Genomic DNA, 57,671 nt, shown 5'->3' on the forward strand with positions numbered 1-57,671 from the left:
CAGCGCCTCGAAGTTGACCTCGCCGGCGTACAGCACGGCGTTGCGGCCCTTGCCGATGTCGACGAAGGCGGCCTCCATGGACGGCAGGACGTTCTGCACCTTGCCCAGGTAGACATTGCCGACGTAGCTGGTCGCCTGCTCCTTGTTGACGAAGTGCTCGACGAGCACGTTGTCCTCGAGGACACCGATCTGGGTGCGCTCGCCGCTCTGGCGGACGACCATCACCCGCTCGACGGCCTCGCGGCGGGCGAGGAACTCCGCCTCGGTGATGATCGGCACCCGGCGGCGGCCCTGCTCGCGGCCCTCACGGCGGCGCTGCTTCTTGGCCTCCAGGCGCGTCGATCCCTTGATCGACTGCACCTCGTCGGAGGGCGCCGCTTCTTCCTTCTTGCGCGGCTCGCGAATTTTGACGACCGTACGCTCCGGCTCGTCGGCACCCGGCTCGCCCGCCTCGGCGGTCTCGCCCGCACGGCGACGGCGACGACGGCGGCGACGGCTGCTGCTGGAGCCGCCGACGGGCTGCTCCTCCGCCTCCTCGGGCTCCTCGGCGCCCGGCTCCTCGGTCTCGGCGGCGGCCTCAGCCTCCGCCTCCTCGCCGAGCTGCTCCTCGGCACCCTCGGCGGCCTCACCGCGACGGCGGCGGCGGCCACCACGGCGACGGCGGCGCGAGGGGCGCTCGCCGGCTTCCTCCTCGCCGTGCGCGGCCTGCTCCTCGGCCTCCTCGGGCTCGGCCGCCTCCTCGGGCTCCTCGACGGCCTGCTCCTCGACGGGCGCGGCGGCCTGCGGCTCCACCGGGGCACCGCGACGGCGACGGCGGCGCGGGCCGGCGGGCTGCTCCTCGGGCTCGGCGGCGGCCTCCTCCTGGCGGGCCGCGGCGTGCGCGGCGGCCGCGGTCTCGGGAGTCTGGAACATCGGCTCGGTGAAGACCGGCGCCTGGAAGACGGCGGTCGGCGGACGCTGCGCCCGGCGGCGGCCGCGCACCGGGGCCTCCGGCGCGGCCTCCTCCTCGGCGCGGGGCGCGGCGGCCTCTTCGGCGCGCGGCGCCTCGGCGGCCGGCTCCGCGATGCGATCGCCACGGCGGCGCGCCCGGCGCTTGGGCTCGGCGGGCTCGGCCACGGGGGCGGCTTCCTCGGCGGCCTGCGGCGCACCCTCGGCCGCGGTCACCTTGCGGGTGGCGCGGCGGCGCGTGCGGACGGGCTTGGCCTCCTCGGCCGGTTCCTCGACGGGCTCCTCCGCGGCGGCCACGGCGGCGGGAGCGGCTGCCTCCTCGGCCTCGCCGGCCTGCGGGGCCCCGGCCGGGGCGGTGGCCTTGCGGGTCGCACGGCGACGCGCACGGACCGGCTTGGCCTCGTCCTCCTGGACGGCGGCGGGCGCCACCTCGGCAGCAACCGGCTCAGCCGCCTCAACGGCCACCGGCGCCACCTCGGCCGCGTCCCCGGTGGTCACCGCAGAGGCGACGTCCTCGTCGGCGACGGGCTGAGCCGCCGGGACGTCGGTGCTCACCACCGCTTCGGCGGCCTTCGCGGCCGCCGGCGGACCGGCGGGCCGGGACGCCGCACGGCGCCTGCGGCGCGGCGGCAGGGTGTCTCCGGGCGAATTGTTGTCGTCGAATCCACGGTCCGGGGACTGGGTGGATCCGGTGGGCTCAATTGGTTCGAGCATGCGGGCGGTTCTCCCGTCACGCTCCCGGGCGCCGCGCCTGATTCCGGCCGCGGACCGCGTGATGAGCGCGGTGCCGCTGTCCGGGGCGCGGGCGCCGCACGGGAGCTGTCGTCTCGCTCGCCGGGCCCGTAGGGCGGGACCGGCGAAAGTCTCCTGGTCAGTGCGTCTGCCGGACCGGGGTGGCTCCCTGGCTGATCGGCGACGCGTCGACGGCGGTCCTACGCAGTACCGTCCCCGGCTGTCGGGGAGATCCCGCTCGCCGCCTTCGCAGCGCGTGGCCCGGCGGCCGTGGATGGGGCGGCCGTGGCAGCGTCGCGGTCGGGCGCCAGCGGGTCGGTCACCGCGCCGGACTCCGCATCGAGCGGCCCCTGCGCCAGCCTGGTCACCGCAGCGGGGACCGGCGGCGCCAGGTCGGCCGCAGCTCGGAGGCCGGACAGGACGTCGTCGGGTCGCACGGCAGGTGTCAGATGCCGAACAACCAGCCGCAGTATCGCACAGGCTTTGCCGTCGGGCCTATCGCCCTCACACTCGGCAGCCTCGAGGCTCAGCACCGCCGCGCGGGCGTCGAAGCTGCGCATCCCGTTCTTGGTACGGCGCTCGACCTGCACCTCGTCCGCGGCGAGGAACGTCTCGACGGCCGCCTGCGCCTCCTCGGCCGCGACCTCGTCGAGCCGGATCTCCCACAGGGAGGCCTCGAGCCGGTCGGCGAGACCACTGGTGTGCGCCTCGACGGCGTCGATCACATCCAGCCCCGCCGGCAGCGACTCGTCGAGGAGCTCGCGGAGCCGGTCCGGCTCGCGGCGCTCGGTGAGCGCGATCTCCAGATACTCGGCCTCACTGCCCGTACCCGTCGGGGCGGCGTTGGCGTACGACACCTTGGGGTGCGGGGTGAAGCCCGCCGAATAGGCCATGGGGACCTCGGCGCGGCGCAGCGCCCGCTCGAAAGCGCGCTGGAAGTCGCGGTGGCTGGTGAACCGGAGGCGGCCGCGCTTGGTGTAGCGCAGTCGGATGCGCTGCACCGCCGGTGCGGGCGGCGGGCCTTCGGGCTGTCGCTTGCCCAGTGTCGCTCAGTCCTTCGTGAGTGCGGTCGTACTGCTACCTAGAGTACGTGCCTCGGGAGCGCCCGGTTCCCGCCGGGGCGGCTCGGCCGCTTCCCGCACCGCTCCCCGGGGCGTGCCGAACAGGGCGCGGCGGATCTCCTGACGGGTCCCCCGCACGCTCGCCCGGGCCGCGCTCAGCGCCTCCCGAGTGGCCCGGCCCATGCCGCCGAGCGCCTTGCGGACCGGACGCCAGATGCCGTCCCGGACGGCGTGCCCGAGCGGGGTGAGCAGGGTCCGGTAGACCCAGCGGGCCGGTTCGAGGAAGAGCCCGCGCAGTACCGCCCCCAGGAACCGGCCGACCGCCCGCGAGAGGAATCCGGCGACCCGCCAGCAGTGCCCGAACGCCTCCCCGACCTCACGGACGACGACGGTCACCACGGTGGCCAGCACCCGTCCGGCCGGCTGCAGCACATGCCGCCACAGCGCGACGGCCGGGACGATGACGATCCATCGGGCCAGCGCCCCGACGACCGCCCCGACGACCGTCGCGATTCCGCGGGCCAGCCAGGCGAGGCCCCGGCCGACGGGCGCCAGCACATACCCGTACAGCCACTGGGCGGGGACGACGACCAGATGGCGCACCAGCCAGGCCAGCACCGCCCCGGCGCCCCGCAGCAGCCAGGCAACGCCCCGGCCGACCGGCGCCAGCACATACCGCCACAGCGCCACCCACGGCCACACGAACAGCGCCTTGCCCAGCCACAGCAGAACGACTCCGACACCCCACAGCAACCGGGCAATCCCCCGGCCGACGGGCGCCAGCACATACGCATACAGCCACTGAGCAGGCACAACGACCAGATAGCGGACAAGCCACACCACCGGTGCGACGACAAGGGTCCGCCAGACCCAGCCGACGGGGAGCACGACGAGGTGCCGCCACAGCCAGGCACCTCCGCGGCCCACGGGGCGCAGCACCGTACGGTCCACGGCCCTGGCCGCGGCCACCAGCACATCCCACACCATCCGCACCGGCACCACGAGCACCAGCACCACGATCCGTATCGGCAGCCGGACCGCCGTGGTCAGACAGCCCTCGCCGGGCTCGTACGCGACCGGTTCCCGGCCGTTGCCGTCGGGCGCCATCCGCCCTCCCCCTTCCCCGCTCCCGCGGGTACGCCTCGGCCCGGCCACCGCGCGGTGCGGTGCCGGGCCGAAGTCGCCTGTGCGGACTGCTTACTTGACGACCGTCAGCGGCAGCAGCTTCTTGCCCGTCGGGCCGATCTGGATCTCGGTGTCCATCTGCGGGCAGACGCCGCAGTCGAAGCACGGGGTCCAGCGGCAGTCCTCGACCTCGGTCTCGTCGAGGGCGTCCTGCCAGTCCTCCCAGAGCCAGTCCTTGTCGAGACCGGAGTCGAGGTGGTCCCAGGGCAGGACCTCCTCGTAGGTGCGCTCGCGGGTGGTGTACCAGGCGACGTCCACGCCGAAGGCGGGCAGCGTCTCCTCGGCGGCCTTCATCCAGCGGTCGTACGAGAAGTGCTCGCGCCAGCCGTCGAAGCGGCCGCCGCCCTCGTAGACGGCCCGGATGACCGCGCCGATACGGCGGTCACCGCGCGAGAGCAGGCCCTCGACGATGCCGGGCTTGCCGTCGTGGTAGCGGAAGCCGATGGAGCGCCCGTACTTCTTGTCGCCGCGGATCTTGTCGCGGAGCTTCTCCAGGCGGGCGTCGGTCTCCTCGGCGGAGAGCTGCGGGGCCCACTGGAAGGGCGTGTGCGGCTTGGGGACGAAGCCGCCGATGGAGACCGTGCAGCGGATGTCGTTCTGCCCGGAGACCTTGCGGCCCTCGGCAATGACCTTGACCGCCATGTCGCCGATCTGGAGGACGTCCTCGTCGGTCTCGGTCGGCAGACCGCACATGAAGTACAGCTTCACCTGGCGCCAGCCGTTGCCGTAGGCCGTGGAGACCGTACGGATCAGGTCCTCTTCCGAGACCATCTTGTTGATGACCTTGCGGATGCGCTCCGAGCCGCCCTCGGGCGCGAAGGTCAGACCCGAGCGACGGCCGTTACGGGTCAGCTCGTTGGCCAGGTCGATGTTGAAGGCATCGACGCGGGTGGAGGGGAGGGACAAGCCGATCTTGTCCTCCTCGTACCGGTCGGCGAGGCCCTTGGCGATGTCGCCGATCTCGGTGTGGTCCGCGGAGGACAGAGACAGCAGGCCGACCTCCTCGAATCCGGTGGCCTTCAGCCCCTTGTCCACCATCTCGCCGATGCCGGTGATGCTTCGCTCCCGTACGGGACGCGTGATCATGCCGGCCTGGCAGAAGCGGCAGCCGCGGGTGCAGCCACGGAAGATCTCGACCGACATCCGCTCGTGGACCGTCTCGGCGAGGGGGACGAGGGGCTGCTTGGGGTAGGGCCACTCGTCGAGGTCCATGACGGTGTGCTTGGAGACGCGCCACGGGACGCCGGAGCGGTTGGGCACGACGCGGGAGATACGGCGGTCGGCCAGGTACTCGACGTCGTAGAACTTGGGGACGTAGACGCTGCCGGTCTTCGCGAGGCGGAAGAGGAGCTCGTCACGGCCGCCCGGACGACCCTCGTTCTTCCAGGTGCGGATGATCTCGGTGATCTCCAGCACCGCCTGCTCGCCGTCGCCGACGACCGCGCAGTCCAGGAAGTCCGCGATCGGCTCGGGGTTGAAGGCGGCGTGGCCGCCCGCGAGGATCAGCGGGTGCTCGTCGGTGCGGTCCTTGGACTCCAGCGGGATGCCGGAGAGGTCCAGGGCGGTGAGCAGGTTGGTGTAGCCCAGCTCGGTGGAGAAGGAGACGCCGAGCACGTCGAAGGCGCCCACCGGGCGGTGGGCGTCGACGGTGAACTGCGGGACGTGGTGCTCGCGCATCAGCGCCTCGAGGTCCGGCCACACGCTGTACGTGCGCTCGGCGAGGACGCCCTCCTGCTCGTTGAGGACCTCGTAGAGGATCATGACGCCCTGGTTGGGCAGGCCGACCTCGTAGGCGTCCGGGTACATGAGCGCCCAGCGCACGTCGCACTCGTGCCACGGCTTGACGGTGGAATTCAGCTCACCGCCGACGTACTGGATGGGCTTCTGCACATGCGGGAGCAGGGCCTCGAGCTGTGGGAAGACCGATTCGGCTGACATCTCGACGAACTTTCGTGAGCTGGGCAAGGCGATTCTCAAGCGTAACCCGGACGGAGCCACCCCCCGTACGGCAAGCGTTCTACCAGTCGGCAGGCGGGTTCGCCTTCGCCCACACCCCCGGCAGCTCCCGCTCCCGCCGGTCCGCCAGGGCCTCCTCGCGGCCGTAGAGGAGGCCGAAGGTGAAAGCGCCCTCGCCGGCCCGCTGTGCCTGGGTGGCGAGCTCGCGCAGGGCGGCGCGGGCGACCACGCTGTCCTGGTGGTCGCCGAGCACCTGCTGCACCCGCTTCGTTCGCTTGGTGAACTTTTTCGCGGGCTTGCCGAGCACCGGGCGGGCCGCCTCCGCCGCGTAGCGCACCCGCTTGGCCGCCTTGCGGGCGCTGTGCAGCGCCTCGTCCCTGGCGGCCCCCGCCGGCGCCGCCAGGGCCGCCTCGATGCGGTCGGCCAGCCGGGCGTGGTCCTTGAGGACGGCCTTCACCAGCACGTCCGACGCGGGCAGCGCGGCGGCCCTGCGCAGCGGCGGATCGGCCAGCAGCACTTCCAGGGCGCGCAGCAGCTCCAGATAGCGCTCGCCGTCCAGCGTGGCGAGCACCTCCGCACGCGAGCCCGCGCGGCGCCGCTCCGACCAGATGCGCAGCCGGGCGGACACCGGGCCGAGCCGCAGCGTCCGGGGCAGCTCCGCCAGCGCGGCCCGCAGCCGCGCGGTGAGCACCTCGCGGTCGCGGTCGATCCCCAACTCCGCTGCCAGCCACTGGAGTTCGAGGCCGATGGGCCGGGTCACCGCCCGGTCGAGGACCTTGGTGTACGAGCGGAACGCGCTGCGCAGGCGGCGGGTGGCGACCCGCATCTGGTGCACGGAGTCGGGCAGGTCGCGGCGTACGGCCGGGTCCAGCTCGGTGATCGTGTGGACCTGCTCGCGGAGGTAGCGCAGGACGATGTCCCCGGCGGTGGGCCGGGCCTTGCTCTTGCCCTTGCCCTTGCTCTTGCTGTTGCTCTTGCTCTTGCTCTTGGCCTTGCTCTTGCTCTTGCTCTTGGCCTTGCTCTTGGCCTTGCTCTGCTTGCCGGACGGCTTGGCGGGCTCGCCCTCCCCGGCCGTCTCGGCCAGCGCCCGCTCCAGTTTCGACGCCGCCCGCGCGGGCCGTACCCCCGCCGCGGCCAGCACCTCGCCGACCTCGTCCAGGAGCCCCGGGTCGCCCCCCTCCCCCGCCAGCTCGACCTCGATCTCGCGCCAGCGCACCTCCGCGCCCCCGTCGGCGCGAGCCGCCCGCACCGCATCGAGGGCGACCTCGGCGAGCGTCGCGCCGTCGGCGTCCCGGAGCAGCCGGACCGTACGCCGCGTCCGCAGCCGGACGACGGGCACCAGCTCCCGGCCGAGCGTGCGCGAGCGGACGAGCGCCGTCAGCTCCGGGGGCAGCGCATCGGAGAGCGGCAGCCGCACCTCGTCCCGGATCCCGAGCGCGACCGGCAGTTTCAGATGCCAGCCCGCGTCCTGTCCGCCGGTGCGCCGGCGCAGCGTGACACCGGCCGCGGCCAGCCGCTGCCCGGCGGTGTCGTAGTAGGTGGCGTCCAGCTCCGCCACGCCCTGCTCCACGACTGCCGCGACCCGGTCGACCGCGGTCAGGTCGGGCAGCTCCGTCCCGTCGGTGGCCTCGTACTTCCGCTCGATCTCCCGCACGGTGTCCGCCATGAATCGAATCTAGTCACCCGGCTCACGGGCGACCACCCGTCCGGCGCGCCCTTGGGTGCACGAGGGGGCCGGGACAGGCGCGCCGGCCCCCTCGGCGCTGCGCGGTCAGGCGTCCAGTGCCTTCAGGATCGTCATGAGGTCCTCCGGAGGCTCGATCGCCATCGTCCGGTTTTCCTCGTCGATCACGGTCAGCGAGGTCAGGGCGCCGTCGCGCCACCAGTACAGCCGCGGGGAGACCGAATAGTCGGGCTCGTCCTCGTAGGCGCCGAGGCCGAATTCCGCGAGGGCGTTGGCGGCCGTGACCGCATGGTGGTCGGTGATCGGGTGGAAGGCGAAGTGCTGCCGGCCGGGGACGGTGACCAGCACACCTTCCGGCGGCGGCGGCTGTCCGTGGGTGGTCCACATCACCTCGTCGAGCACCAGCACCAGGCTCGCCACGAACAGGGACTCGCCGCCGACGGTGTGGATGACCGTGCCGTCGTCGAGCTCGGCCGTGTCGTACTCGAACGGTTCCTGCGCCATGTTGGCCCGTCCGGCCGCTCGCAGGGCGTCCAGGCCGAACCGGGCCACGTCCCGGTCGGTGACCAGGGTGATGGCGTCGGGCAGATCGTAGGCGAGGGCCTCGACCAGGCCGTCTGCCACGGGCCGCACGTACTGATAGACGTCGAGTGCCTCCGGCGGCAGATAGTCATCGGCTATCAGCCGGAGACGGACGTGTTCTAACGGGTTGTCAGGAGTGAGAGAAGACATGGCTGGAGAGTAGACCGGCCCGCTGACAATGCCGTCCCTTGGCCGATGGCGGGCGACGGCCCTCGCACTCCCGCCCCCTCAGCGCGAGGCCGACACCGGCCGCTGGACCCGGATCGACTGCAGCAGCCCTATGGCGATCCACACGGCGAACATCGACGTACCGCCGTAGGAGACAAAGGGCAGCGGCAGACCGGTGACGGGCATGATGCCCAGCGTCATGCCGATGTTCTCGAAGGCCTGGAAGGAGAACCAGGCGATGATGCCGGCGGCGACGATGGTGCCGTAGAGCTCGGAGGTCTCCCGGGCGATCCGGCAGGCGCGCCACAGGACGACGCCCAGCAGGAAGATGATCATGCCTGCGCCCAGGAAGCCGAGTTCCTCGCCGGCGACGGTGAAGATGAAGTCCGTCTGCTGTTCGGGGACGAACTGGCCGGTGGTCTGGCTGCCGTGGAAGAGGCCGGAGCCGGTCAGTCCGCCGCCGCCGATGGCGATACGGGCCTGGTTGGTGTTGTAGCCGACGCCGGCCGGGTCGAGGCTCGGGTTGGCGAAGGCCGCGAAGCGGGCGATCTGGTAGTCGTCGAGCAGGCCGAGCTGCCAGATGGCGAGGCAGCCGACGACGCCGGTGCCCAGCAGGCCGAGGATCCAGCGGTTGGAGGCGCCGGAGGAGAGCAGGACGCCGAGGATGATGGCGCCCAGGACCATCACCGAGCCGAGGTCCGGCATCAGCAGGATGATCGCGACGGGGATCGCCGCGAGGCCCAGGCCCTGGACGACGGTGCGGTGGTCGGGGTGCGGGCGGTCGCCGGCGTCGACCCGGGCGGCGAGGATCATCGCCATGCCGAGCGTGATGGTGATCTTCGCGAACTCGGCGGGCTGGAGCGAGAAGCCGCCGGGGATCGCCAGCCAGGAGCGCGAGCCGTTGATGGTGGCGCCCAGCGGGGTCAGCACCAGCAGCGCGAGGATCACCGACAGGCCGTACAGCACCGGGATCGCACCGCGCAGGGTGCGGTGGCCGAGCCAGATGGTGGCGGTGGCCAGGCCCAGGCCGATGCCGAGGTTGAGCAGGTGGTGCAGGAAGAAGTAGTACTCGTCGCCGTGGTTGAGCTCGGTGCGGTTACGGGTGGCCGAGAAGACCAGCATCGCGCCCATCAGGGACATCACCAGCGCGGCCAGCAGCAGTATCCAGTCGAGCCGGCGGACGACCGAGTCGCGCGCGGTGAGCTTGCCCCAGAGGCCGGTTTCGGGGGTGTAGCGGGGCATGTTCACTAGGGGCTCTCCGATGCGGAAGGCTTCGGCTTCGGCGGGACGTACGGCTTGATGACCCCGGCCTGGATCGTGCCGTCGTCCTCGATCTTGGGCAGCTTGGACTCCGGCTTCGGCAGCAGCGCGGCCTTGTTGTCGATGTCGCCCTTCTCGTTGACGCCGTAGATCGCGTTGTAGATCTTGCGTACGGCGGGGCCCGAGGCGCCGGAGCCCGTACCACCCTGGGAGATCGTCATCACGATCGTGTAGTCCTTGGTGTACGTGGCGAACCAGGACGTCGTCTGCTTGCCGTAGACCTCGGCCGTACCGGTCTTGGCGTGCATCGGGATCTTGTCCTGCGGCCAGCCGCCGAACCGCCAGGCGGCGGTACCGCGGGTGGCCACACCGGCGAGCGCCTTGTCGATCTGCTGGAGCGTCCTGGGGCTGTCGGGCAGCTTGCCGTGCGCCGCGGGCGCGATCCTGCGGATGTGCTTGCCGTCGGGGCTGACGACGGCCTTGCCGACGGTGGGGTTGTACATGGTGCCGCCGTTGGAGAGGGCGCCGTAGATGACGGCCATCTGGATCGGGGTGACGAGGGTGTCGCCCTGGCCGATGGAGTAGTTGACGGAGTCACCGGCGCGCATCTTCATGCCGGACTCGCAGTTCTCCTTGGCGATCTTGGAGACATAGTCGTCGGCGTGCTTGCCCTGCGCGCACCAGGCGTCCTTGTTGGCCTTCCAGTAGTCCTTCTTCCACTGGCGGTCCGGGATCCGGCCCCTGACCTCGTTGGGGAGGTCGATGCCGGTCTCCTTGCCGAGGCCGAACTGGTGGGCCGTCTTGTAGAACCAGTCCGCGGTGTCCGCCTTGGGCTTGTTGCCGCCGTCCTTCTGCCACTGCTGGTAGGCCAGGCCGTAGAAGACGGTGTCGCAGGAGACCTCCAGCGCGCGGCCCAGGCTGATCGGGCCGAAATTCTCCGACTCGAAGTTCTTGAAGGTCTGGCCGCCGATGTTCATGGAGCTGGTGCAGGGGTAGTGCCCGTCGAACGGGTAGCCGGCGTTGACCGCGGCCGTGGTCGAGATGACCTTGAAGATGGAGCCGGGGGCGGCCTGGCCCTGGATGGCGCGGTTCAGCAGCGGGTAGTTGGACTTCTTGCCCGTCAGGTGGGCGTAGTCCTTGCCGGAGATGCCGCCGACCCAGGCGTTGGGGTCGTAGGCGGGGCTGGAGGCCATCGCGACCACCCGGCCGGTCTTGGCCTCCATGACGACCGCGGCGCCGGAGTCCGCCTTGTAGTGGGTTCCGGTGTTCTTGTCGACCTCGTTGCGGGCGTCCTTCATCGCCTGGTCGAGCTCTTTTTCGGTGACGGCCTGGACGCGGGCGTCGATGCTGGTGACGACGTTGGCGCCGGGCACCTGCGGATCGCTCTTGGCCTTGCCGATGACCCGGCCGAGGTTGTCGACCTCGTAGCGGGTGACGCCGGCCTTGCCGCGCAGATCGCTGTCGTACGTCCGCTCCAGCCCCGACCGGCCGATCTGGTCGGAGCGCAGCAGCGGCGAACGGCTGTCCTTGGCCTTCTGGATCTCCTCGTCGGTGACGGGCGAGAGATAGCCGAGGACCTGGGCGGTGTTGGCGTTGCCGGGGGCGGCGTAGCGGCGTACGGCGGTGGGCTCGGCGCTGATGCCGGGGAAGTCCTCGCTGCGCTCGCGGATCTGGAGGGCCTGCTGGGTGGTGGCCTCGTCGGTGATCGGGATCGGCTGGTAGGGGGAGCCGTTCCAGCAGGGCTGCGGGGTCTTGGCGTCGCAGAGCCGGACCTTCTTGCGGATCTCCTGCTCGGACATCCCCAGCACCTCGGCGAGCCGGCCGAGGACGGCCTTGCCGTCGTCCTTCATCTTCAGCAGCTCGGTGCGGCTGGCGGAGACCACCAGCCGGGTCTGGTTGTCGGCCAGCGGCACGCCGCGGGCGTCCAGGATGGAGCCGCGGGTGGCGGGCTCGACGACCTGCTGGACGTGGTTGGACTTGGCCTCGTTGGCGTATTCCTGGCCGTTGCGGATCTGCAGGTACCACAGCCGTCCGCCGAGGGTGAGCAGCAGCGAGAAGACCAGGATCTGGATGGCGATGAGACGGACCGTGACCCGGTTGGTCCGGCCCGTCTCCGGGATGTTGCTCATGGCGCGCAGCGCCTCCAGCGGTGGTGATCGGGCGACGGGCCGGCGGGGCGAGCGCGAAGCGCTCTCCGGCAGGGGTGGTGGTCGGGCGACGGGCGGGCGCTCACAGCCGCTTGACCCCCTTGAGGCGGTCCCCCTTGCCACGGGACGGCTTGCCGAGCAGTCCGCCGCGCTGGCCGCCGATCCGCCCGACCTTGAGGCCCGAGCCGGAGCCCAGCCAGCCGTAGGCGGGGTCGCGGCCGCCCGCCGAACTCTGGCCGGAGCCGTCGGCGGCGAGCGGATCGTTGTCCGTCCGGCGCGCGACGGCCATCACCAGCGGGACGATGAACGGCGCGAGCAGCAGGTCGTAGAGGGTGGCGCTGAGCAGCAGCCCGACGAGGCCGACGTGCCGGGCGGCGGTGTCGCCGACCAGCGCGCCGACGCCCGCGTACATCAGGGTCGAGCCGATGGCGGCCCCGATGACGACGATCAGGGGGACGGTCGCCGAGCGGTGGTGGCCGGAGTCGGGTTTGGTCAGGCCCGCGACATAGCCGATGACGCAGAGCACCAGCGCGTACCGGCCGATGGCGTGGTCGGAGGGCGGGGCGAGGTCGGCGAGCAGTCCGGCGCCGAAACCGACCAGACAGCCGCCGACGTGGCCGTAGACCAGCGCGAGGGCGAGGACGACGAGCAGCAGCAGGTCCGGTACGGCACCGGGCAGTTGGAGCCGGGCCAGGACGCTGACCTGGATGACGAGGGCGACGACGACCAGCGGGGCCGCGAGCAGGATCCGGTTGATGCGCATCGGTCAGTCCCTGGGGGAGGCGCTGTCGGAGGGGGTGGCCGTGACGGTGACCGTCGGCGCCGGCTTCGGCTTGGCCGGTTTGGGCGGCAGGACCGTGTCGCGCGGGTCCTCGCGGGGCGGCTGGACGACGACGCCGACGATGTCGAGCTGGGAGAAGGCGACGTACGGGCGGACCTGGAGGGTGCGGGTCAGATCACCGTTGGACGGTTCGACCTTGACGATCTTGCCGACCGGGACGCCGGGCACAAACGGTTTGTCGGCGCTGGAGCCGAAGGTGACCAGGCGGTCGCCCCTCTTGACCGCGGCCTTGCCGTTGAGCAGCTGGACGCGCAGCGAGCGGCCGCCCTGACCGTTGGCGAAGCCGATCTCGTTGGTCTTCTCCATGCGGGTGCCGACGGTGAAGTCGGGGTCGTTGGCCAGCAGCACGGTGGAGGTGTCGGCGCCGACGGTGGTGACCCGGCCGACCAGGCCGTCACCGTTGAGGACGGTCATGTCGCGGGCGATGCCGTCGCGGGAGCCGGCGTCGATGGTGACGGTCCAGGAGAAGCCCTGGGCCGCGCCGATGGCGATGACCTCGGCGCCCTTGATGCCGTACTGGCCGGCGCCCGCGGTCTTGAGCATCTTGTCGAGCTGGGCGGCCCGGCTGCGGTTGCGGTCGGCGGAGCCGAGCTTGGCCTTGAGGGCGGCGTTCTCCTGCTCCAGGCGGGCGATACGGCTGTGGCGTTCCCCGGAGTCGCGTACGGCGCCGATGGCGTTGCCGACCGGGCTGACGACGCCGGCGACGCCGTTCTCGACCGGCCCGAAGGCGGAGGCGGCGGCTTGCCGGGCACCGTCGAGCGGGGACTGTTCACCGCCGCGGATATCGACCGTGATCAGCGCGAACGCGATCGCGACCAGCAGCACCAGCAGCAGCCGGCTCTCTCGTGTGTCCCTCACGTGCGGCGGCCGTGTCCTTCCTCGTAGGACCGGCCGGCTGCGGGCCCGCGCCGGTCTCGTCGGGGGGTTGAGCGTTGTGCCTGTATGAGCGGTGCGAGCCGATGAAGCGTCAGCGCACCGTGTTTGTGGGGATGTCGTGCCCGTACGGAACGATTGTGCCGCTGCGGGGCTGTGGTGCCGGTACGAAGCCGGGCTTTCTGTACGGAGTCGTGATGCCTATATATCAACGATTCAACGGATGAATCGGGTACTGCTGGGGTGGTGCCGCCCCCCGTGGCGGGCCGTACGGCAACGCCACGGGCGGACCGGCTCCGGTGCGCCTACCTGCGCGGCTGGGAGTCGAGGACCTGCTGCAGCGCCTCGAACTCCTCGACACACTTGCCGGAACCGAGCGCGACGGAGTCGAGCGGGTCCTCGGCGATGTGGATGGGCATTCCGGTCTCGCGGCGCAGCCGCTCGTCGAGGCCGCGCAGCAGGGCGCCGCCTCCGGTGAGCACGATGCCGCGGTCCATGACGTCACCGGACAGCTCCGGCGGGCACTTGTCGAGGGTCGTCTTGACCGCGTCGACGATGGAGTTGACCGGCTCCTCGATGGCCTTGCGGACCTCGGCGGCCGAGATGACCACGGTCTTGGGCAGCCCGGAGACCAGGTCCCGGCCGCGGATCTCGGTGTGCTCGTCCTGCTCGAGGTCGTACGCCGAACCGATGGTGATCTTGATGCTCTCGGCGGTCCGCTCACCGAGCAGGAGGCTGTACTCCTTCTTGATGTGCTGGATGATCGCGTTGTCGAGCTCGTCGCCGGCCACGCGGATGGACTGGGCCGTGACGATCCCGCCGAGCGAGATGACCGCGACCTCGGTCGTGCCGCCGCCGATGTCCACGACCATGTTGCCGGTGGCCTCGTGGACCGGCAGACCGGAGCCGATCGCCGCGGCCATCGGCTCCTCGATGATGTGGACCTGGCGCGCACCGGCCTGGGTGGAGGCCTCGATGACGGCGCGGCGCTCAACTCCCGTGATCCCCGAGGGAACACAGACGACCACCCGCGGGCGGGCCAGATAGCGCCGCTTATGGATCTTGAGGATGAAGTAGCGGAGCATCCGCTCGGTGATCTCGAAGTCGGCGATGACGCCGTCCTTCAGAGGCCGTACGGCGACGATGTTGCCGGGCGTGCGCCCGATCATCTTCTTGGCCTCGGCGCCCACCGCCAGGATGCCGCCGGTGTTGGTGTTGATGGCCACGACCGACGGCTCGTTGAGGACGATGCCGCGGCCCCTGACGTACACCAGCGTGTTGGCGGTCCCGAGGTCGACAGCCATGTCACGGCCGATGAACGACATGTTGTTCCCCATGAGGATACGTCTGGCCTTCCCAACTGGAGCGAATGCTTACTTGAGGTCGGCAGGAGGTGATGCGCTGAATGACGCGGAAGCTCCATCGTAGTCTCGTCGTGCCACCCACTCGAACACGGTGGAGCCTTGAGCATCATTGTCAGCCGTACACGCACCCGCCCCCCTTAATGGTGACGTCGTGTCGTGGAAATGCGTTCCCCCGATCGAGTCGCATATGCCAAGGGGCGACCGATGATTCCATCGGTCGCCCCAGGTCACAAGGGGTACACGTCTGACGATGTATCAGGAAATCCCCGGAAAGAAAATCTTGATCTCGCGTTCGGCGGACTCTTCGGAATCCGAGGCGTGGATCAGATTCTCTCGGGTGATCGTGCCAAAGTCCCCACGAATGGACCCACTCGGTGCGGCAATCGGGTCAGTCGGCCCGGCCAGCGCGCGCACACCCTCGATAACGCGCTCCCCCTCGACGACGAGCGAGACGACCGGTCCGGAGGACATGAACGCGACCAGGGGCTCGTAGAACGGCTTGCCCACGTGCTCGGCGTAGTGCTGCTCGAGAATCTCCCGGTCCAGGCTGCGCAGCTCCAGCGCACTGATCGTCCAGCCGGCCTTCTTCTCGATCCGGCCGATGATCTCGCCCACCAGTCCGCGTCGGACGGCATCGGGCTTGAGAAGAACGAGCGTGCGCTGGCTCACGAGGGGGCTCCCTGTCCTGTGTAAACGGTGCCCTTGAGGCTACCGCGGGGCTTCGCGGCACCGTATGGCGGCCGTACGTTGTCGGCCGTCCCGCCCGTCCGCTGCGCTTTGCCTGGGCCGTACGTTGTCGGCTTCCCGCCGTGGGGGTTTCTCTGGTGCGCCTGCGGCGGGCGGTGCCGCTGCGCGGGGCTGTCCGGCAGCGGCACCGGGCTTACACGGCTCCGCCGCTACAGCCCGGCACCTCCCCGTTGAGGGGCCGACAACCAACCCCCGCCCGCCGCAGGCGCACCAGAGAACCGACGCCCACCACAGCGCCGCGAACACCGCCCCGAGGAAGAACATCGTCGGCACGACGAACCCGCTGGCGATCAGGGCAACCTGCAGCGCCCAGCCCAGCTGGACCCCGCCGGGACGGCCCAGCAGCCCGCACAGCAGGAGGCTGACCAGCATGGCGATACCGCTCACCGTCCAGACGGTGAGCGCCGGCAGATCGCCGAGCTGCATCGCGACCAGCCCGGCGAAGCCGATCACGAAGAACTCACCGATAAGGGTGCTCGCGCACAGCGTCCGCATCGTCAGCCCCTCCCCAGCAGCAGCCGGGCCTCGCCGACCGTGATCACGGAACCGGTCACCAGCACTCCCGCGCCGGCGAACTCGCCCTCCTCCTCGGCAAGGGTGATCGCCGCCTCGATCGCATCGTCGAGCCGCGGCTCGACGACGACCCGCTCGGCGCCGAAGACCTCGACGGCGACCGCCGCCAGCTCATCCGCGTCCATCGCACGCTGGCTGGAATTACGGGTGACCACGACCTCGGCGAAGATCGGCTCGAAGGCCTCCAGCACACCCCGTACGTCCTTGCCGTCGCTGGCGCCGACGACACCCACCAGCCGGCTGAAGCCGAACGCCTCGGTGACCGCCTCGGCCGCCGCCTGCGCGCCCGCGGGGTTGTGCGCCGCGTCCAGGACGACCGTGGGGCTGCGCCGTACGACCTCCATCCGGCCGGGCGAGGAGACCGCGGCGAACGCAGAGCGGATGGTGTCGATGTCGAGCGTACGGGCGTGGTCCGAGCCGACGCCGAAGAACGCCTCGACCGCGGCGAGCGCCACCGCGGCGTTGTGCGCCTGGTGGGCGCCGTACAGCGGCAGGAAGACCTCCGGGTACTCGCCGCCCAGTCCGCGCAGCGTCAGCATCTGGCCGCCGACCGCGACCTCGCGGGAGAGCACGCCGAACTCCATGCCCTCACGCGCGACCGTGGCGTCCACCTCGACGGCGCGCTTGAGCATTACGGACGCGGCGTCCACCGGCTGCTGGGCCAGCACCACCGTGGCGTCCTTCTTGATGATCCCGGACTTCTCGCCGGCGATCTGCTCGGGCGACTCGCCCAGCCGGTCGGTGTGGTCCAGCGAGATGGGGGTGATCACCGCGACATCGCCGTCGATGACGTTCGTCGCGTCCCAGGTGCCGCCCATGCCGACCTCGACGACCGCGACGTCCACCGGGGCGTCCGCGAAGGTGGCGAAGGCCATCGCCGTCAGCACCTCGAAGAACGACAAGCGGTACTCCTGCTGGGCGTCGACCATCTCCAGATAGGGGGCGATGTCCTGGTACGCCTCGATGAAGCGCTCGGCGGAGATCGGGGCGCCGTCCAGGCTGATCCGCTCGGTGACCGACTGGATGTGCGGGCTGGTGTACCGGCCGGTGCGCAGCTCGAACGCGCCCAGCAGGGCCTCGATCATGCGGGCCGTGCTGGTCTTGCCGTTGGTGCCGGTGATGTGGATGGACGGGTACGCGCGCTGCGGCGAGCCCAGGATGTCCATCAGCGCCATGATGCGCTGGACCGACGGGTCGAGCTTGGTCTCGCCCCAGCGGCCGGCCAGCTCCTCCTCGACGGCGCGCAGCGCGCGGTCGACCTCGGGGTCGGCGGGCCGGGCGGGCACGGCGTCCCCCTGCGGCGGACCGGCCTGCGCGCGCAGGGTCCGGCTGCCGGCCTCGATCACCGCCAGATCGGGGTCGCGGTTGGTCTCGGCGTCGACCAGTTCGTCGAAGGCGTCGTCCGGCTCGGGGCCGTCGGTCGGGTCGGGGTCGTCGTTTCGGGGGCGCTCGCTCACGACGACAAGTCTACGAGGCACCTCCGACAGCGGACGCGGCGCGCCGCCCCCGCGGCATCGCTCCAGGACAGCCCCGCCTTCGCTACGACAGCGCCGCCTTCATCATGGCGCGGGCGACCGGAGCGGCCAGCCCGTTGCCGGAGACCTCGTTGCGCGCGGCATGCCCGTCCTCGACCATCACTGCGACGGCCACCCGCTGCCCGGCACTGTTCTCGGCGTACGAGACGAACCAGGCATAGGGTGTGCCGCTGTTGTCGACACCGTGCTGGGCGGTGCCGGTCTTGCCGCCGACGGTCAGTCCGCCGATCTTCGCGTTCGACCCGGTGCCCTTGTCCACGACCGTCCGCATCGCCGACCGCAGCTGCTCGGCGGTGTGCGCGGAGACGGCCTTGCCGCTGCCGTAGGTCTTCGGGCCGTACCGCTGGACGGTGTTGCCGCCGCCGTCGGTGATCTTGTCGACCAGCTGCGGGGTCTTCAGCTCGCCGCCGTTGGCGAGGGCCGAGGCGACCATGGCCATCTGCAGCGGCGTCGCCTGGTCGTTGAACTGGCCGATCCCCGACAGCGCGGTCTGCGCGGGGTCCATGTCCCTGGGATAGACGCTCTTGGCGGCCCGGACGGGGACGTCCACCTTCCCGTCGTTGAAGCCGAACTTCTCGGCCTGCGCCGCGACCTTGTCCTGGCCCAGGTCGGCGGCGATCTTCGCGAAGACGGTGTTGCAGGAGTACTGGAGCGCGGTGCGCAGGGTGGCGTTCTTGCACGGCGCGGCGGCGTTCTCGTTGGTGAGTGTGGTGCGGGTGTGCGGGAGGGTGTACGGGTCGGGGCTGTCGGTGGGCTCGTCCACCGAGGAGTACAGACCGTTCTCCAGGGCGGCCGCGGCGACCACCAGCTTGAAGGTCGAGCCGGGCGGCAGCGCCTGGCGCAGCGCGCGGTTCACATGGGGCTGGTCGCCGTCCTGGGACATCGCCTTCCAGGCCCGCTGGTCGGCGCTGCCGGACCCGGCGAACTTCCCCGGGTCGTACGAGGGCGTGCTGACCATGCCCAGAATCCGCCCGGTCGCCGGGTCCAGCGCGACCGCCGCGCCCTTCTTGTCCCCCAGCGCCCGGTAGCCGGCCCGCTGCACCTTGGCGTCGATGGTGGTGGCCACGTCACCGGCCTTGGCCCGCCGGTGCAGCACCGCGTCGGCGGGGCTCTGCAGCCGGCTGTCGGAGCCGTCCAGGAGGCCGCCGTACAGGCTCTCCAGCTGGTTGCTGCCGAAGATCTGCGAGGTGAATCCGGTCACCGGGGCGTACAGCGGGCCGTCCTTGTAGGTCCGCTTGTACTTCAGCGTGGACGAGGTCGCCGCCGACCCGGTGACCGGCTCCCCGTCGACCAGGATGTTGCCCAGCGGCGCCGCGTACTTGCCGATCGCCACCCGCGGATTGTGCGGGTCGTCCCTGTAGTCGCCGGCCCTGGCCGCCTGGATCCAGGTGGCCCAGCCCAGCAGCGCGAGTATCAGGACGAGGCAGAAGACCGAGACCCGTCGCAGGGGTTTGTTCATCGGGCGCGGCTCCTCGGTGCGGGACATGCGGCACTGCCGGAAGTCCGGCATTCCGGTCCACGGTGCCCGGCCTTCATGAGAGGGCCATGAGAACGCCACAAGAGCACCAAGGGAACGCAGAACCGGGCGTTGCGGGACAACGGATCGCCGGTTTTCACCCTCTTCCTCGGGGGCCCGCCCGGGACACCGAACGGAAGGCAGGAGCGGACAACGCGTGCCGGCACTCAGTCAGCGGATGCATCTCGTCCTGCTCACCGCCTGGACCGTCCTGTGGTTCTTCGTGGTCGAGCCGCACGGCGGCTTCTCCTGGCACTATCTGCGCTCCGGCGGCGAACTGATCTATCAGGGCTCCTCCGGCGACGGCACCGGCGGCCTCAATCTCTACGCCCATCACCCCGAGCTCCAGATGGGCCCGCTCAGCTTCCTCACCGCCGGTCTGTTCAACCCGTTCCCCGAGGCCACCGGCCAGTTCCTCGCCGCGGCCCTGATGTCGCTGCTGGGCCTGGTCATCGTCGTCCTGGCGGGCCGCAGCGCCGCCCATCACTTCCTGGGCACCGGCACCAACCACCAGCGGCTGCGGCAGCGCGTACTGATCGCCGGGCTCGCGTTCATCCCCATGTGGATCGAGGTCGCGGTCCGCTTCGGCCATCTCGACGATGTCCTCGCGCTGTTCTTCACGGCCCTCGCGGTACGGTCCCTGACCCGCGGCAACGCCGCCCTGACCGGCGCCTTCCTGGCACTCGCGATGGATTCCAAACCGACCGCGCTGGCCTTCGTCCCGCTCCTCCTCGCCCTGCCCCGGGAGAAGTGGCTGCGGGCCGGCCTCTGGTGCGCAGGCCTGGTCGCCGTCGCATGGCTGCCGTTCTTCCTGGGCGACTCCCAGTCCTTCGCCGCCGCGAAATTCACCATCCCCAACCATCCGGCGTCCGCGCTGCGCTGGCTCGGCGTCGGCGACCCGGAAACCCCCGGCTGGGACCGCCCGGCGCAGGCCGCCCTGGGCCTCGCGCTGGGCTCCCTCGCCGTGTGGCGGGGCCGCTGGGCGGCGGTGGTCCTCCTGGGCGCCAACGCCCGCATCGTCCTCGACCCCAGCGTCTACACGTACTACACCGCGTCCGTACTGCTCGGCACCCTGCTCTGGGACGTCATCGGCCAGCGCCGCCTCGTGCCCTGGTGGAGCTGGATCGCCCTGATCCTGCTGTACGGCAGCGTCTTCGCGGTCCCCGACGACTCCGCCCGCGGACTGATCCGGCTGGCCTTCGTGGCGGCCTCGACGGCGTATGTGCTGTTCTGGCCCGTACGGGAGAGGGGGAGCCGGGGCGGCCGGGGACGGCGCAGGCCCCCCCCGCCCGTACGGACGAGGAGCCTGCGACGAGCCTCCGGACCGGCGCTACGCCTTGGGCAGAGCCGCCAGCTGGGCCGTGATCCGGACGATGTCCGCCTCCGCGGCCTCCAGCCGGCCACGGATCTTGTCCACCACCTTCTCGGGCGCCTTGGCGAGGAACGCCTCGTTGCCGAGCTTGGCGGTGGCCTGCGCCTTCTCCTTCTCGGCGGCGCCCAGGTCCTTCGTCAGCCGCTTCCGCTCCGCCTCGACATCGATCGCACCGGACAGGTCCAGCGCGACCGTCGCGCCCGCGACCGGCAGCGACGCCGTGGCGTGGAAGCCCTCACCGGCCGGCTGCAGCCGCAGCAGCGACCGCATCGCGGCCTCGTGCGCGGCCAGCGCCGTACCGGACAGGTCCAGCTGCGCCGGAACCTTCTGGCCCGGCTGCAGCCCCTGGTCCGAACGGAACCGGCGGACCTCCGTGACGACCCGCTGAACGGTCTCGATCTCCCGCTCCGCCGCCGCGTCCCGGAAACCTGAGTCCTTCGGCCAGTCGGCGATGACGAGCGACTCGCCACCGGTCAGCGTCGTCCACAGGGTCTCGGTGACGAACGGCACGATCGGGTGCAGCAGCCGCAGCGTGACGTCCAGGACCTCGCCCAGCACCCGGCGCGAGGCCTCGGCGGCCGGGCCGCCCGCCATGAACGTCGTCTTCGACAGCTCGACGTACCAGTCGAAGACCTCGTCCCACGCGAAGTGGAAGAGGGTGTCCGACAGCTTCGCGAACTGGTAGTCGTCGTAGTACGCGTCCACCTCGGCGACGACGGAGTTCAGCCGCGAGAGGATCCACCGGTCGGTCGCCGACAGCTGCTCGGCGGGCGGCAGTTCGCCCTCCACCGTCGCACCGTTCATCAGCGCGAAGCGGGTGGCGTTCCAGATCTTGTTGGCGAAGTTGCGGGACCCCTGGACCCAGTCCTCGCCGATCGGGACGTCGACTCCGGGGTTGGCGCCGCGGGCGAGGGTGAAGCGGACGGCGTCGGAGCCGTACGCGTCCATCCAGTCCAGCGGGTTGACCGCGTTGCCGAACGACTTGGACATCTTCTTGCCGAACTGGTCACGGACCATGCCGTGCAGCGCGATGGTGTGGAACGGCGGGGTGCCGTCCATCGCGTACAGCCCGAACATCATCATCCGGGCGACCCAGAAGAAGAGGATGTCGTACCCGGTGACCAGCACGGAGTTCGGATAGAACTTCTCGACGCTCGGCGTCTGCTCGGGCCAGCCCAGCGTGGAGAACGGCCACAGGCCGGACGAGAACCAGGTGTCGAGAACGTCGGTGTCCTGGTGCCATCCCTCGCCGGTAGGCGGCTCCTCGTCCGGTCCGACGCAGACGACCTCACCGTTCGGCCCGTACCAGACCGGAATCCGGTGACCCCACCACAACTGCCGCGAAATGCACCAGTCATGAAGGTTGTCCACCCAGCCGAAGTACCGCGACTCCATCTCCTTGGGGTGGATCGCGACCTTCCCGTCCCGCACCGCGTCACCCGCGGCCTTCGCCAGCGGGCCGACCTTGACCCACCACTGCATCGACAGCCGCGGCTCGATGGTGGTCTTGCAGCGCGAGCAGTGGCCGACGGAGTGGGTGTACGGACGCTTCTCGGAGACGATCCGGCCCTCGGCACGCAGCGCGCCGACGATCGCCGAACGGGCTTCGAAGCGGTCCAGCCCCTGGAACGGGCCGTGCGCGGTGATGATGCCCCGCTCATCGAGAACGGCGAGGTTGGCGAGGTTGTGCCGCCGCCCGATCTCGAAGTCGTTGGGGTCGTGGGCCGGGGTGACCTTGACCGCACCCGTCCCGAACTCCGGGTCGACGTGCTCGTCCGCGACGACCGGGATCCGGCGACCGGTCAGCGGCAACTCGATCTCGGTGCCGACGAGATGGGCGTACCGCTCGTCCTCCGGGTGGACGGCGACGGCCGTGTCCCCGAGCATCGTCTCGGCACGCGTCGTCGCCACAACGATCGAGGCGTCCCCCTCCCCGTACCGGATCGACACCAGCTCGCCGTCATCGTCCTGATACTCCACCTCGATGTCCGAGATGGCGGTCAGGCAGCGCGGGCACCAGTTGATGATGCGCTCGGCGCGGTAGATCAGCTCGTCGTCGTAGAGCCGCTTGAAGATGGTCTGGACGGCCTTGGACAGGCCCTCGTCCATGGTGAACCGCTCACGGGACCAGGCGACGCCGTCACCGAGCCGCCGCATCTGGCCGCTGATCTGCCCGCCGGACTCGCTCTTCCACTGCCAGACCCGCTCGACGAACGCCTCACGCCCCAGGTCGTGCCGCGAGACACCCTCCTTGGCGAGCTCCCGCTCGACGACGTTCTGCGTGGCGATACCCGCGTGGTCCATGCCCGGCTGCCACAGCGTCTCGTAGCCCTGCATCCGCTTACGGCGGGTCAGCGCATCGATGAGCGTGTGCTCGAAGGCATGCCCCAGGTGCAGGGAGCCCGTGACGTTCGGCGGCGGGATGACGATCGTGTACGGCGGCTTCTCGCTCTTCTCGTCCGCCTCGAAGTAGCCCCGCTCTACCCAGCGCTCGTACAGCGGCCCCTCTACATCGGCCGGCGTGTACTGAGTCGGCAATTCGGGGGCGCTGTGGTTGCTCTGCTGAGTGTTCTCGGTCACGACGGACAGTGTACGGGCGCGTATGTCGCAGCTTCGAATCGGTTTCGCCCCCGGGGGACTGACTGTCGGCGGCGTCGTACAGGATGTGTGCAGCGCATAAAAATCAGATGCGGGCAGCACGCCACGGTCGGCTGCCATCAGTTGTTACGAGGGGAACCGCTCCATGAGCTACAACCAGCCGCCGCCCGGCCCGTACGGCCAGCAGCCCCAGCAGCCCGGCCCGTACGGCCAGCCGCAGCAGCCGCAGGCCCCCCAGCCGGGCTACGGCTACCCGCAGCAGGGCGGCCAGGTGCCCCCTCAGCAGGGCGGCTACGGCTACCCCCAGCAGGGCCAGCCCCAGCCCGGCTACGGCTACCCGCAGCAGCCCCAGCAGCCCGGCCCGTACGGCCAGCAGCAGACCCCGTACGGCGCGATCCCGCAGGGCGGACCGGAGTCCGGCGGCGGCAACGGCAAGAAGATCGGCCTGATCATCGGCGCGGTGGCCGTGGTGGCGGCGATCGGCGTGGGGGCGTACTTCGTGTTCGGGTCGGGTGGGGGCGGCAATGTGAAGCCGTACACGATCTCGCTGCCGGACAAGCTGCTGAACGGTGAGTACACCAAGCCGCCAGGTGGGCTTCCCAGCACCCCCTCGGACGCTTCCAAGGACGCGAAGGCCAAGGCCCTGGGGGTTTCTGAAGCCAAGACCGTGAAAGGCGGCTACACGACGTCCAGCAGGGCGGGGCTGAGCGTCTCCGGCTACTACGGGAAGGTCGCCGATCCGACAGCTGCCGTCGACCAGATGTTCTCCCAGGCCCAGGACAACCTGGAGAATCAGATGTCGAGCTCGAAGGACGGCTCGAAGATCGAGGCCGTTGGCGATCCGGAGTCGTTCTCGCCGGACGGATTCGACGGCGCCACGCTGAAGTGCGGGAAGTACCGGGTCTCGGGCAAGGAGAAGGGCGTGCAGATGTCCTTGGACATGACCATCTGCGCCTGGGGCGACAGCAGCGCGATCGGCTCGGTCATCTACGTCCCCGCACTCGGGGCCACCGGGGTCACCGAAAAGGCCCCCGAGGGCGAGGACGCGGCCAACAAGACCGCCAAGATCCGCCAAGAAGTCCGCAAGGAGAAGTAGCAGGAGATGGCATCGGCCATCGACCGCTGACAGCAAAGGCCCCCGACGGGTTTCCCGTCAGGGGCCTTTCTTGCGTTTTGACCGCGAACCGATAGATCCGGCAGAACATTGACCAAAATCCCGCGGATGCCACGAATGCGAACTCATGATCGACTAGCTTGATCGGAGAGCGGCCGAAGAGGTCGCCGCACCTAAGGGGGATTGTCATGCGCAAGGCAGTGCGCCGCATAGCGGCAGCCACCGGAGTATTGGTGGCGGGGGCCGCCCTTCCGCTCGTCGTCACCGCGCCGGCCCAGGCCGATCCCACGGACTGTGCGGTCTACTTGGCAACCAAGGGCTACAAGGTAGGGAACCTGGTGAAGGGCATCTGCGAGACTTACGCGAACAATCCCACGCACTCGACGCCCCCTATCCCTTGCATGAAGGACTTCCACCGCATCGGCGTCAAGTGGTCTCACGCCGAGGAAGCCTGCAACCGCGCGATCGAGTAACCCCCCAACAACACACCACCGCCCGGCAGCACTCCAGCTGCCGGGCGGTGGTGTATGAGCGACACGCCCGCTACGCGCTCTTCTCCTGCGGCTCCCCCGAGTCACCGCGGGTGCGCGGCACCAGCGTCGGGTTCACGTTCGAGTGAACGACATCCGCGGTGATGACGACCCGGGCGACGTCCTTGCGGGACGGGACCTCGTACATGGCGGAGGACAGGACCTCCTCCATGATGGCGCGCAGGCCGCGGGCGCCGGTGCCGCGGAGGATGGCCTGGTCGGCGATGGCCTCGAGGGCGGGGCGGTCGAAGTCGAGCTCGACGCCGTCGAGTTCGAAGAGGCGCTTGTACTGCTTGACGAGGGCGTTGCGCGGCTCGACCAGGATCTGGAGCAGGGCCTCGCGGTCGAGGTTGTGGACGGAGGTGAGGACCGGGAGGCGGCCGATGAACTCGGGGATCATCCCGAACTTCACCAGGTCCTCGGGCATGACTTCCTGGAGCTGGTCCTTGGACTCGATCTCCCGCTTGGAGCGGATGGTGGCGCCGAAGCCGATGCCCTTGGCGCCGGACCGGGCCTCGATGATCTTCTCCAGGCCGGCGAAGGCGCCGCCGACGATGAACAGGACGTTCGTCGTGTCGATCTGGATGAATTCCTGGTGGGGGTGCTTACGGCCGCCCTGGGGCGGGACCGAGGCCGTGGTGCCTTCCAGGATCTTGAGCAGGGCCTGCTGGACGCCCTCGCCGGAGACGTCGCGCGTGATCGAGGGGTTCTCGCTCTTGCGGGCGACCTTGTCGATCTCGTCGATGTAGATGATGCCGGTCTCGGCCTTCTTGATGTCGAAGTCCGCGGCCTGGATGAGCTTGAGGAGGATGTTCTCGACGTCCTCGCCCACGTAGCCGGCCTCCGTCAGGGCGGTGGCGTCGGCGAAGGCGAAGGGGACGTTGAGCATCCGGGCGAGCGTCTGCGCCAGCAGCGTCTTGCCGGAGCCGGTGGGGCCGAGCAGCAGGATGTTGGACTTGGCCAGCTCGATGCCCTCGTCGCCGCGGCCGCCGCCGTTCTCGCCCGCCTGCACCCGCTTGTAGTGGTTGTAGACGGCGACCGAGAGCGCCTTCTTGGCGGGCTCCTGGCCGACGACGTAGCCGTTGAGGAACTCGTAGATCTCCCGGGGCTTGGGGAGCTCCTCCCAGCGCACCTCGGAGGTCTCGGCGAGCTCCTCCTCGATGATTTCGTTGCAGAGGTCGATGCACTCGTCGCAGATGTACACACCAGGTCCCGCGATGAGCTTCTTCACCTGCTTCTGGCTCTTTCCGCAGAATGAGCACTTGAGCAGGTCGCCGCCGTCACCGATGCGTGCCACGAGGTGCTTCCCCTTCGCCTGGGATCCGCATTGCTCCGCGGACCCGGGTGCTTGCCTATCGACGGTACCTTGCCGGGCCCCCCGTACGGGCCCCCCTTGGACCGACTCGGTTCACTCGGTCCCGGCCCGGTCCAAGGGGGCAGCGCTCCGGCTCATTTCGCGAGGACCGCGAGCGGGCCGTGAGCGGACCGCGACCTGATCACGGACCGGCCGGGAAGCGATCGCGAACCGACCGCGAGGGGCTCCCGAACCGATCTTGATCCGATCCCGGTCCGATCTTGATCGGACGCGCTCCGACGTTTCGGTGTCCGCGCTCCGAGCTCACGGCCGGACGCCGCTGTCAGACGGAGACGGACGTCTTCCGCGTCGAGACGATCTGGTCGACCAGACCGTACGCCAGCGACTCCTCGGCGGTCAGGATCTTGTCGCGCTCGATGTCGTCGCGGATCTTCTCGATCGGCGTGGAGGAGTGCTTGGCGAGCAGGTCCTCGAGCTGCGAGCGCATCCGCAGGATCTCGTTGGCGGCGATCTCCAGGTCGGAGACCTGGCCCCGGCCGGTCTCGCTGTAGGGCTGGTGGATCAGGACGCGGGCGTTGGGCAGCGCCATGCGCTTGCCCGGCGTGCCGGCGGCCAGCAGGACCGCGGCGGCCGAGGCGGCCTGGCCCATGCAGACCGTCTGGATGTCCGGCTTCACGAACTGCATGGTGTCGTAGATGGCCGTGAGCGCCGTGAAGGAGCCACCGGGCGAGTTGATGTAGATCGAGATGTCCCGGTCCGGGTCCATCGACTCCAGGCACAGCAGCTGCGCCATGACGTCGTTGGCCGAGGCGTCGTCGATCTGCACGCCGAGGAAGATCACACGCTCCTCGAAGAGCTTCGCGTACGGGTCGTACTCACGGACGCCCTGCGAGGTGCGCTCGACGAAGCGCGGGACGATGTAGCGGGACTCGGCGCGCGGGCCGGAAAACTCGGACTCCGGGCGCTGGTAGAGGCCGCTGCCGGGGAAGTTGTTCATCGTGGTGTTCACCGTCCTGGTGGCGATCAAGTGGGCTGGGGTGGCTGAGGGGCGAGCGGTGCGGGGCTCAGGCCCCGGTGCCGCCCCCGCCCGGAACGCCGGCGGCAGAGATCATCACATCGTCGATGAGGCCGTACTCCTTGGCCTCGTCGGCGGAGAACCAGCGGTCGCGGTCCGAGTCCTGGGTGATGCGTTCGACGGTCTGGCCGGTGTGGAAGGCAGTCAGCTCCGCCATCCGCTTCTTGGTGTGCAGCAGCCGCTCGGCGTGGATCTTGATGTCCGAGGCCGAGCCGGCGAGACCCGCGGAGGGCTGGTGGATGAGGATCTCGGCGTTCGGCAGCGCGAAGCGCTTGCCCGGGGTGCCGGCGCTCAGCAGGAACTGCCCCATGGAGGCGGCGAGGCCCATCGCGATCGTCACCACGTCGTTCTTGATGTACTGCATGGTGTCGTAGATCGCCAAGCCGGCCGAGATCGAGCCGCCCGGGGAGTTGATGTAGAGGTAGATGTCCTTGTCCGGGTCCGCGGCCAGGAGAAGCAGCTGCGCGGTGATCTTGTTGGCGATGTCGTCGTCGACCGGCTGGCCGAGGAAGATGATCCGCTCGCCGAGCAGCCGGTTGTAGACCTGGTCGCCGAGGCCACCGAAGGTCGGCTCAGCGGCGGCGGAAGGCATCGGGATCGTCACGTGTCCACCTGCTCGTTGTCGGACGGTCGGGGACCGTCTCAGCGTCGTCTGCCGGGGCGCGGGGATCTGCGCCGTGTCGTGCGCCCGGCGCGGTTTCAGGGACTCCCCTGCCCTCGTATCTACGGACCCTAACGCGCAGGTCGGACAACGCCATCCCGCATTGAGAACTGTTCGCTGTGAGCGCAGGCTCACCGGTCGGGTATGACGCCGGTACGACTTCCGTACGGACTCCGCGCGGCCCCCGGCAGACGTACGGGCCCGAACGCGCTTGCGTGCGCGTTCGGGCCCGTCGTCACGATTGCCGTGCGGCGGCGGAAGCTCAGGCCTCGGGCTTCTCGTCGGCGGCCGCGTCGGTGCCCTCGGCCTCGGCGACGACGGTCTCGGCGACCTCGGCCTCGTCCTCGTCCTCGAGGTCGATGACCTCGCCGTTGGTGTCCTTGACCGTGGCGGCCTCGACGACCACCGCGAGCGCCTTGCCGCGGGCGACCTCACCGACGAGCATCGGCACCTGGCCGCCCTCGACGACGGCCTGGGCGAACTGGTCGGGGGACATGCCGGAGGACTGCGCGCGGCGCATGAGGTGCTCGGTGAGCTCCTCCTGGCTGACGTTCAGCTTCTCCTTGTTGACCAGCTCGTCGAGGATGAACTGGGTCTTGATGCCCTTCTCGGCCTGCTCCTTGGTCTCGGCGTCGAACTCTTCCTCGGTCTTGCCCTGGATCTCCAGGTACTTGGCGAGGTCGAGGCCCATCTGGCCGAGCTGGTGGTGCTCCAGGTTGTGCTTGCGGGTCTGGATCTCGTCCGCGAGCAGCTTCTCCGGCATCGGCACCTCGACGAGCTTGAGCAGCTCGTCCAGGACCTTCTCCTGCGCCTGGGTGGCCTGGTCGTAGCGCTTCATCTCCTCGAGGCGCTTGCGGCTGTCCGCCTTGAGCTCCTCGAGGGTGTCGAACTCGCTGGCCAGCTGCGCGAACTCGTCGTCCAGCGCGGGCAGTTCGCGGGCCTTGACCTCGGTGACCTCGACCTGGACCTCGGCCTCCTTGCCCTCGGCGGAACCGCCCTTGAGCTCGGAGGTGAAGGTGGCCTCGCCGCCGGCCTGAAGGCCCTTGACGGCGTCGTCGATGCCGTCGAGGAGCTCACCGGAGCCGACGGTGTAGGTGACGCCCTGGGCGACGCCGTCCTCCAGGACCTCGCCGTCCACCTTGGCCTCGAGGTTCACCGTCAGGACGTCGCCGTCCTCGGCGGCACGCTCGACCGGGGTGGTCGAGGCGAAGCGCTCGCGCAGCTGCTCGACCGACTTGTCGACGTCCTCGTCCGACACCTCGACGGCGTCGACCTCGACCTCGATGCCGGAGTAGTCCGGGATCTCGAGGGCCGGGCGGATGTCGACCTCGGCGGTGAAGGCCAGCAGCTCGCCGTCCTTCAGCTCGGTGATGTCGACGTCGGGCTGGCCGAGGACGTTCAGCTCACCCTCGTTGACCGCCTCGGTGTAGAACTTCGGGAGCGCGTCGTTGACGGCCTCTTCCAGCACGGCGCCGCGGCCGAACCGCTGGTCGATGACGCGGGCCGGGATCTTGCCCTGGCGGAAGCCCTTCACCGTGACCTGCTGGTTGATCTTCTTGTACGCCGCGTCGAGGCTGGGCTTGAGCTCCTCGAAGGGCACCTCGACAGTGAGCCGAACCCGGGTCGGGTTCAGGGTCTCCACGGCGCTCTTCACGGTTCGGTCTCCTTGGGGCTGACTTCTGGGGTTTTGCCGAAGATCTTCCGGGCCCGCTCATTCGTGGCCCGGCCGATCGCGCCCGGATACAGAGACACACGGGCACGCAGCTTGCATAGTAACCGCAGCGAGGATGACGCCCACAACGCGATCTTGGACGGGGCGGCCACGGCCCGTCGTCACGCGGGCGCAGTGGAGTGATGCCGAAGGTTCCGATGGAAGGTTCGGCTGGATCGTGCTGGTCGGGGTGGCCGGATTCGAACCGACGACCTTCCGCTCCCAAAGCGGACGCGCTACCAAGCTGCGCCACACCCCGTCGGTGCGACACGTAGGGTACATGGCTGCAGGCCGTACGGCTGCCAGTTGTTCGGGTTTGCGGACCCGGCCGGCGGGTGGCCGACATGTGGTGTGCGGTGGACCGCCGTGACCCGCTACGATGCACTGCGTGCCGCGGTCCGGTGACCGGTGGCGCTTGCGGGCGTAGCTCAATGGTAGAGCCCCAGTCTTCCAAACTGGCTACGCGGGTTCGATTCCCGTCGCCCGCTCCGAGAAGGAACCCCAGGCCCGATGGCCTGGGGTTCTTCGCATGCCAGGGCGCCGTCGGGTTGCGGGCGTCCCTAAGCTGCGGGCATGGAGATCTGGATCAATCCCGCGTGTTCCAAGTGCCGTTCCGCCCTGCACATCCTGGACGAGGAGGGCGCGCAGTACACCGTGCGCCGCTATCTGGAGGAGCCGCCGACCGCGGCGGAGATCCGCGCCGTACTGGAGCGGCTGGGCCTGGAGCCGTGGGACATCACCCGCACCCAGGAGGCCGAGGCCAAGGACCTGGGGATCGCGTCCTGGGAACGTACGGACGCCGAGCGCGGGCGGTGGATCGACGCGCTGGCCGCGCACCCCCGGCTGATTCAGCGGCCGATCATCACCGCGGAGGACGGATCGGCGCTGGTGGGCCGTAGCGAGGAAGCCGTACGGGATGCGCTGAAGCGGACCGGGGACGGGCGCACCGCCTAGGGGGAAACCGGGTACTTCACAGCTGTTCACAGCTGTGCAGAGCTGTTCACAGCTGTTCACAGACCTTCTGGGGACCGTCGGACCGTCGGGGAACTGCCCAGGAATTTCCTGGGGGCTCCCGGGAAGGCGGCTGCCTAGAAGGTGATGTGGTTGATGGTGTCCGCGATGGATTTGAGGAACCGGTTGATCGACGGCGCTATCCCCGTGGAGGCGAGGAAGAAGCCGAAGAGTATGGCGACGATCGCCGGACCCGCCTTGATCGCCTTCTGTCTGATCAGCACGATGAGGATGATCCCCAACATCAGCACCACTGACAGCGAGAGAGCCACACTGATCACACCCTTGGTCGGAACGCCTCACCGGCCCGGGAGCACGCCGCGCACACCCCCTGACCCCATCGTGCCACCAACTCCTTTCCCAGCGCAGGCGGGTGACGAATCATCGGCCAACGCTTTGCCCGGTTCCGTCCCCTGGCAGCAGCGGGTCCCGGCCAGGGGCGGCCGGGCCCCGTACGGGCGGGGCGGGACGGGGCACGGAATTCTTGCGGAGGCCCCTTAGCGGCGGGTTCCGGTAATTCGGTCCGCCCGGTTCTCCGCGGCCCGCCTCCGCCGCCGGTCCCCGCGTCCGCGGATATTCGGTGCGGTGAATTCCCCATTCGTGGCGTCCGTCACGGCGACCCGATGAGCGGTACGGGCATATCGCCAAGGAAGCGGACATTCCTTCCGGGACGTCCGCAGGGCATATCAACCGTTTTGCGGGCTTGAATCGGGACAAGTCGGGTCGTTGGGACGGTGTACTTCCAGGACTCTGCGAGGAATCTCACGGCGGACCGGCAGGGTTTATCGGCGCGCTATACGGGGCCGCACCTGGGGAAATAGCGAATAACGCGGGAGCGGTTTTACGCATTAGCCGTGCGCCGCTATCGTGCCTGGGATGTTTCCCGCTGCCCCCACACCGCGACGCGAGCTCCCTCCGGCCACGGAGGCGCCCGCGGCGAAGGACACCCCGGCACCGGCGCCCGCCCCCGGCAGCGCGCCCAAGCTCGGCCGGGACGCGTTCTTCGACAACGCGAAGTACCTGGCCATCGTGCTGGTGGCGATGGGGCACGTATGGGAGCCGCTGACCGACGGCAGCCGCGCCGCCGAGGCGCTCTACATGACCGTCTACACCTTCCACATGCCGGCGTTCATCATCATCTCCGGCTACTTCTCGCGCAGTTTCGACATGCGCAGGGACCGGCTGCAGCGGCTGGTCACCGGCGTCGCCGTCCCGTACGTCCTCTTCGAGACGGCGTATGCCTTCTTCAAACGCTGGGCCGACGACGACCCCGGGCATCCGATCAGCCTGCTGGATCCCTGGTTCCTGACATGGTTCCTGGTGGCGCTGTTCATCTGGCGGCTGACCACCCCGCTGTGGAAGGTCGTGCGCTGGCCGATCCCGCTGGCGCTGGTGATCGCCGTACTCGCGTCCGTGTCACCGGACATCGGTGACGATCTGGACCTGCAGCGGGTGTGCCAGTTCCTGCCGTTCTTCGTGCTGGGGCTGAATCTGCGACCTGAGCACTTCACGCTGGTGCAGCGGCGGTCGGTGCGGATCGCGTCGGTGCCGGTCTTCGCGGCCGCGCTGGTGATGGCCTACTGGGCGGCGCCCCGGATGTCCTCGGCGTGGTTCTACCACCGGGACAGCGCCCAGGAGTTGGGCACCACCGGCTGGATCGGCCTGATCATGACGCCGACCCTGTTCGGCTGCTCGCTGGTGCTGACGGCCTGCTTCTTCTCCTGGGTGCCCCGGCGCAGGATGTGGTTCACGGTGCTCGGCGCGGGGACGCTGTACGGCTATCTGCTGCACGGCTTCCTGGCCAAGGGCTCGCGGTTCTGGGGCTGGTTCGACGACTACCGGTGGCTGCACACGCCGCTGGGTGAGATCGCGGTCACAGTGATCGCCGCGGGCATTGTGACGGCGCTGTGCACGCCGCCGGTGCAGCGGGCGTTCCGGTGGGCGATGGAGCCCAGGATGGCGTGGGCGTTCAAGAAGGATCCGGCGGACACGGCGCGGGCGCGGGCCGGGACGTAGCCGCGCACCCCGCCGTGGTGGCCTAGAAGCACTCCACCAAAGCCACCGTCTGCGACCAGTCCCCCTCCCGCAGCGCCTTCGCCGGGAGGACGAAGTGGAGATAGCTGCCGTCGCCGCACAGGTCGTGGTGGCCGATGGTGACGAGGTGGCGGTAGGGCTCGTCCGCCGAGAGGGCCTTGAGGTCGTGCGTACCGCCCTCCAAGTGCGGCCAGCCGAAGGCCTGGTCGGGTGAGAAGTGGACGTCGTCGTAGGCGTACAGGCCCTGTTCCTGCTCGCAGTACGTCCGCCAGGCCTCGCCGAAGCGGTCCGCTATCAGCCAGCCGGGCATGGAGGCGTAGTAGGTCGCCCAGTCCTCCGTGCCGGTCTCCCCGGTGTAGTCCAGGGTGTCCAGGACGGGGTCGTAGTCGACCGAGAAGGGGGAGGGGAGGGTCACCACCGGCACCGCGTAAAGAGCCACGGGGTCGGAGGCCGGGGCTGGTGCGGGCGCCGCCACCTCCACCGCCTGTGTGTGCCGGGCCGGGACGATCCGGCAGCGGCGCGGGTCCTCCAGCGGGAGGTGCCTCTCCCCGCTGTGAGGGTCAGCCTCGAGGTAGAAGACGTTCAGCAGCCCGGCCCCGGCCGGCGGCCGTTCGTCGACGGGCCACGGCCCGAGCGCCTCGACGTCCAGGACGGCGAAGAGGCTCAGCGGCGCACCCTCGCACTCCGGCCACGGCGTGCCCGGGTCCAGCAGTGCAGGGCCGCCCCAGCGGGTGTGTCCGGCCGGGGCGGTGCCGTCCTTGACCGGGCGGAGTCCGAAGCCGGGTCTGGCCAGCGCCGCCATCTGTGTCCCGAGGTGCTCCCCCAGGTGCGCGATGCACAGTTGCCGCACTTTGGCCGCTTCTGCGCCGTAGTCCCAGCCGATGTCCGTGTCCCCGTATGCCATACGGACATCAAAGCAGGGCCGGGCCGGCCTCTCAGATGTCGCGTCTCATCAGATGCCGCGTCTCAGGCATCGCGTCTCAGGCATCGCGTCTCAGATGTCGCGTCTCAGATGTCGCGTCTCAGGCGTCGCGGCAGATCAGCAGCAGGGCGCGGTCGTCGTTGACGTCCTTGGCGACGGCCTCGATCAGATGCCAGGCGGCGCCGGCGAAGCCGCTGGTGACATAGCGGTCGGCCTCGCCGGTGAGGCGGTCGATGCCCTCGGCGATATCGCGCTCGGACGATTCGACGAGGCCGTCGGTGAAGAGCATCAGGACGTCGCCGGGGCGCAGCGTGCCCTTGACCGGGTCGAACTGGGCGCCGTCGTACACGCCGAGCAGCGGTCCCTCGCCCGACTTCTCCTCCCAGCGTCCGGAGCCCGCGCTGAGCTGGAGGGCGGGCAGATGGCCCGCGGAGAGGAGTTCGTAGTCGCCGGATTCCAGGTCGAGGACGAGATGGATGGAGGTGGCGAAGCCCTCGGCCCAGTCCTGGCGCAGGAGGTAGCCGTTGGCGGCGGGGAGGAAGCCGTGCGGCGGGAGGGAACCGAGCAGGCCGCCGAAGGCGCCGGAGAGGAGGAGGGCGCGGGAGGCGGCGTCCATGCCCTTGCCGGAGACGTCGGTCAGGACGACCTCGAGGATATGGCCGCCGTGGGTGCGGGAGGCGACGACGAAGTCGCCGGAGAAAGACTGGCCGCCGGCCGGGCGCAGCGCCATCTCGTGGTGCCAGCCCGGGGGCAGTTTGGGCAGGGAGCTCTGGACGCGGATCCGTTCGCGCAGGTCGAAGAGCATGGTGCCGCCGCGCCGCCAGGGCACCCCGACCCGGCTGCGGAACTGCGCGATGAGCAGGCCGAAGAGCCTGACGGAGGCCACGACCAGGACGGTGCCGGGGGTGATGCGGTCGGGGCCTTCGTCGTACGGGCCGAAGAGTGCGGACTCGACGACGAGGGCGGCGGCGGAGGCGCCGTACAGGACGAGGAGGTTGGCGGGGCGGAGCAGCAGTCCGCCGGCGATGACGGGGAGGACCAGGGCGGTGGGGGCGAGCCATTCGGGTCGCCAGAGGGTGCCCGCGGCGATGGCGGGGATGGCAAGAAGGAGGACGACCAGCGCGAACCGGTCGGAGCCGTCGCCGCGGAAGTAGTCGACCCCGGCCTTGCGCACGCCGATACGGGCCCGGTGCAGGCCTTTGTGCATCCGGGCCGTCAGGGGTTCCGTTCGGGTTTCCGTCCCCGGGCCGCTTGTCATCGCTCTGGGACCCTATCCACCCGTTCGGCGGTGCGTCGATTCGCCGCACGTCGCCCCGGGGAATTGCCGGGAAACGGCGTTCGAAATGCGGTCGCGCGGCCGGAGAGCGTCCAGTTGGGACGGGGACGGCCGGCCGGCCGGGCGCGTGTCAGACGCGGCTGCCGTCGCCGGCGGGCGGCTGGCACCCCGGGCACCAGAAGAGGTTGCGGGCGGCGAGTTCCGCGGTGCGGACTTCGGTGCCGCAGATGTGGCAGTGCTGGCGGGCGCGGCGGTAGACGTAGACCTCGCCGCCGTGGTCGTCCACCCGGGGCGGGCGGCCCATCGCTTCGGGCATGTGCTCGGGGCGGACGGTGTCGATGCGGTTGTTCCGTACGCCCTCGCGCATGAGGGCGGCCAGGTCCGTCCAGATCGCGTCCCATACGGGGCGGGTGAGGTCGCGGCCCGGGAGGTACGGGTCGATGTGGTGGCGGAAGAGGACCTCGGCGCGGTAGACGTTGCCGACGCCCGCGATGACCTTCTGGTCGAGGAGCAGGGCCGCGAGCGTGGTGCGGCTGCGGGTGATGCGCTGCCAGGCCCGGTCGGGGTCGCCGTCGGGGCGGAGCGGGTCCGGGCCGAGGCGGTCGTGTATCGCCTGCTTCTCGGCGTCCGTGATGAGGGCGCAGGTGGTGGGGCCGCGGAGGTCCGCGTAGGCGGTGGGGGTCGCGAGGCGGAGGCGGACCGTGTCGGTGGGGGGCGGGGCGGGTGCGCCGCCGAAGCCGAGCTTGCCGAAGAGGCCGAGGTGGATATGGATCCAGCCGGTCTCGGCGAAGCCGAGGAAGAGGTGCTTTCCGTGGGCCTCGGTGGTGGTCAGCACCTGGTGGTCGGTGAGGGCCGCGCTGTCGGAGAACTTGCCCTGCGGGCTGGTTGTTCTGACCTTGTGTCCCAGGAAGCGGGCTGCGTAGTCCTGGGCCAGGCGGTGGATGGTGTGGCCCTCAGGCACGAGTCTCCTCCGGAGGGGTTTCTCGGTACGTTGCCGGGTGCGGCGCCGTTTTCAGGTTTCCGGTGCGCGGGGCTGTTCGGCTGCGGCGCCGGGCCTGGGCGGCTTCGCCGCTGCGGCCCGGCGCCTCCCGTGGGCGGGTGGTGAGTTGCGGGGGGGGCGTTGTTCTACTGCTGTGGGTGATGCGCGGGAATGTCCGGGAGCTCACCCGTGGTCTCGTACGCCGAGAGCATGTCGATGCGGCGGGTGTGGCGTTCCTCGCCGGAGTACGGGGTGTTGAGGAAGACGTCGATGAAGCTGGTCGCCTCGTCCCGGGTGTGCATCCGGCCGCCGACCGAGATGACGTTGGCGTTGTTGTGCTCGCGGCCCAGCTTGGCGGTTTCCTCGCTCCAGGCCAGTGCGGCGCGGACGCCCTTGACCTTGTTGGCGGCGATCTGCTCGCCGTTGCCGGAGCCGCCGATCACGATGCCGAGGCTCTGCGGGTCGGCCGCGGTCCGCTCCGCGGCGCGGAGGCAGAACGGGGGGTAGTCGTCCTGGGCGTCGTAGATGTGGGGGCCGCAGTCGACGGGCTCGTGGCCATGGGCCGTGAGCCACTCGACGAGGTGGTTCTTGAGTTCGAAGCCGGCATGGTCGGAACCGAGGTACACGCGCATGGCCATGAGTGTGACATGGCGCGCGGTGGGCAGGCGCCTTCGGGTCGTAGTGCGGACGGGGGGTGCGGGCAGGGTACGAGCCGGGGTGCGCACCGCGATCCGGATCCGGGGCTTCCGTAACGGTAGTTCACAAGATCTAATGCCTGGGTTCCACATCAGAACGACGAAGGACGGTGCACATGGGCGCGGATCCGCCCGAGGGGCTCCAGGCAGGACTCAAGAATCGCCATCTGTCGATGATTGCCATCGGCGGGGTCATCGGCGCCGGTTTGTTCGTCGGCTCCGGTGCCGGTATCGCGGCCGCGGGGCCCGGCATTCTGATCTCGTACGCCCTGACCGGGCTGCTGGTCGTGCTGGTGATGCGGATGCTCGGCGAGATGGCCGCGGCCTCCCCCACCTCCGGTTCTTTTTCCGCTTATGCCGACCGGGCGCTGGGGCGCTGGGCCGGTTTCACCATCGGGTGGCTCTACTGGTTTTTCTGGTCGGTGGTGCTGGCCGTCGAGGCGACCGCCGCGGCCACCATTCTGACGGGCTGGGTCCCGGCCGTCCCGCAGTGGGCCTGGGCGTTGTTGGTAATGATCGTGCTGACCGGGACGAATCTGGTGTCGGTCGGTTCTTTTGGTGAGTTTGAGTTCTGGTTCGCCGGTATCAAGGTGGTGGCCATTGTTGTTTTCCTCGTGGTCGGTGCGTTGGCGGTATTTGGGCTTCCGCCGGGCGATCATGCAGTGGGTCTGTCGAATCTGACCGGACAGGGCGGGTTTCTCCCGCACGGTCCGGGGGCGATTCTCTCGGGCATGCTGCTGGTCGTTTTCTCCTTTATGGGAAGTGAGATCGTCACGCTGGCGGCGAGCGAGTCGCCCAATCCGGTGCAGGCCGTGCGGAAGGCCGTCAGCAGTGTGATCTGGCGGATCGCCCTCTTCTATCTCGGGTCGATCGCGGTGATAGTGACGCTGCTGCCGTGGAATGACCCGGCGGTGCGCAAGAGCCCGTATGTGGCGGTGCTGGAATCGCTGGACATTCCATACGCGGGCACCGTGATGGACGTGGTGGTGCTGACCGCGGTGCTGTCGTGCCTGAACTCCGGGCTCTACACCGCGTCGCGGATGGCGTTCTCGCTCGGGGAGCGGGGGGATGCGCCGAAGTCCTTCGCGACCGTCAACAAGGGCGGGGTCCCGGCGGTGGCGACCTGGGCGTCGGTGGCCTTCGGGTTCATCGCGACGATCTTCAGCTACACCTCGAAGGACACGGTCTTCCAGTTCCTGCTGAATTCCTCGGGTGCGGTGGCGCTGTTCGTCTGGCTGGTCATCTGCTTCTCGCAGCTGCGGATGCGGCGGGACATCGAGCGGAACACGCCGGAGCGGCTGACGGTGCGGATGTGGCTGTACCCGTGGCTGACCTACGCGACGATCGGGCTGATCGTGTTCGTCGTGGGCTATATGTTCTACGACCCGGACGGGCGGGAGCAGATGGTGTTGTCGGTGGTCGCGGCCGTGGTGGTGCTGGCGGTCGGGCTGGTGCTGGACCGGCGGCGGCCGCGGGAGGCCGCCGCGGGCGACGGTGCCGCTGCTGCCAGGGAGGCGGCCCGGCCCGTGAAGCGGTAGCCGGCAGCGGACAGCAGTACGGGCCCCGCCTCACCTCTGCGGTGCGTGCGGGGCCCGTTCGCGTGGGCGGTGCGGCCGTCAGCGGCGGCCGGCGAGCTTCCAGGCCGCGGGCAGGGCGCCCATGGCCAGCGCCGCCTTGAGGGCGTCGCCGATCAGGAACGGGACGAGGCCGACGGCCGCGGCCTGACCGAGGGACATTCCGGTGCTCAGGGCGAGGTAGGGGACGCCGACGCCGTAGATCAGTGCGGTACCGGCGGCCATCGTCGCCGCCGTGCGGAGGACTCCGCGGTCGCCGCCGCGGCGGGCCAGGGCGCCCACGACGGTGGCGGCGAGCAGCATGCCCAGGATGTAACCGAAGGTGGCACCGCCCGCGCCGGAGGCACCGCCCGCGAACCAGGGCATACCCGCCATGCCCGCCAGGGCGTACAGCGCCAGCGAGAGCAGGCCGCGGCCCGCGCCGAGCGAGGCGCCGACCAGGAGGGCGGCGAAGGTCTGGCCGGTGACCGGGACCGGGGAGCCGGGGACCGGGACGGCGATCTGCGCCGCGATGCCGGTGAGCGCCGCGCCACCGAGAACCAGCGCGGCGTCGCGGACGCGGGCGCGGGAGGCGGTGGCGGCGCCGGGCAGCAGGTCGGCGAGGACAGCACCGGATCGGGGGAAGGCAGCAGTGCTCATCGGGGCTCCGCGGGGTGAGGGGTCGTGGGACAGGCCGGACGGGTTGACGTTAGTCCAGGGGGCCGGTGGCGATCATCGTGTGACGGCGACAAAGCCGTACCGGCCCGCTTGGAGAGTTCTGCCCAACCGCCAGGACCGCCAGACCTGTTGGGGCGGCGGGCGTCTACGCAGGTCACGTGATGCTCATCACTGCGGCTGCCGCGGCAGGACGCCGGTTTTGTGGTAGCGCACGGCGGGCGGGGAAACTGGGGGCCGCCCCGCGATGACCTGTGGGGTTCCACCAAAGACGACCGTGGAAGTACTCCGCCGAAGCACCCCTTCGCGGCCCTTCTCCGGCGCCCCGCCTTTCGTCACCCCTTGCGAGAGTACGAGCCCATGCGCGACACCACGTCCCCGGCCGAGGCCCCATCCCTCGGCGCGGGCCCCGGCGAACAGGAGCCGCTGAACGGCGGGCTCAAGCAGCGCCATCTGACCATGCTGGGCCTGGGCGGGGTGATCGGCGCGGGGCTGTTCGTGGGCTCCGGCGCGGGGATCGCGGTGGCCGGTCCCGGGATCGTGCTCTCGTATCTGATCGCGGGCGCGCTGGCGATGCTGGTCATGCGGATGCTCGGCGAGATGTCGGCGGCGATGCCGGCCTCCGGGGCGTTCTCGGTGCATGCGGAGCGGGCGCTGGGGCGCTGGGCGGGCTTCAGCGTGGGCTGGTTGTACTGGTTCCTGCTGGTGGTGGTGCTCGCAGTGGAGGCGACCGGCGCCGCGGGGATCGCCAACGGGTGGGTGCCGGCGGTGCCGCAGTGGGGCTGGGTGCTGATCTTCATGATCGTGTTCACCGCGGCCAATCTCACCGCGGTGAAGAACTTCGGGGAGTTCGAGTTCTGGTTCGCGGCACTGAAGGTCGCGGCGATCGTGCTGTTCCTGGCGCTGAGCCTGCTGGCGGTGTTCGGGGTGCTGCCGGAGACGGAGCCGGTGGGGCTGACGAACCTCACGGGGCAGGGCGGCTTCCTGCCGAACGGCTGGTCGGGCGTCGTCTCCGGTGTGCTGGCGGTGGTGTTCGCGTTCGGCGGGCTGGAGGTCGTCACCATCGCGGCGGCCGAGTCGGACGATCCGGCGCGGGCGGTGGGCCGTGCGGTGCGCAGCGCGGTGTGGCGGATCCTCTTCTTCTATGTGGGGTCGATGCTCGTCATCGTGACCCTGCTGCCGTGGTCGGCGATGCGGCCGGGCACGAGCCCCTATGTCGCGGTGCTGGACAGCATCGGGGTGCCGGGCGCCGGACAGATCATGAACATCGTGGTGTTCGTGGCGCTGCTGTCGGCGCTGAACGCGAATCTGTACGGGTCGTCGCGCATGGTGTTCTCGCTGGCCGAGCGCGGGGAGGCGCCGCGTGCGCTGCTGAAGGTGTCGGGGGGCGGGGTGCCGCGGCGGGCCGTACTGGCCTCGGTGGCCTTCGGGTTCGTCTCCGTACTGCTGAATCTGAAGTGGCCGGATTCCGTCTTCCTCTACATGCTCAATGCCGTGGGCGCGGTGCTGCTGTTCGTCTGGGGGCTGATCGCCGTCTCCCAGCTGCGGCTGCGTCCGCGTATCGAACGCGAGGCGCCCGGGAAGCTGACGTTGCGGATGTGGGCGTTCCCGTGGCTGACGTGGGTGGCGCTGCTGGCCATGGGCGGTGTGCTGGTCCTGATGCTGACCGACGAGGCGGCCCGGCCGCAGCTGCTGTGGTCGGCCGGGGCGACGGCGGCGGTGCTGGTGGTGGCGGGTGTACGGGAGCTGCGGGCGCGGCGGGCGCGGCGGGCGCGGGGCTGACGTCTTTGCGACGCATCCGTGGCGTATACGCTGCGGCGGTCCCGGGAGCCCGGGGCGCGGGGCGCACACATCGCAATTGACGATGAATCGACCACGGGCGGTCACGATCTCGTCTGAATAGCGAACATTCGCTGCACGACTGTTGCCCTGAGCGGACACAGGCACTCAAACTGAGCGCGTTTTATCGCAGGACCCCTGGAGTTGAGCCGTCGGCGGCCCCGGGAGAACGCAGTATCACCCCGCTCCGCTCTCACATACTGGGACAGGTACGACATGAATCGGACACCCTCGTCCGCGGCACCGCAGAGCCGGCAGGCCGATGCGGTCCAGGGCGCCGGCCAGGACGGCGGACCCGCCCTGTCCAACGGCCTCAAGCAGCGCCATCTCTCGATGATCGCCCTGGGCGGCGTGATCGGCGCCGGCCTGTTCGTCGGCTCCCGCGAGAGCATCGCCGCCGCGGGCCCCTCGGTCGTGCTGGCCTATGCGGTCTCCGGCGCGCTGGTCATGCTGATCATGCGGATGCTGGGCGAGATGGCCGCGGCCAATCCGGCCTCGGGCTCCTTCTCCGTGCACGCCGAGCGCTCCATAGGCCCGTGGGCCGGCTTCACGGTGGGCTGGATGTTCAGCGCGCTGCTGTGTGTGGCGGTGGCCGCCGAGGCGCTGGGCGCCGCGGACATCATGACCCAATGGTTCCCCGCCACCGAGCCGTGGATGTGGGTGCTGCTGTTCATGATGGTCTTCACCGGCACGAACCTGGCGGCGGTCAGCAACTTCGGTGAGTTCGAGTTCTGGTTCGCCGCGCTGAAGGTCGCCGCGATCGCGATCTTCCTGGTCCTGGGCGTGCTCGCCATCTGCGGCGTGCTGCCGGGAACCGAGGCGCCGGGCGCCTCGCATCTGACCGGTGACGGCGGGTTCCTGCCGCATGGCACGGACGGCCTGATGGTCGGCCTGCTGGCCTCGGTGTTCGCATACGGCGGGCTGGAGACGGTCACCATCGCGGCGGCCGAGTCCAAGGACCCGGTGCGCGGGGTGGCGAGCGCGGTGCGTACCGCGATGTGGCGGATCGCCCTCTTCTACGTCGGCTCGATGGCCATCATCGTCACCGTCATCCCCTGGAGCGCCCCCTCTATCGCCAAGAGCGGTCCCTATGTCGCCGTCCTGGACTACCTCCAGATCCCGGCGGCCGGCCAGATCATGAACGTCGTCATCCTGGTCGCGCTGCTCTCCGCGGTGAACGCCAACCTCTACGGCGCCTCGCGGATGGCCTACTCCCTCATCTCCCGCGGCCAGGGCCCTGCCTTCCTGGGCAAGGTCAGCGGCGGTGTGCCGCGCCGCGCGGTGCTGCTGTGCTCCGGCTTCGGGTTCTTCACGGTCTTCCTGAGCTTCGCGTACCCCGACACGCTCTTCCTGTGGCTGCTGAACATGGTCGGCGCGGCCGTCCTGGTGGTGTGGGCCTTCATCTCGGTCTCCCAGCTGCGCATGCGGCGCCGGCTGGAGCGCGAGGCGCCGGAGAAGCTCGTGGTGAAGATGTGGGGCTTCCCGGTCCTGACGATCGTGGCGCTGGTGGGCATTGTCGCTGTCCTGCTGCTGATGCTGCGGGACGAGAACCAGCGCATCCAGCTGCTGTTCACGGGCGGCTTCGGTGTGGTGCTTGCCGTGATCGGGCTGATCCGGCAGAAGACGGTCGCCAAGAGCGCCGAGTAACCCTCAGCAGCCCGTCACCGGGCGCCCCATTGTGCAGGCGGGGCGGGACCTCCTTCCGAGGTCCCGCCCCGCCTCCGTCTTTGGGACCAGTCCGGTGCCCGCAGCCGTCCGGTGATCACTCCTGCTGATAGCGTGCTCTTGCACATTGTTTGCAACTACTGCACTTACGCAGCTTGGAGGCGGGATCGGCATGGCGACCTACACACTTCCGGAACTCCCTTACGACTACGCGGCGCTGGCGCCGGTCATCAGCCCCGAGATCATCGAGCTGCACCACGACAAGCACCACGCGGCGTATGTGAAGGGCGCGAACGACACGCTGGAGCAGCTGGCGGAGGCGCGCGACAAGGAGGCCTGGGGCAGCATCAACGGCCTCGAGAAGAACCTCGCGTTCCACCTCTCCGGGCACATCCTGCACAGCATCTACTGGCACAACATGACCGGTGACGGCGGCGGCGAACCGCACGAGAAGGACGGCGTGGGCGAGCTGGCCGACGCCATCGCGGAGAGCTTCGGCTCGTACGCCGGGTTCAAGGCCCAGCTGACCAAGGCGGCGGCCACCACCCAGGGCTCCGGCTGGGGCGTGCTCGCGTACGAGCCGGTGAGCGGGCGGCTGATCGTGGAGCAGATCTACGACCACCAGGGCAACGTCGGCCAGGGCTCGGTGCCGATTCTGGTCTTCGACGCCTGGGAGCACGCCTTCTATCTGCAGTACAAGAACCAGAAGGTGGACTTCATCGAGGCGATGTGGCAGGTCGTCAACTGGCAGGACGTGGCGAAGCGGTACCGCTCCGCCAGGGAGCGCGCCCACAGCCTGCTGCTGGCCCCGTGAGGACGTAGCAGCCCTGTGCGTCCCGCCTCGTGATCGTCTTCTCACCCTTCACTTGGCGGGCGGAATGAGCGAAGCCCCCGCGAGGACGTGACTCGCGGGGGCTTCGTGGTGCCGGGATCAGGCGGTATCGATATCAGGCGGTATCGGTATCAGTCGAAAACCGGCCCCTGCGTCCGGGTCCGCTTGATCTCGTAGAAGCCCGGGATGGACGCCACCATCAGCGTGCCGTCCCACAGCTTGGCGGCCTCCTCGCCCTTGGGGGCCGGGGTGACGACGGGGCCGAAGAACGCGATCTGGTCGCCGTCGGAGCCGGGGACGGCGATGACCGGGGTGCCGACCTCCTGGCCGACGAGGTCGATACCGGCCTTGTGCGAGGCGCGCAGCTGCGCGTCGTACGTGTCCTTGTCCGCGTACTCGATCAGATCGGCGGGCAGGCCCGCGTCGTCGAGGGCGGCGGCGATGCTCTCGGGGGTCACGCCGAGTCCCTCGTTGTGGATGCGGGTGCCGAGCGCGGTGTAAAGGCGGCCGACGACCTCGTCGCCGTGCAGCTGCTGCGCGGCGGTCACCACGCGGACCGGGCCCCAGGCCTTCCCGCCGGGGCGGATGTTCTCGCGGTACTCCTCGGGCAGCTCGTCGATCTTGTCCTCGTTGAGCACCGCCAGGCTCATCACATGCCAGCGCACCTCGACCGGGCGGACCTTCTCCACCTCCAGCATCCAGCGGGAGGTCATCCAGGCCCAGGGGCACAGCGGGTCGAACCAGAAGTCGGCGGGGGTCTTCGCGGTCTCGGACACGGGGTCTCCTCATGCGGGCGGTGCGGCGATGTTCGATAGCGGTCGGACGGTTCAACAACCACACCCCGTGCCATGATTCCCAGTGTTCGGTGTTCGATATTCGAGACGAGGACGAGGGAGTCACGTCGTGCCAGGTGAGAATCTGTCCCGGGACGAAGCGCAGGAGCGGGGCCGGCTGCTGAGCGTTGACGGGTACGACGTGGCGCTCGATGTCCGCTCAGCGGTACAGCACGGCGAAACCGCCGGGGGCTCCGCCACCTTCCGCTCCCTGACCACGATCCGCTTCCGCTGCGCCGAGCCGGGCGCGGCGACCTTCGCGGATCTGCTCGCCCCGTCGGTCACCTCCGTCACCCTCAACGGCCGCGCGCTGGACCCGGCCGAGGTCTTCGACGGCGCCCGGATCGCGCTGGAGGACCTGGCCGCCGAGAACACCCTCGTCGTCGATGCGCAGTGCGCCTACAGCCGTACCGGCGAGGGGCTGCACCGGTTCATCGACCCCGAGGACGGCGAGGTCTATCTCTACACGCAGTACGAACCGGCCGATGCGCGGCGGGTCTTCGCCAACTTCGAACAGCCGGACCTGAAGGCGCCGTTCACCTTCGAGGTGACCGCCCCGGAGGGGTGGGTGGTGCTCAGCAACGGCGCGGAGGAGGGTACGCCGGAGAACGGCCGGCACCGGTTCGCGACGACCCGGCCGATCTCGACGTACATCACGGCCGTGGTCGCCGGTCCGTACCACTACGTCTCGGACAGCTACCGCCGCACCTTCGAGGACGGCAGCGAGCTGGAGATCCCGCTGGGGGCGCTGTGCCGCAAGGGGCTGGCGCGCTATTTCGACACCGACGACATCTTCACCGTCACCAAGCAGGGGCTGGATTTCTTCCACGACCACTTCGACTATCCGTATCCCTTCGGGAAGTACGACCAGGCATTCGTCCCGGAATACAACCTGGGGGCGATGGAGAACCCGGGGTGTGTGACCTTCCGGGAGGAATTCATCTTCCGGGGGAAGGTGACCGAGGCGTCGTACGAGGGCCGGGCCAATGTCATCCTGCACGAGATGGCGCATATGTGGTTCGGCGACCTGGTGACCATGCAGTGGTGGGACGATCTGTGGCTCAAGGAGTCGTTCGCGGACTTCATGGGGGCGTTCTCGCTGGTGGGCGCGACGCGGTTCGAGAACGGCTGGATCACCTTCGCCAACCGCCGCAAGTCATGGGCCTATCGCGCCGATCAGCTGCCGTCGACCCATCCGGTCACCGCCGACATCCGTGATCTGCAGGACGCCAAGCTGAATTTCGACGGCATCACGTATGCCAAGGGCGCGTCGGTGCTCAAGCAGCTGGTGGCGTACGCGGGGCAGGATGCCTTTCTCGAGGGTGCGCGGCGGTATTTCCAGCGGCATGCGTACGGCAACACCCGGCTCGCGGATCTGCTGTCGGTGCTGGAGGAGACCTCGGGGCGGGACATGGCCGCCTGGTCGCAGGCCTGGCTGGAGACGGCGGGCGTCAACTCCCTCACCCCGCAGGCGACTTATGACGCCCAGGACCGCATCACGGAGCTGAGCATCTTCCAGGAGGCGGCCGCCTCGCACCCGGAGCTGCGGCCGCACCGGGTCGCGGTGGGGCTCTACCGGCGGCGGGACGACGACGGTGCGCTGGTGCGGTACGCCCGCGCGGAGGTGGATGTCGCCGGTCCGCACACGGTCGTCCCGGAGCTGGCCGGAGCCGAGCGGCCCGAGCTGATCCTGGTCAACGACGAGGATCTGACGTACTGCAAGATCCGGTTCGACGAAGGGTCGCTGGCCACGTTGCGGGCCCGGCTCGGCGACCTCGAGGACCCGCTCGCACGGGCACTGTGCTGGGCCGCGCTGTGGGGCCTGACCCGCGACGGGCTGATGCCGGCCGGCGACTATCTGGACCTGGTGCTGCGCTTCGCCGGCCGGGAGACCGAGATCGGGGTGCTCCAGTCGCTGCACACCCAGGCCCGTACGGCACTGGAGCACTACTCCGCGCCCGCCCGCCGCGAGACCGCCGGCCGGGAGCTGGCCGAGGGCGCGCTGCGCGAGCTGCGGCTGGCCGAGCCGGGCAGCGGGCACCAGCTGGCCTGGGCCCGGCACTTCGCGGAGATCGCCTCGAGCCCCGCCGATCTCCAGCTGCTGCGCGGCCTGCTGGACGGCAGCGCGAAGATCGACGGTCTGGACGTGGACCAGGAGCTGCGCTGGGCGTTCCTGGAGCCGCTGGCCTCGCACGGCGTCGTGGACGAGGCCGACATGGACGCCGAGCTGGCCCGCGACGACACCGCCTCGGGCAAGCGCCACCACGTCCGCTGCCTGGCCGCCCGGCCGTCCGCCGAGGTCAAGGCGCAGGCCTGGGCCGATGTCGTGGTCTCCGACGCGCTCTCGAACGCCCTGGTGGAGGCCACCATCAGCGGCTTCGTCCAGCTCGGCCAGCGGGAGCTGCTGGCCCCGTACGCCCCGCGCTACTTCACGATGATCGAGCGGGTGTGGCAGGAGCGGTCCATCGAGATCGCGATGTCGGTGGTGCGCGGGCTGTTCCCGTCCTGGCTGGTGGCGCAGAGCACGCTGGACGCGGCGGACGCCTGGCTGGCGGAGCACGCTCAGGCGGCGCCCGCGCTGCGCCGGATGGTCTCGGAGGAGCGGGACGATCTTGCGCGGGCGCTGCGCGCACAGGCTTGTGACGAGGCGGCCGCGCCCAGGCCGTAACCCGGCTGTCGACCAGCCCTTTTCGGCAGTCGAACGCCCGTACTTTAGGACGGCGTTGTCCGGTTTCGGGTACGGGCGTGTAACAGCGGTTAGCGGGTGGAGGGGGCGCGGGAATGGCCGGATCATGAACCACGACACCCCGCTCTCCCCGCTCCCCCTCCGCCAGCTGTCCGGCATCCACTGCCGCGTGCTGACCGCCAGTCAGCTGCGCGAGCACGGCATCCTGCCGGCGGAGACCGCCGAACGGTGCCGGCCCGGCGGCCCCTGGCAGCAGGTCCTGCCCGGTGTGTATCTGCTGCACCCGGGGCCGCCCACCAGCGAGGAACGGCTGCATGCGGCCCTGCTGTTCGCCCGCCACCGGGGGCCGGCCGTGCCCCGCCAGGGCGGCGGACAGCCCGAGGCTCCGGCCGCGATGATCACCGGCCTGGCGGCGCTCGCCCTGCACGGTTTCACCACCGCTCCCCCGCTGCTCGCCCTCGACCGCATCGACGTGCTGGTCGCCCGCACCCGGCGGCTGCGCTCGACCGGCTTCGCGGGGATCGTCCGGGCGGTGGAGATGCCGGTGCCGCAGGAGATCACCGGGGTGCCGACCGCGCCGGTCCCGCGCGCGCTCGCGGACGCGGTGGCCCATCTCGCCGATGCGTCGTCGGTGCGCCGGCTGCTGACCGAGGCGGTCCGCGGCGGGCACTGCGAAGCGGCCACGCTGGTACGGGAGCTCAGCCGGGCCAGGCTGCTGACGCGGCCGCACGTGGTGAACGCGGTGGACACCCTGATGGCCGAGGGCCGCGCGCTCGCCGAGCAGCGGCTGTACGCCATGGTGCACCACCACGGTCTGCCCGACCCCTGCTGGAACGTCGATCTGCGGCTGCCGGGCGGGCCGCACCTGGGCGGGGTGGACGCCTACTGGCCGGACCACTCGGTGGCCCTGGAGATCGACACCCGGGCCCCGCGCCACGACCAGGACCCGGCGCGCTCCTCGTACGACCAGCGGCGCGAGCACCTGGAGCGGCTCGGCATCACGGTGGTGCACGTCCTGCCCCGCACCCTGCGCGATGCCCCCGGCCAGGCGGCCGCGGTGGTGCGGACCGCCCTGATGGCGTCGGCGGACCGGGAGCCGAGCGCGTATGTGGTGGTGCTGCCCCGATAGCCGGGATGCGTGCGCTAGCGCTTGACCAGCAGCTCGACGTTGCGGTCCCGGGCCGTACCGGCCAGGTCCGTGCGGGCCTCCGGTGCGTTGAAGGACAGCTCCCGGTAGAGGGCGGCCAGCCCGGTCTGGGAGAGATCGGTGAAGTCCGTGCGGTGCGGGGCCGCCGATTCGACCAGGGTCGTGAACAGCGACAGGGTGCCGTCGTGGTTGTCGACCAGTTCGATGACCCGGGCCAGCTGCGGGAAGTCGATGTGCGAGGCGGTGGAGACCTCCCAGAAGCTGCCGTGCGGGGTGATGTCGTTCTTGTGGCTGTGACCGTTGATCCAGCCGACGACGCCGGGGTGGGCGGCCAGTACCTCCACCAGCTCGGCACCCCCGTGCCGCTTCTCGTGCGGCCGGGCCGGGTCGGGCCGGGTGTTGTTCATGGTCTTGCTGGTGTGGTGGCTGAAGACCAGGACATGGCGGCCCGCGCCCTTCGCCTCGTCCTTCAGCACCCGCTCGAGCCAGCGGAGCTGGCCGTCACCGACCGATCCGGTGTAGTGCCCGCCGGGGTCCGTCGTGTCCAGGCTGACGCCGAGGACGTGGTCGGAGACCGGGAAGGTGTAGTAGAGCCGGTCCTCGGCCAGACTGGCGGCGGTGTAGCCGTGGCCGTGCGGGCCGGGGCCGGTCCGGGCCGGGTCGAGGTGGGCCTTGAGGTACTCGGCACGGGTGAAGGGCGCGCGGCGCTCGTCGGGGGTGACCGGCCGGGCCTGCCGCGCATGCGCCTTCAGCAGCCGCTTGAAGTCCTCCCCCTTGGGGTCGAGGCCGTTCTTGACCGCCTTCCACACCTTGGCGGCCTCCGCGGCGGGCAGCGTCTCCAGCTTGCGGCCGCCGGTGGCGATCTCGGTCCAGTAGGGATCGCCGGGCGCGTAGCAGCCGCCGGGCAGCGAGTCGTGGTTGCCGACCGTGGAGTACCAGGGCAGCCGCAGCCCGGGGCTGTGGACGGTACGGATCGCGGCGTCGAGGAACCCGTGCAGCCGCGGGAAGCCGAGCTTCTTGTCGGCGTCGCGCAGTGCGCTGTCCGGCTGCCAGTAGAGGGTGAGGCCGCTGTCCTGGACGCCTTCGTAGCGGCGCGGGTCACCGGAGTTCGGGGTGATCCGGCCGCCGCTCATCGCCGTCAGGAACCAGTCCAGCTCCAGCTTGGAGTTGTTGTCCGTGTTGTCCCCGGTGGTCATCACGAAGGAGAGCGGGGCGCCGGTGGCGGGCCCGCCCGGCAGCGCGTTGACCCGCTCGATCAGGGAGACCACGCCCGCGACGGAGAGCGCCTCCTGCGGCCGCCAGGCGCTCGCGGTCTCGGCGCGCAGGTACTCGTAGCGCAGCGGGCTCTGCACATCGACCAGGTGCAGATCGGTGAACTGCACGAAGGACGCCAGCGCGGTCCGGCGCCGGTCCCGGCCGCCGTGCGCGGCGGCCAGGTCGGCGCGGACGACGCGGTCCCAGGCGGGGCCGTCGGCGAGGCGGCGGTAGCCGGAGGTGCCGCGCGGGGCGGCGACGCTGCCGAGGGTGGTGCCCTTGGTGTACGGGGCGCGGGGCACGGCGGGCGCCTGGACCGGGGCGGGCGCGGCGGGGGCCGGGCCCGGGGCGACGGTGACGGCCGCGGCGGGCCGGTCGGTGCCGAGGCCGAGGGCGAACCCGAGCCCGGCGGCGGCACCGACGGCGCCGGTGGCGGTGAGGAAGGTACGGCGGTCGAGAGCGGCGGACCGTATACGGGACATACGCGAACTCCCCGAGTGCGAACGCGAAGGCGGCCGGGCAGCGCAACTGCCCTGTCTCCTTGGATCGTTGGCATCGGGGATGACCTGCGAGTGAACGGCACCGCAACGCCGTTCGCCTATCACCGCACAGGGATCTGCCCGCAATCGGCCGGTCACCGTACTGCGTTCCCGGCGGCGAATACCGGTCACCGGGAGTTCATCTGACGGGGCAGCGGACGGGCCCTGACCCCTCGGACAGGCCCTGGCCAGGAGTCGTCCGGCTCCCCGCCGCGCGGCCATACCGCGACGGCGATCAGCACGGCGGCCCAGACGGCCAGCGGCGTCAGCGGCCAGTAGAACCTCTGCTCGCCCCTGCGGAAACACTGCACGCCCCAGATCGCCGAGAGGATCACGGCGCCGCCGAGCCAGTAACGCCATTCCTCGATCCACTCCCGCAGCTCCTTGCGGTCCCGCTCGTCCACCTCTGCCCCTTCCGGCGCGCCTGGCATATCCGGGCGCTTGAGAATACGACCGTATCCCAAAAAGAATACGCCCGTATCCTGAAGAGGCACCGGGAGCGATACCAAGAGTGGCTTCGGGAGTGATACCGGGAGTGAGGAGCAGCACACCGTGCCCAAGACCGTGGACCGCGAGGAACAGCGCCGCCAGATCGGGGCCGCCGTGCTGCGCCTCGCCTCCGAGCAGGGACTGGACGAGGTCAGCGTGCGCACGGTGGCCGCCGCCGCCGGCCGCTCGCCGGGGGCCGTGCAGAAGTACTTCCGCACCAAGGACGAGATGCTGGCCTTCGCCGCCGAGCTGGCCGGCGCGCGCATCGAGGAGCGGATGGCCGCCGTCGACCCCGGTCTGCCACCGCGCGAGGCGCTGTGTGCGCTCGTCCTGACCACCCTCCCCGTGGACGCGGAGCGCCGGGCCGAGGCCGCCGCCCAGCTGGCCTTCGCCACCCGTGCGGCCCACCACCCCGGGCTCGGCGCGATCCGCCGGCGGGTCGACGCGGACGTCCGCGAGGCCCTCGCCGGCTGGCTGGCGGACGCCGGGCACGGCCGCGGCCCGGAGCCGGGCGCCGACTGCCTGGCCCTCGCGGATGCCGTGATCGCGCTGTCCGACGGGCTGGCACTGCGGCTGCTGTACGCCCCCGATGACCGGGAAGCGCTGCTGCGCGCCCTCGACCGCGCCCTGGACGCGCTGGTTCCGCCGGCGGTGCCGCACCCTTGAACCGCGGACCCCGCCCGGGCCGGTCACGCTCCACAGAATGGAACGGATTGGACAAGGCGACGGGTGTCACACACATGATGGGAGCACTACTGAGCAGGTGTTCCCAGCAGACATCTCCATCAGGTCGGATCCAGGCCGGGTCCGGGCCGGATCCATCAGGTCGGAAAGAAGGAGTCCCATGAGGATCGGAATCGTCGGAGCCACCGGACAGGTCGGCGGCGTGATGCGGGGCATTCTCGCCGAGCGGAACTTCCCGGTCGAGCAGCTGCGCCTGTTCGCTTCGGCCCGGTCCGCCGGACGTACGCTGCCCTGGCAGGACACCGAGATCACCGTCGAGGACGCGGCCACCGCCGACTACTCCGGCCTGGACATCGTCCTCTTCTCGGCCGGCGGCGCGACCTCCAAGGCGCTGGCGCAGAAGGTCGCCGACGCCGGCCCGGTCGTGATCGACAACTCCTCGGCCTGGCGTCGTGACCCCGAGGTCCCGCTCGTGGTCTCCGAGGTGAACCCGCAGGCGATCACGGACCGCCCCAAGGGCATCATCGCCAACCCGAACTGCACGACCATGGCCGCGATGCCGGTGCTGCGTCCGCTGCACGAGGAGGCCGGTCTGGTCTCCCTGGTCGTCGCCACCTACCAGGCGGTGTCCGGCAGCGGTCTGGCCGGCGTGGCCGAGCTGGACGGGCAGGTCCGCAAGGTCATCGAGCAGGACGCCACCAAGCTGGTGCACGACGGCGCCGCGGTGGAGTTCCCCAAGCCGGACACCTACGTCGCCCCGATCGCCTTCAACGTGCTGCCGATGGCCGGCTCCCTCGTCGACGACGGTCTGAACGAGACCGACGAGGAGCAGAAGCTCCGCAACGAGAGCCGCAAGATCCTGGAGATCCCGGACCTGAAGGTGTCCGGCACCTGCGTCCGTGTCCCGGTCTTCACCGGCCACTCCCTCCAGGTCAACGCCCGCTTCGCGCGTCCGCTGAGCCCCGCCCGCGCCCAGGAGCTGCTGGCCGGTGCCCCCGGCGTCGTCCTCTCCGACGTGCCGACCCCGCTCGAGGCCGCGGGCCAGGACGCGTCCTACGTGGGCCGCATCCGCGGGGACGAGACCGCCGAGAACGGCCTGTCGCTGTTCGTCTCCAACGACAACCTCCGCAAGGGCGCCGCGCTGAACGCCGTCCAGATCGCGGAGCTGGTCGCCGCGGAGCTGCGCGGCTGAGCCCCCCTTGCGGCTGAACCGCCGCCGCTCTCGCGGAGGTGGTTGCGCGCCGTGGGGGTTGCTCAATTGTTGGCTGATGTGCCCGGCGGGGCCCGTACGGAGGCTCCGTACGGGCCCTCGGCGTTGGCGGCGGGCCCGTCTCAGGGGCGCCGGACCTCGTACTGGAAGCAGCCGTACTCCAGCGCCCGTACGTGCACCAGCGCCACCTCCGGATCGGCGAACGCCTCGTCGAAGACGGCGTCGAACCCGCTCTCCGCGTCCTCCGGGATCTCGAAGAACCGGCCGCCGGCGATCTGCCCGTCGGTGTTGTAGCGGCGGACCGTCCGCAGCGCGCCCGCCCGCGCGAAGGGGTACCCGGCGGCGTCCGCGTCCGGCCCGTCACACGCCCCCGCGTGGATGAAGACCGGCCCCAGCTCGCAGTACGCCCCCGGCTCGGCCCCGGTGGCCGCCGCCCACCGCCGCAGCGGCGCATACGAGACGAGCGCGATCCGTTCGCCGGGCCGGATGTCCCGCAGGCAGCAGCGGAGCGGGCTGCCGACGCAGTGCACGGGGACGCCGTCCTCGCGGGCGGTGAAGGGTTCGAGGGGGCGGCCGGCGTCGTCGGTGTCCTGGAGTTCCTTGAGGGTGGGGGGAGGGATGGGGCAGGGGGTGTAGCGGGGGGCGGAGTGCGGGATGTGCTGGATCATGTGGTCAGTTTGCGGCTTTTGCTCGTCGGGTGCTGGCGGAATTCGGACGTCGCGCAGGAATTCCGGGTTCCGGTCCCAGCGCACCGCTTCGGGCGGATAGACCCGGAACAGCGAGGTGTCGACGGAGAAGGAGAACGGCTCCGGCAGGTCGACCGCGTCACCGAACCGGTACGGGGCGACCCGGCGGTAGGTCAGGTTCTCCGGGCGGGAGTACAGCTCGATCAGGCCGTCGTGCGGGTCGACGAGGAGGTAGAGCGGGATACCGCTGCGCGCGTACCACTTGCGCTTCTCGGCATAGTCGCCGTCCTGGCCGGACGAGACGACCTCGCCGACCAGCGCGACCCGGTCGGCCGGGAGCGGGCTGGGGTCGCCCTCGATCGCCTCGGCGGTGGCGACGGCAAGATCCGCGGTGGATTCGCCCCCGGACGTCTCCCCGATGAGCGCCTGCCCGGTCAACGCCTCCCAGCCCGCCGCATCGAAGCGTGCGGCGAGCCTGCCCACGATGGCGTTGTGGAACGGTGGCGGCGATCCGTTCATCACGGCCCTTCTGCCGGTCGGTGCCTCGGTGGGCTCGATCGGGCCCAGCCTGACGGAGAGCGGCGGCCCCGGTCCCGGGATCACCGGCACTGCCCACGATCAGGTGACCCGCGCCGTGGAAGGATGGCCGAAGTATCCGATGCGATGACGAATGCGAAGGAGATGGCCGGGTGCCTGGCACGAATCTGACCCGCGACGAGGCGCAGCAGCGGGCGCGGCTGCTGAGCGTGGACGCGTACGAGATCGATCTGGACCTCTCCGGGGCGCAGGACGGGGGTACCTACCGGTCCGTGACGACGGTGCGCTTCGATGCGGCCGAGGCGGGCGCGGAGACCTTCATCGATCTGGTCGCGCCGGCCGTGCACGAGGTCGTGCTCAACGGCGAAGCGCTGGATGCGGCCGAGGTGTTCAAGGATTCGCGGATCGCGCTGCGGGGGCTCGCCGCCGGGCGCAACGAGCTGCGGGTCGTGGCGGACTGCGCGTACACCAACACCGGTGAGGGGCTGCACCGTTTCGTCGACCCGGTCGACCAGCAGGCCTACCTCTACACACAGTTCGAGGTGCCGGACGCGCGCCGGGTGTTCGCCTCCTTCGAGCAGCCCGATCTCAAGGCGACGTTCCAGTTCACCGTGAAGGCCCCCGAGGGCTGGACGGTGATCTCCAATTCCCCGACGCCGGAGCCGAGCGGGAACGTCTGGCGCTTCGAGCCGACGCCGCGGATCTCCAGCTACATCACGGCGCTGATCGTGGGCCCGTACCACAGCGTGCACAGCACGTACGAGAAGGACGGGCGCACGGTGCCGCTGGGCATCTACTGCCGCCCCTCGCTCGCCGAGCACCTCGACTCCGACGCGATCTTCGAGGTCACCCGGCAGGGCTTCGACTGGTTCCAGGAGAAGTTCGACTACGACTACCCCTTTGCCAAGTACGACCAGCTCTTCGTGCCGGAGTTCAACGCGGGCGCGATGGAGAACGCGGGCGCGGTGACCATCCGCGACCAGTACGTCTTCCGCTCGAAGGTGACGGATGCGGCGTACGAGGTGCGGGCCGAGACCATCCTGCACGAGCTGGCGCACATGTGGTTCGGCGACCTGGTCACCATGGAGTGGTGGAACGACCTGTGGCTGAACGAGTCGTTCGCCACCTACACCTCGATCGCCTGCCAGGCCTACGCGCCGGGCTCGAAGTGGCCGCACTCCTGGACCACGTTCGCCAACTCCATGAAGACCTGGGCGTACCGGCAGGACCAGCTGCCCTCCACCCACCCGATCATGGCGGAGATCCGTGACCTGGACGACGTCCTGGTCAACTTCGACGGCATCACCTACGCCAAGGGGGCCTCGGTCCTCAAGCAGCTGGTGGCGTACGTCGGGATGGACGAGTTCTTCAAGGGCGTGCAGGCCTATTTCAAGGCGCATGCGTACGGCAACACCCGGCTGAGCGATCTGCTGGGGGCGCTGGAGGAGACCTCCGGCCGCGATCTGAAGACCTGGTCGAAGAAGTGGCTGGAGACGGCCGGGATCAACATCCTGCGGCCGGAGATCGAGGTGGACGCGGACGGCGTCATCACCGCGTTCGCGGTCCGGCAGGAGGCCCCGGCGCTGCCGGCCGGCGCCAAGGGCGAGCCGGTCCTGCGGCCGCACCGGATCGCCATCGGCGCGTACGAGCTTCAGGACGGCAAGCTCGTCCGCAAGGAGCGCATCGAGCTGGACGTGGACGGCGAACTGACCGCCGTACCGCAGCTGGTCGGCACGGCCCGCCCGGCCGTCGTCCTCCTCAACGACGACGACCTCTCGTACGCGAAGGTCCGCCTGGACGAGGAGTCGCTGAAGGCCGTCACCGAGCACCTCGGGGACTTCACCGAGTCGCTGCCGCGGGCCCTGTGCTGGGCGTCGGCCTGGGACATGACCCGCGACGGCGAGCTGGCCACCCGCGACTACCTGTCGCTGGTGCTGTCCGGCATCGGCAAGGAGTCGGACATCGGCGTGGTGCAGTCGCTGCACCGTCAGGTGAAGCTGGCGATCGACCTGTACGCCGACCCGTCCGCCCGCGACGCCCTGCTGACCCAGTGGACGGACGCCACGCTGGTCCAGCTGAGCATCGCCGAGCCGGGCAGCGACCACCAGCTGGCCTGGGCACGGGCGTTCGCCGCGACCGCCCGTACGCCGGAGCAGCTGGACCTCCTGAAGGGCCTGCTGGACGGCACCCAGGCCATCGAGGGCCTGGCCGTCGACACGGAGCTGCGCTGGGCGTTCGTGGAGCGGCTGGCGGCGGTCGGCAGCTTCGACGAGGCGGAGATCGCGGCCGAGTACGAGCGGGACCGGACCGCCGCCGGTGAGCGGCACGCGGCCACCGCCCGGGCCGCCCGCCCGACCGAGGAGGCCAAGGCGGAGGCGTGGGCGTCGGTCGTCGAGTCCGACAAGCTGCCGAACGCCGTCCAGGAGGCGGTCATCGGCGGCTTCGTCCAGACCGACCAGCGGGAGCTGCTGGCGCCGTATGCGGCCAAGTACTTCGACGCGGTCAAGGGCGTCTGGGACGCGCGCAGCCATGAGATGGCCCAGCAGATCGCGGTCGGCCTCTACCCGTCGCTGCAGGTCCTCCAGGAGACCCTGGACGCGACCGACGCCTGGCTGACCGCCGCGGAGCCCAACGCGGCGCTGCGCAGGCTCGTTTCGGAGTCGCGCGCGGGCATCGAGAGGGCGCTCAAGGCGCAGGCGGCGGACGCTGCGGCGGCCTGAGCCGGCGGCTGATTCCGGCACCGGGGCGGTGGTCCGCCCCGGTGCCGGGGCGTTTCCGGACTACTCCCGGGTACGTGAAGAACGCGCCAACAAGTTGACCTCGACGTCAACTCAGGTCACTCGAAAGCGTTACGCTACATATCCGTAAGGTGATCTTCGGACACGTACGGGAGTTGTAGTGCAGAGGGTGAGTGCGGGGACGGCCCCGGGAAATCCCAAGTCCCCCTTCCCTTTCTGGCTGCTGCCGCCTGCCGCCCTCGCGGTGGCCACCGCCGTAGCCACGGCGGTGGGACCGGCCTCCGCGTCCACGACCGTTCTCTGCCTCGGTGTGGCGGCGGTCGTCGTCACCGCCGTCGCCTGCGCCGAGGCCCGGCGCAGGGCCCGCCGCATCGCCGTGCTGGAGGCCACGGCCGCCGCCCGCCAGGAGGCCCTCGCCCACCAGGAGTCCGAAACGGTGCGGCTCGCCGAGCAGTTGCTGCCCGACGTGGTCGGCCGGCTGCGGCGCGGGGAGTTCCCCGAGGAGGTGCTGACCGGGCTCGACGCCCCGGCCGCCCACCTCGCGGTGCTGCGCTCGGTGGTCGACGCGGTGGCCGCCGAGGAGGACCTGCGCGACTCCGCACAGCGCGCCTTCGTGAACATCGCCCGACGGGTTCAGGCCATCGTTCACCAGCAGGCCCAGGAACTGCGGGAGATGGAGGACCGGCACGGACAGCGCCCGGACGTCTTCGGCGATCTCCTCCGGCTCGACCACGGCACCGCGCTGATCGGCCGGCTCGCCGACTCCATCGCCGTCCTCGGCGGTGCCCGTCCGGGCCGCCAGTGGTCGAAGGCGGTGCCCCTCTACTCCGTGCTCCGCGGCGCGATGTCCCGGATCATCGACTACCAGCGCGTCGAGCTGCATTCGGTCTCCGAGATCGCCGTCGTCGGCACCGCCGTCGAACCGCTGATCCACGCCCTGGCCGAACTGCTCGACAACGCCACGCGCTATTCGCCGCCCAACACCCGCGTCCATCTCACCGCCGTCGACGTCCAGTCGGGCATCGCCATCGAGATCGAGGACGGCGGTGTCTCGATGAGCGAGGAGGCCCGCGCCCGCGCCGAGCGGATGCTGCTCCAGGCCCAGCAGGGCATCGACGTCAACGACCTCGGCGAGACCCCGCGCCTCGGCCTGGCCGTGGTCGGGCGGCTGGCCCAGGCGTACGGCTTCCAGGTGTCACTGCGGCCGTCGGCGTACGGCGGCGTACGGGCCGTGCTGATCGTCCCGCAGGAGCTCATCACCACGGCGGCCGGCGCCACGGGGCGCGCGCACGGCATCGGTACGTCGTCGGGGCCGCGGATCGCCGCGGACACCCCGTCGGCGCAGGTGCCGGTCGTCGCGCGCGCCGCCACCGGCCCGACCGTGGACGCGGAAGCTCCCGTGGTCACCGAACGCACGGCGAACGGCCTGCCGCAGCGCCGCCGCAAGAGCCCGGTCACCCCGCCCGAAGCCGCGCCGGCCCCGAGCGGGCCGGCACCCGCTGCCGACTCCGCGGACGCCGTCCAGCCCGGCATGTGGCTGGCCGCGTTCCAGAGCGGTGTCTCGGGCGAGACCACACAGAACGGCGATACCGCGCAGAACGGCGAGACCACGCCGGATCAGGATCAAGACCTCGACGTCGCCGCCTCGGCGCCCGCGTCGGCAAGCAAGGGGAACGAGCAGTGATGCAGCAGCAGGACCTGGGTTACGCCGGCAGCACCGGCCGGACCGGCAGCATGGACTGGATGCTCAAGGACCTGGCCGAGAGCGTCCCGCAGACCCGCCAGGTGGTGGTGCTCTCCGCGGACGGCCTGCGCATGGCCCAGCACGGCGGGGACACC

At 70.4% G+C, this 57,671-nt stretch carries 44 protein-coding genes, 2 tRNA genes and 2 pseudogenes (2 of these 48 running past the window's edge); 16 read left to right on the forward strand and 32 right to left on the reverse strand.

Translation table 11 applies throughout. The features are described 5' to 3' along the window. The 16 genes and pseudogenes from ADL29_RS37750 to ADL29_RS37825 all read right to left on the reverse strand — a co-directional run. A protein-coding gene (locus ADL29_RS37750; protein WP_053927978.1) for an Rne/Rng family ribonuclease crosses the window boundary here: on the reverse strand, positions 1–1,662 show its 5' portion. The gene continues 1,815 nt to the left of window position 1, outside the view; only the first 1,662 of its 3,477 coding nucleotides appear in the window; it begins with the start codon at positions 1,660–1,662; the stop codon falls past the left edge of the window. A gap of 218 nt (positions 1,663–1,880) precedes the next feature. Then, positions 1,881–2,681 (reverse strand): TIGR03936 family radical SAM-associated protein, encoded by an 801-nt coding sequence (locus ADL29_RS37755; protein ID WP_053927979.1) that lies wholly within the window; start codon positions 2,679–2,681, stop codon positions 1,881–1,883. A gap of 48 nt (positions 2,682–2,729) precedes the next feature. Beyond that, on the reverse strand, positions 2,730–3,848 hold the full coding sequence (locus tag ADL29_RS37760) for a hypothetical protein (protein WP_053927980.1): 1,119 nt from the start codon (positions 3,846–3,848) through the stop codon (positions 2,730–2,732). 90 nt (positions 3,849–3,938) lie between these two features. Next, the gene (locus ADL29_RS37765; protein WP_053927981.1) at positions 3,939–5,864 is read right to left on the reverse strand and encodes a TIGR03960 family B12-binding radical SAM protein; all 1,926 of its coding nucleotides are present in this window, start codon (positions 5,862–5,864) and stop codon (positions 3,939–3,941) included. 79 nt (positions 5,865–5,943) lie between these two features. Beyond that, on the reverse strand, positions 5,944–7,548 hold the full coding sequence (locus ADL29_RS37770; protein WP_053927982.1) for a CYTH and CHAD domain-containing protein: 1,605 nt from the start codon (positions 7,546–7,548) through the stop codon (positions 5,944–5,946). A 105-nt stretch (positions 7,549–7,653) separates the two neighbouring features. Further along, complete coding sequence (locus tag ADL29_RS37775; RefSeq protein ID WP_157878673.1) at positions 7,654–8,298, reverse strand: hypothetical protein; 645 nt, start codon at positions 8,296–8,298, stop codon at positions 7,654–7,656. A 78-nt stretch (positions 8,299–8,376) separates the two neighbouring features. Continuing rightward, complete coding sequence (gene rodA, locus ADL29_RS37780; RefSeq protein WP_053928081.1) at positions 8,377–9,558, reverse strand: rod shape-determining protein RodA; 1,182 nt, start codon at positions 9,556–9,558, stop codon at positions 8,377–8,379. A gap of 5 nt (positions 9,559–9,563) precedes the next feature. Beyond that, the gene (gene mrdA, locus ADL29_RS37785) at positions 9,564–11,705 is read right to left on the reverse strand and encodes a penicillin-binding protein 2 (RefSeq protein WP_053927984.1); all 2,142 of its coding nucleotides are present in this window, start codon (positions 11,703–11,705) and stop codon (positions 9,564–9,566) included. A gap of 100 nt (positions 11,706–11,805) precedes the next feature. Continuing rightward, entirely contained in the window at positions 11,806–12,486 is a 681-nt protein-coding gene (mreD, locus tag ADL29_RS37790; protein WP_053927985.1) for a rod shape-determining protein MreD, read from the reverse strand. Positions 12,487–12,489: 3 nt separating this feature from the next. After that, positions 12,490–13,422, reverse strand: coding sequence for a rod shape-determining protein MreC (mreC, locus tag ADL29_RS37795; RefSeq protein WP_053927986.1), 933 nt, complete (start codon positions 13,420–13,422; stop codon positions 12,490–12,492). Between the two features lie 320 nt (positions 13,423–13,742). Continuing rightward, entirely contained in the window at positions 13,743–14,762 is a 1,020-nt protein-coding gene (locus ADL29_RS37800) for a rod shape-determining protein (RefSeq protein ID WP_003985182.1), read from the reverse strand. 294 nt (positions 14,763–15,056) lie between these two features. Next, positions 15,057–15,470 carry a nucleoside-diphosphate kinase gene (gene ndk, locus ADL29_RS37805; protein WP_046928031.1) on the reverse strand — a complete coding sequence of 138 codons (414 nt, stop codon included), beginning with the start codon at positions 15,468–15,470 and terminating at the stop codon, positions 15,057–15,059. Positions 15,471–15,764: 294 nt separating this feature from the next. Beyond that, a pseudogene (locus tag ADL29_RS43200) lies at positions 15,765–16,043 on the reverse strand (DUF4233 domain-containing protein); the annotation flags it as partial. Positions 16,044–16,045: 2 nt separating this feature from the next. After that, positions 16,046–17,578 carry a bifunctional tetrahydrofolate synthase/dihydrofolate synthase gene (folC, locus tag ADL29_RS37815; protein WP_053927987.1) on the reverse strand — a complete coding sequence of 511 codons (1,533 nt, stop codon included), beginning with the start codon at positions 17,576–17,578 and terminating at the stop codon, positions 16,046–16,048. Between the two features lie 82 nt (positions 17,579–17,660). Further along, positions 17,661–19,115, reverse strand: coding sequence for a peptidoglycan D,D-transpeptidase FtsI family protein (locus tag ADL29_RS37820; protein WP_053928082.1), 1,455 nt, complete (start codon positions 19,113–19,115; stop codon positions 17,661–17,663). Positions 19,116–20,502: 1,387 nt separating this feature from the next. Beyond that, entirely contained in the window at positions 20,503–23,124 is a 2,622-nt protein-coding gene (locus tag ADL29_RS37825; protein ID WP_053927988.1) for a valine--tRNA ligase, read from the reverse strand. A gap of 163 nt (positions 23,125–23,287) precedes the next feature. On the opposite strand from ADL29_RS37825, the gene ADL29_RS37830 reads away from it, so the two are divergent. Together ADL29_RS37830 and ADL29_RS37835 are read left to right on the forward strand one after the other, a co-directional pair. Further along, positions 23,288–24,238, forward strand: a complete 951-nt coding sequence (locus ADL29_RS37830; protein WP_053927989.1) for a hypothetical protein — start codon at positions 23,288–23,290, stop codon at positions 24,236–24,238. Positions 24,239–24,444: 206 nt separating this feature from the next. Continuing rightward, positions 24,445–24,729: a hypothetical protein gene (locus tag ADL29_RS37835; RefSeq protein WP_157878674.1), complete on the forward strand. Its 285-nt coding sequence runs from the start codon at positions 24,445–24,447 to the stop codon at positions 24,727–24,729. 70 nt (positions 24,730–24,799) lie between these two features. Here the strand turns inward: ADL29_RS37835 and clpX are convergent, their stop codons facing one another. The 5 genes from clpX to ADL29_RS37860 all read right to left on the reverse strand — a co-directional run bounded on the left by clpX (position 24,800) and on the right by ADL29_RS37860 (position 29,807). Then, the gene (clpX, locus tag ADL29_RS37840) at positions 24,800–26,083 is read right to left on the reverse strand and encodes an ATP-dependent Clp protease ATP-binding subunit ClpX (RefSeq protein WP_046928024.1); all 1,284 of its coding nucleotides are present in this window, start codon (positions 26,081–26,083) and stop codon (positions 24,800–24,802) included. Between the two features lie 340 nt (positions 26,084–26,423). After that, positions 26,424–27,098 (reverse strand): ATP-dependent Clp protease proteolytic subunit, encoded by a 675-nt coding sequence (locus tag ADL29_RS37845; RefSeq protein WP_046931228.1) that lies wholly within the window; start codon positions 27,096–27,098, stop codon positions 26,424–26,426. A 67-nt stretch (positions 27,099–27,165) separates the two neighbouring features. Then, positions 27,166–27,768 (reverse strand): ATP-dependent Clp protease proteolytic subunit, encoded by a 603-nt coding sequence (locus ADL29_RS37850; RefSeq protein WP_211274471.1) that lies wholly within the window; start codon positions 27,766–27,768, stop codon positions 27,166–27,168. Between the two features lie 331 nt (positions 27,769–28,099). Then, positions 28,100–29,491, reverse strand: a complete 1,392-nt coding sequence (tig, locus tag ADL29_RS37855) for a trigger factor (RefSeq protein ID WP_053927992.1) — start codon at positions 29,489–29,491, stop codon at positions 28,100–28,102. A 239-nt stretch (positions 29,492–29,730) separates the two neighbouring features. Continuing rightward, positions 29,731–29,807: transfer RNA gene (locus tag ADL29_RS37860), tRNA-Pro, on the reverse strand. Between the two features lie 158 nt (positions 29,808–29,965). Between ADL29_RS37860 and ADL29_RS37865 the strand changes: the two genes are divergently transcribed. Both ADL29_RS37865 and ADL29_RS37870 read left to right on the forward strand, forming a co-directional pair. Then, positions 29,966–30,036: transfer RNA gene (locus ADL29_RS37865), tRNA-Gly, on the forward strand. A gap of 85 nt (positions 30,037–30,121) precedes the next feature. Next, a complete protein-coding gene (locus ADL29_RS37870; protein ID WP_046928022.1) occupies positions 30,122–30,502 on the forward strand; it encodes an arsenate reductase family protein in 381 nt (126 codons plus the stop codon). A 134-nt stretch (positions 30,503–30,636) separates the two neighbouring features. Here the strand turns inward: ADL29_RS37870 and ADL29_RS37875 are convergent, their stop codons facing one another. Beyond that, complete coding sequence (locus ADL29_RS37875; protein WP_046931227.1) at positions 30,637–30,831, reverse strand: hypothetical protein; 195 nt, start codon at positions 30,829–30,831, stop codon at positions 30,637–30,639. A 604-nt stretch (positions 30,832–31,435) separates the two neighbouring features. On the opposite strand from ADL29_RS37875, the gene ADL29_RS37880 reads away from it, so the two are divergent. Further along, positions 31,436–32,575: an acyltransferase family protein gene (locus ADL29_RS37880; RefSeq protein WP_053927993.1), complete on the forward strand. Its 1,140-nt coding sequence runs from the start codon at positions 31,436–31,438 to the stop codon at positions 32,573–32,575. 22 nt (positions 32,576–32,597) lie between these two features. Here the strand turns inward: ADL29_RS37880 and ADL29_RS37885 are convergent, their stop codons facing one another. From ADL29_RS37885 to ADL29_RS37900, 4 genes are all read right to left on the reverse strand, one after another. Next, entirely contained in the window at positions 32,598–33,497 is a 900-nt protein-coding gene (locus tag ADL29_RS37885; protein ID WP_053927994.1) for a DUF1963 domain-containing protein, read from the reverse strand. Between the two features lie 118 nt (positions 33,498–33,615). Next, on the reverse strand, positions 33,616–34,773 hold the full coding sequence (locus tag ADL29_RS37890; protein ID WP_053927995.1) for a PP2C family protein-serine/threonine phosphatase: 1,158 nt from the start codon (positions 34,771–34,773) through the stop codon (positions 33,616–33,618). 148 nt (positions 34,774–34,921) lie between these two features. Beyond that, entirely contained in the window at positions 34,922–35,752 is an 831-nt protein-coding gene (locus ADL29_RS37895; RefSeq protein ID WP_053927996.1) for an Fpg/Nei family DNA glycosylase, read from the reverse strand. 164 nt (positions 35,753–35,916) lie between these two features. After that, the gene (locus tag ADL29_RS37900) at positions 35,917–36,402 is read right to left on the reverse strand and encodes a ribose-5-phosphate isomerase (protein WP_053928083.1); all 486 of its coding nucleotides are present in this window, start codon (positions 36,400–36,402) and stop codon (positions 35,917–35,919) included. Positions 36,403–36,581: 179 nt separating this feature from the next. Between ADL29_RS37900 and ADL29_RS37905 the strand changes: the two genes are divergently transcribed. Further along, positions 36,582–38,003, forward strand: a complete 1,422-nt coding sequence (locus ADL29_RS37905) for an amino acid permease (RefSeq protein ID WP_053927997.1) — start codon at positions 36,582–36,584, stop codon at positions 38,001–38,003. A 78-nt stretch (positions 38,004–38,081) separates the two neighbouring features. On the opposite strand, the gene ADL29_RS37910 is transcribed toward ADL29_RS37905, so the two are convergent. After that, a complete protein-coding gene (locus ADL29_RS37910; protein WP_053927998.1) occupies positions 38,082–38,678 on the reverse strand; it encodes a biotin transporter BioY in 597 nt (198 codons plus the stop codon). A gap of 375 nt (positions 38,679–39,053) precedes the next feature. Here ADL29_RS37910 and ADL29_RS37915 point away from each other — a divergent pair, with 375 nt between their 5' ends. The 3 genes from ADL29_RS37915 to ADL29_RS37925 all read left to right on the forward strand — a co-directional run bounded on the left by ADL29_RS37915 (position 39,054) and on the right by ADL29_RS37925 (position 43,011). After that, positions 39,054–40,475, forward strand: a complete 1,422-nt coding sequence (locus tag ADL29_RS37915) for an amino acid permease (protein WP_053927999.1) — start codon at positions 39,054–39,056, stop codon at positions 40,473–40,475. Positions 40,476–40,748: 273 nt separating this feature from the next. Beyond that, on the forward strand, positions 40,749–42,179 hold the full coding sequence (locus tag ADL29_RS37920) for an amino acid permease (protein WP_053928000.1): 1,431 nt from the start codon (positions 40,749–40,751) through the stop codon (positions 42,177–42,179). Between the two features lie 190 nt (positions 42,180–42,369). Further along, positions 42,370–43,011: a superoxide dismutase gene (locus ADL29_RS37925; RefSeq protein WP_053928001.1), complete on the forward strand. Its 642-nt coding sequence runs from the start codon at positions 42,370–42,372 to the stop codon at positions 43,009–43,011. Between the two features lie 149 nt (positions 43,012–43,160). On the opposite strand, the gene ADL29_RS37930 is transcribed toward ADL29_RS37925, so the two are convergent. Next, positions 43,161–43,805 carry a mycothiol-dependent nitroreductase Rv2466c family protein gene (locus ADL29_RS37930; protein WP_053928002.1) on the reverse strand — a complete coding sequence of 215 codons (645 nt, stop codon included), beginning with the start codon at positions 43,803–43,805 and terminating at the stop codon, positions 43,161–43,163. 127 nt (positions 43,806–43,932) lie between these two features. Between ADL29_RS37930 and pepN (ADL29_RS37935) the strand changes: the two genes are divergently transcribed. Together pepN (ADL29_RS37935) and ADL29_RS37940 are read left to right on the forward strand one after the other, a co-directional pair. Next, positions 43,933–46,530, forward strand: coding sequence for an aminopeptidase N (gene pepN / locus ADL29_RS37935; protein WP_053928003.1), 2,598 nt, complete (start codon positions 43,933–43,935; stop codon positions 46,528–46,530). Between the two features lie 124 nt (positions 46,531–46,654). Next, positions 46,655–47,677: a hypothetical protein gene (locus ADL29_RS37940; protein ID WP_053928004.1), complete on the forward strand. Its 1,023-nt coding sequence runs from the start codon at positions 46,655–46,657 to the stop codon at positions 47,675–47,677. Between the two features lie 14 nt (positions 47,678–47,691). Here ADL29_RS37940 and ADL29_RS37945 read toward each other — a convergent pair whose 3' ends face one another. Together ADL29_RS37945 and ADL29_RS37950 are read right to left on the reverse strand one after the other, a co-directional pair. Next, positions 47,692–49,431, reverse strand: coding sequence for a TIGR03767 family metallophosphoesterase (locus ADL29_RS37945; protein ID WP_053928005.1), 1,740 nt, complete (start codon positions 49,429–49,431; stop codon positions 47,692–47,694). A 185-nt stretch (positions 49,432–49,616) separates the two neighbouring features. Continuing rightward, a complete protein-coding gene (locus tag ADL29_RS37950) occupies positions 49,617–49,892 on the reverse strand; it encodes a hypothetical protein (protein WP_053928006.1) in 276 nt (91 codons plus the stop codon). Between the two features lie 148 nt (positions 49,893–50,040). Here ADL29_RS37950 and ADL29_RS37955 point away from each other — a divergent pair, with 148 nt between their 5' ends. Both ADL29_RS37955 and ADL29_RS37960 read left to right on the forward strand, forming a co-directional pair. After that, entirely contained in the window at positions 50,041–50,643 is a 603-nt protein-coding gene (locus tag ADL29_RS37955; RefSeq protein ID WP_053928007.1) for a TetR/AcrR family transcriptional regulator, read from the forward strand. A gap of 178 nt (positions 50,644–50,821) precedes the next feature. Next, positions 50,822–51,853, forward strand: a complete 1,032-nt coding sequence (locus ADL29_RS37960; RefSeq protein ID WP_053928008.1) for an aspartate-semialdehyde dehydrogenase — start codon at positions 50,822–50,824, stop codon at positions 51,851–51,853. A gap of 140 nt (positions 51,854–51,993) precedes the next feature. Here ADL29_RS37960 and ADL29_RS45835 read toward each other — a convergent pair whose 3' ends face one another. Further along, the gene (locus ADL29_RS45835) at positions 51,994–52,539 is read right to left on the reverse strand and encodes a DUF1203 domain-containing protein (protein WP_053928084.1); all 546 of its coding nucleotides are present in this window, start codon (positions 52,537–52,539) and stop codon (positions 51,994–51,996) included. Positions 52,540–52,674: 135 nt separating this feature from the next. Next, a pseudogene (locus tag ADL29_RS45840) lies at positions 52,675–53,166 on the reverse strand (Uma2 family endonuclease); the annotation flags it as partial. An 80-nt stretch (positions 53,167–53,246) separates the two neighbouring features. Here ADL29_RS45840 and pepN (ADL29_RS37975) point away from each other — a divergent pair. From pepN (ADL29_RS37975) to ADL29_RS37985, 3 genes are all read left to right on the forward strand, one after another. Beyond that, positions 53,247–55,814, forward strand: a complete 2,568-nt coding sequence (pepN, locus tag ADL29_RS37975; protein WP_053928009.1) for an aminopeptidase N — start codon at positions 53,247–53,249, stop codon at positions 55,812–55,814. Positions 55,815–55,992: 178 nt separating this feature from the next. Then, positions 55,993–57,516, forward strand: coding sequence for a sensor histidine kinase (locus ADL29_RS37980; RefSeq protein WP_425424312.1), 1,524 nt, complete (start codon positions 55,993–55,995; stop codon positions 57,514–57,516). A 50-nt stretch (positions 57,517–57,566) separates the two neighbouring features. Further along, positions 57,567–57,671, forward strand: partial view of a roadblock/LC7 domain-containing protein gene (locus ADL29_RS37985; protein WP_179954703.1) — the 5' portion only. Its footprint extends 285 nt past the window's final position; 105 of the gene's 390 nt are visible here — the first part of the coding sequence; its start codon is at positions 57,567–57,569; its stop codon lies beyond the right edge, outside the window.

The organism is Streptomyces chattanoogensis (genome assembly GCF_001294335.1).
In the GTDB taxonomy this organism is placed as follows: domain Bacteria; phylum Actinomycetota; class Actinomycetes; order Streptomycetales; family Streptomycetaceae; genus Streptomyces; species Streptomyces chattanoogensis.

Bases quoted from the DNA above. Each gene is read 5' to 3' on its own strand.
- ADL29_RS37890 (WP_053927995.1), bottom strand. From the start codon at position 34,773: ATGACAAGCGGCCCGGGGACGGAAACCCGAACGGAACCCCTGACGGCC.
- ADL29_RS37940 (WP_053928004.1), top strand. From the start codon at position 46,655: ATGAACCACGACACCCCGCTCTCCCCGCTCCCCCTCCGCCAGCTGTCC.
- ADL29_RS37800 (WP_003985182.1), bottom strand. From the start codon at position 14,762: ATGTCGTTCATCGGCCGTGACATGGCTGTCGACCTCGGGACCGCCAAC.
- ADL29_RS37905 (WP_053927997.1), top strand. From the start codon at position 36,582: ATGGGCGCGGATCCGCCCGAGGGGCTCCAGGCAGGACTCAAGAATCGC.
- ADL29_RS37960 (WP_053928008.1), top strand. From the start codon at position 50,822: ATGAGGATCGGAATCGTCGGAGCCACCGGACAGGTCGGCGGCGTGATG.
- ADL29_RS37945 (WP_053928005.1), bottom strand. From the start codon at position 49,431: ATGTCCCGTATACGGTCCGCCGCTCTCGACCGCCGTACCTTCCTCACC.
- ADL29_RS37915 (WP_053927999.1), top strand. From the start codon at position 39,054: ATGCGCGACACCACGTCCCCGGCCGAGGCCCCATCCCTCGGCGCGGGC.
- ADL29_RS37830 (WP_053927989.1), top strand. From the start codon at position 23,288: ATGAGCTACAACCAGCCGCCGCCCGGCCCGTACGGCCAGCAGCCCCAG.
- ADL29_RS37845 (WP_046931228.1), bottom strand. From the start codon at position 27,098: ATGAACAACTTCCCCGGCAGCGGCCTCTACCAGCGCCCGGAGTCCGAG.
- mreD (WP_053927985.1), bottom strand. From the start codon at position 12,486: ATGCGCATCAACCGGATCCTGCTCGCGGCCCCGCTGGTCGTCGTCGCC.
- ADL29_RS37920 (WP_053928000.1), top strand. From the start codon at position 40,749: ATGAATCGGACACCCTCGTCCGCGGCACCGCAGAGCCGGCAGGCCGAT.
- ADL29_RS37835 (WP_157878674.1), top strand. From the start codon at position 24,445: ATGCGCAAGGCAGTGCGCCGCATAGCGGCAGCCACCGGAGTATTGGTG.
- ADL29_RS37770 (WP_053927982.1), bottom strand. From the start codon at position 7,548: ATGGCGGACACCGTGCGGGAGATCGAGCGGAAGTACGAGGCCACCGAC.
- ADL29_RS37925 (WP_053928001.1), top strand. From the start codon at position 42,370: ATGGCGACCTACACACTTCCGGAACTCCCTTACGACTACGCGGCGCTG.
- rodA (WP_053928081.1), bottom strand. From the start codon at position 9,558: ATGCCCCGCTACACCCCCGAAACCGGCCTCTGGGGCAAGCTCACCGCG.
- ADL29_RS37900 (WP_053928083.1), bottom strand. From the start codon at position 36,402: ATGCGCGTGTACCTCGGTTCCGACCATGCCGGCTTCGAACTCAAGAAC.
- ADL29_RS37820 (WP_053928082.1), bottom strand. From the start codon at position 19,115: ATGAACAAACCCCTGCGACGGGTCTCGGTCTTCTGCCTCGTCCTGATA.
- ADL29_RS37765 (WP_053927981.1), bottom strand. From the start codon at position 5,864: ATGTCAGCCGAATCGGTCTTCCCACAGCTCGAGGCCCTGCTCCCGCAT.
- ADL29_RS37880 (WP_053927993.1), top strand. From the start codon at position 31,436: ATGTTTCCCGCTGCCCCCACACCGCGACGCGAGCTCCCTCCGGCCACG.
- ADL29_RS37760 (WP_053927980.1), bottom strand. From the start codon at position 3,848: ATGGCGCCCGACGGCAACGGCCGGGAACCGGTCGCGTACGAGCCCGGC.
- ADL29_RS37850 (WP_211274471.1), bottom strand. From the start codon at position 27,768: ATGCCTTCCGCCGCCGCTGAGCCGACCTTCGGTGGCCTCGGCGACCAG.
- ADL29_RS37870 (WP_046928022.1), top strand. From the start codon at position 30,122: ATGGAGATCTGGATCAATCCCGCGTGTTCCAAGTGCCGTTCCGCCCTG.
- ADL29_RS37885 (WP_053927994.1), bottom strand. From the start codon at position 33,497: ATGGCATACGGGGACACGGACATCGGCTGGGACTACGGCGCAGAAGCG.
- ADL29_RS37910 (WP_053927998.1), bottom strand. From the start codon at position 38,678: ATGAGCACTGCTGCCTTCCCCCGATCCGGTGCTGTCCTCGCCGACCTG.
- ADL29_RS45835 (WP_053928084.1), bottom strand. From the start codon at position 52,539: ATGATCCAGCACATCCCGCACTCCGCCCCCCGCTACACCCCCTGCCCC.
- ADL29_RS37775 (WP_157878673.1), bottom strand. From the start codon at position 8,298: ATGTCTTCTCTCACTCCTGACAACCCGTTAGAACACGTCCGTCTCCGG.
- mrdA (WP_053927984.1), bottom strand. From the start codon at position 11,705: ATGAGCAACATCCCGGAGACGGGCCGGACCAACCGGGTCACGGTCCGT.